Here is a 41,473-nt window from a genome sequence, read left to right as displayed (position 1 = left end):
GCTCAGTGGTAGAGCACCACCTTGCCAAGGTGGGGGTCGCGGGTTCGAACCCCGTTTTCCGCTTAGCCAATTCATTACGCCGGGGTGGCGGAACTGGCAGACGCACAGGACTTAAAATCCTGCGGTGAGTGATCACCGTACCGGTTCGATTCCGGTCCTCGGCATTGTTTTATATTTAGCACCCATAGCTCAACTGGATAGAGTGTTTGACTACGAATCAAAAGGTTAGGGGTTCGACTCCCTTTGGGTGCATAGTTGAGTGATTGACTAAGTTTTAAAAAGGTGCACGTGAGTTTCTTTTTAATTCGATAGTCTTTTTTTATTACTTTAACTTCATAGCCCGGGAAGTAGCTCAGCTTGGTAGAGCACTTGGTTTGGGACCAAGGGGTCGCAGGTTCGAATCCTGTCTTCCCGATTGTGAAAAACAGTACTGATCATCAGTACTGTTTTTTTGTTTTGTTTAAAATTTAAGTATCGAAGTAGGTGTATTTTTTTGTGATGTGTAATTCTTATCGAAATTGCGACTAAAAATACAGGAATAAAGGACATTGAGAATATATTCGATGGCTAGTTGAGAGGAAAAGGTTGAGACTTTGAAATCTGCATGTTCAACGTTAGGAATGGGCAAAATCACTGTAGCGTATTTAGCTAATTGGCTGTTCAAGTCTGAAGTAATGGCAATAATCGGGGTGCCTCCTTCTGCAAAAATCCGTGCTTCATTTACGATTTCTGCAGTGTTACCACTGTAAGAGACGAGGATGGCTACGTCATTTTTGGTGGCATTGATGGCTAAATAAAATTGTTCAGCTTGATAAGGGATTAAATGGATAAATAGCTGAATGCGTAATAACTTTGTTTGAAAATCCGTTAAGCGAATGTAGGAGTTACTGACACCCACTGCTAAAATATTTTCAGCGGTTAAAAGTAAATCAATGCTTTTATTTAACATGGCCTCGGTTAATAACTGTTGGGTGGATTGAACAGTTTCAGTCGTTAACTGCGCAATTTTCTTGGCAATTAGTAAATCAGAATCTTGCGCTAAAAAAGGCATATTCGCATCAACATTCCGGATTGCTTGGTAGTGAATTTCTAAGTCGCGGGACAAGCGGATTTTAAATTCTTTGAAACCGCTAGTTTCTGTTTTTTTACACAAACGAACAATCGTGGAGGTTGAAGAGTTGGTGGCTTCTGCTAGTTCATAAATCGACATATGCAGGACTCGTTCAGTATGAGATAAAATAAAATCAATAATTAGCCCTTCGTTATATGTATAGCGTTCTTTTTGTTCTAAACATTCGATTAGATTCAATGGGTTCACCTCTCTGTGGTACTTTGTTTCGCTTTCAGTATACCTTAAGCGTATGAATTATGAAACATAGTTACAGAATCAGTTAGTCGTATTTACATCAGAAAGCGGTTTCTTTATGATGAGGATATCACAAAGGATTAAGGAGAGAAGTGAAATGGATAAGTTAACAAACTGGGTGGAGCAAGCCGTAGTGCCTAAAGTTTCAAGGATTACAAGTTTACGTTATTTTCAAGCCTTAAGAAATGGTTTTTTTGCAATTATGCCGTTAACAATTATTGGATCGATTTTTATGTTGATTACAGATTTTCCAGTAGCAGGGTATGGCGATTTTATGGCTGGAATTTTCGGTGCAGATTGGGCGGATATGATTTCACCCGCTTATCGAGCAACTTTCAACATGATGGGAATTATTTTTGCTGGGACGATGTCCTATAAATTGGCGGAAAGTTACGAAATGGATCGTTTAACTTCATTAATTTTAGGAATTGTTGCTTACGTAGTCGTTTTACCGAAAACGGTGACCACTGAATCAGGCGAAGTTGTGACGAAAGTTTTATCGTTTGATTGGTTAGGAACGCAAGGGGTGATTACGGCCATTATTATGTCAATTCTTTCGGTTGAGTTGACTCGTTTCTGTATTAAGAAAAAATTAGTCATCAAAATGCCTGGCAGCGTGCCTTCTATGGTGAGCCAAGCTTTTAGTGCATTGATTCCTGGGATTTTTGTGGTAGCGGTGGCTTTATTGATTAATGGGATTGGGCTTTCGTTTGCGGATTCCTTCCCGCAATTAATTTATGCGGTGATTCAAGCGCCACTGCAAGGTTTAATCGGAACCCCTTTTGCAATTATTATTGTGGCTGGCTTAAATGGACTGTTCTGGTGGTTCGGGATTCATCCAACTGTCATCAATTCCATGCTATATCCTATTTTATATGCGAATGCAGACAAAAACCAAAGCTTAGCGGAATTAGGACAATTAACTGCTCAAAGTGGCAACTTTGGCACGGTCCAAATGCTCGATCAATTTGCCACAATTGGAGGCGCTGGTTGTACGATTGGCTTGGCTATTGCAATGGCCATCGTCGGACATTCATCTAGAATGAAAGCCATGTCGAAAATTTCGTTTGTTCCAGCATTTTTCAACATTAATGAACCCTTGATTTTTGGACTCCCAGTTATTTTTAACCCTTTATTATTGATTCCGATTGCGGTCGCGCCGATTGTATCGGTCTTGATTGCCTTTCTGTCAATGAAAATTGGGTTCATGCCAATGTTTACAAACATTCAAGCACCATGGGCTACGCCCTTTCTGTTTTCGGGCTTTTTAGTGGGAAAATGGCAAGGTGCAGTGACGCAAGTTTTAGCTGTTGCCGCTAGTGTCGTTATTTATTATCCATTTGTAAAAGCCTTAGATCGACAATATCAAAAAGAAGAAGCCCATGAAGTACCAGAAACATTGTAGAGAAAGAGGAGTGAAGGAAATGCATGTTGAGAATGATAAAAATATTTGCTGTGAAGTGGAAAAAGGAATGGAAAAAATGTATCATCCGATGGTGCCCGAGTTGGTTCAAACCTCTTCCTTTTATTTTCCAACTTACGAAGAATTTATGGCAGCGAGTATAGATGAAAAAAATAATTATGTTTACACACGTGGCACCAACCCCACAACAGAAATTTTAGAGAAAAAAATTGCTCGTTTGGAACGTGGAGAAAAATGTAAAGTTTTTGCCTCAGGAATGGGCGCTATTTCGGCAACGCTGTTTACGTTGCTCCAACAAGGTGATCATGTTTTAATGGTCAATACAATTTATGGAGAATCTGTTTCGTTTGTGCAATATTTAGAGAAATTTGGCGTATCCTTGACCAAAGTAGACGTTGCAGAAACAGAAGAACTTTTTCAATTTGTTCAGGAAAACACCAAAGTCATTTACTTTGAAAGTCCGTCCTCACAAAAGTTTGAACTGCTAGATTTAGAAAAAATAACTGTGTTAGCACAAAAAATTGGCGCATACACTGTCATTGATAACACGTGGGCGTCACCGTTATTTCAGCATCCTTTATGCCATAATGTGGACCTGGTGATTCATTCTTGTTCCAAATATATTGGTGGTCATTCGGATATTGTAGCGGGGGCTGTCATTGGCAAAGCAGCGCTTGTAGATCAAATTTTTGAACATGGTCATCAAGCTTTAGGAGCAGTCAATAGTCCCTTCAATTCTTGGTTAGCGTTACGAGGTATTCGTACCATGCCTGTTCGGTTGGCGCATCAGTCTCAAGCCATCCAAACGGTGCTGTCGGCTTTGCAAAAGGATCCGCGAATCAGTCGATTATATCATCCTTTTGTAGGAAATCAACAACAACAAGCGTTAGCAGAAAAATATTTGACAGGTTATGGCTCATTGTTTGCGATTGATTTAAAAGATACCGATTTTGAACGTTTGAAAACATTTGTGAACGCATTGACGCTGGTCACAATTGGGGTCAGTTGGGGTGGCTTTGAAAGTTTGGCCTTGCCTGTATTCAAAGGCAATAACTTGGCGGCTGTTCAGAAAAGAGGCTTGTCGCCAGCGCACATTCGCATGTACGTTGGTTTGGAAGAGCCAACATCTATTATCGAAGATATTCAACAAGCCTTGGATCAAGCCTATGGCGAAGAATCGCTTTTGTGAGACATTAAGATAATCAGCTGAACAAAAGCAACTCCTTCGGAATTCGCAAGGATAAAACTGTGACGAGCCTTTGGCGAGAAAACAATAAGCCGAAATTCTTGGAGCTAAACACTTTTGTCTCAGCCTCTGTGATTCAATAACATATTTTCATTTTTAGGAGGGGAACTTAAGTCAGTTTGACTGAGGTTGCTCCTCCTGTTTTGCATTTTTTTATTAAAGTCAAAGCGTTCCTCTTTATTTAATAGGCAAAGTTCGATATAATAATGGTCAATATTAGTCAAGAGAGAAGAAGGATGGAAGACTATGAGTAATCAAAATACGTCAGATTTAATCGAGGCTTATTTAAAAAAGATTTTAGAAGAAAGTAATAAAATTGAAATCCGTCGGGCGGAAATGGCTAATTTATTTAATTGCGTTCCTTCACAAATTAACTATGTAATTAATACACGTTTTACCATCCAACGAGGCTACGCAGTTGAAAGTAAACGTGGTGGAGGCGGCTATATTCGCATTGTCAAAGTACAAATTTCAGATAACGATCAATTACTAAAACAAATGGATCAATTGATTGGCGCAACCTTAACAGAAAAAGATGCGCTAACATTTATTCAAACATTGTATGAAGAAGAAGTGATTACGAAAAAGGAAGGCAATTTAATGCTAGCTGCTTTAAGTAAAAGCACATTGAATGGTCTGGGGAATCACGAAGATTTTCTAAGAGCTCAAATAATGCGTTCATTTTTAGAGCGCTTGAGCTATGAGGAGGAATAACTATGGATGAACTATTTACAGAAAGTGCGAAAGCCGTACTGGCGATTGCCCAAGAAGAAGCAAAGTATTTTCGTCACCAATCCGTCGGTTCTGAACATTTATTATTAGCACTCGTTTTAGAACCAAATGGGATTGCCGGAAAAACATTACGACAATTAAATACTGACACAGAAGACATCCGTGAAGAAATTGAGCATTTAAGTGGCTATGGCACCATGCAAAGTCCAATGGGGAATAACAACTTATACTTACCTTATTCACCAAGAGCCAAACAAATCTTTGCCTATGCTGGAGATGAAGCGAAGCGCTTAGGGGCTCAAAAGATTGGTACCGAGCATTTATTATTGGGCTTGTTAAGAGACGAAGAAATTTTAGCGTCTAGAATTTTAGTGAATTTAGGATTAAGCTTATCCAAAATGCGTCAATTATTACTGAAAAAAATGGGCGTTTCCGAACCCAATGGCGCACAACGTCGTCGGAATGGTCAAAATAAAAATGCGCCACAAGGGACGCCAACATTGGATTCTTTAGCAAGAGATTTAACCAAGTTAGCACGAGAACAAAGCTTGGATCCAGTAGTTGGTCGCGGGACCGAAGTCCGTCGTTTAATCCAAATTTTGAGTCGCCGTACCAAAAACAATCCTGTCTTAGTCGGTGAACCAGGTGTTGGGAAAACAGCGATAGCAGAAGGCTTAGCCCAGAAAATTGTCAACCGGGAAGTCCCTGAAGATATGCAAGGCAAACGTTTAATGATGCTAGACATGGGTGCCTTGGTTGCTGGAACCAAATATCGAGGTGAGTTCGAAGATCGCTTGAAAAAAGTTGTCGATGAAATCTATCAAGATGGACAAGTCATTTTATTTATCGACGAATTGCATACCTTGATCGGTGCTGGCGGTGCAGAAGGGGCGATTGATGCTTCAAATATTTTAAAACCTGCTTTAGCACGTGGCGAGTTGCAAACAATTGGTGCGACAACTCTGGATGAATACCAAAAATATATTGAAAAAGATGCCGCTTTGGAACGTCGTTTTGCCCGTATTCAAGTAGCAGAACCAACCCCAGAAGAAGCAGAAGAAATTCTAAAAGGCTTGCGTTCCCGCTATGAAAAACATCATGGCGTAGAAATTACAGATGAAGCTCTACATGCAGCGGTTCAATTATCGATTCGCTATTTAAATGACCGCCAATTACCAGATAAAGCAATTGATTTAATGGACGAATCTGCAGCAAAAGTTCGTTTAGATAAGGCAGATCAACCTTCAGAAATTAATGAATTGCGTACCGAAATTTCTCAATTAATTACGGAAAAAGAAGAGGCCATTCAAAACCAATCATTTGAAAGTGCTGCTCGGATTCGTCAAAAAGAAAAACAAGTGATGGAAAAACTAGAAGAATTGATTGCAGTGAAAGAAAAAAGTCTGTCTGGTTACAGTACACAAGTAACAGAAGAAGACGTGGCTGGGGTTGTTTCACAATGGACAGGCGTTCCTTTGCAGCAGCTAGAGAAGAAAGAAAGCGAACGATTGATGGAATTAGAAACCATTTTACATCAACGGGTCGTTGGCCAAAATGAAGCAGTTGAAGCTGTTTCACGCGCTATCCGTCGTGCGCGTAGTGGCTTGAAAGACCCAGCAAGACCGATTGGTTCCTTCATGTTCTTAGGACCAACAGGGGTTGGGAAAACAGAACTTGCCAAAGCCTTAGCCGAAGCGATGTTTGGCAGCGAAGAAGCTTTGATTCGCGTGGACATGTCTGAGTTTATGGAAAAATACAGCACTAGCCGTTTAATCGGTTCTCCTCCAGGTTATGTCGGCTACGAAGAAGGCGGCCAACTAACTGAAAAAATTCGTCAACGTCCTTATTCCGTTATTTTGCTAGATGAAGTAGAAAAAGCCCATCCAGATGTCTTTAATATTTTATTACAAGTCTTAGATGATGGCCATTTAACGGATGCCAAAGGACGAAAAGTCGATTTTCGTAACACGATTTTAATCATGACCTCCAACTTAGGAGCAACAGCGATTCGTGAAGAAAAACATGTCGGCTTCAATGTGAAAGACATTTCTAAAAATCATGAATTAATGCAAAAACGAATCATGGAAGAATTGAAAAAAGCCTTCCGTCCAGAATTCTTAAACCGAATTGATGAAACGGTTGTATTCCATTCCTTGAAACAAGAGGAAATTCATGAAATCGTAAAAATTATGAGTCAATCTGTCGTGAAACGGATGGCCGAACAAGAGGTTAAAGTGAAAATCACACCAGCTGCAATTGAAGTTATTGGTAAAGTCGGGTTTGATCCAGAATATGGCGCACGTCCAATTCGTCGGGCCTTGCAAAAAGAAGTGGAAGATCGTTTAAGTGAAGCCCTTCTTTCCGGTCAAATTCAGTTAGGGGATAAAGTAACCTTAGGTGCTAGCAAAGGCAAAATTACGTTAAATGTGCGGGCACCAAAAGCACCAAAGACAGAAGCGAAAGAATTACAAACTGTATAGATGAGATGCAAAGGAGGTCGGGACAGAAGTGTTTAACTCCGAGAAATAAGAAGGAATTTCCGAAAATTGTTCTTTAATTTTTGGAGAATTTCGGCTTATTTCCGAAGGGGTTGCTTCTGTTCCCGCCGTTTATCAGTTTTTGAGCGTGGGACAAAAATCCAAAGTGATTTTTGTCCCACGCTCCTTTTTCTATTTTCCAGTGGCGATTTCTTTTTGAGAATTGCCAGATTGATTTTTCTGTGCTACGTTAATAAGGAGGGGTGATGGAATGGAACAATCTTTTTTTCGAGAATTACTACATTATCAGCGTCCAAAGGATAATCCTTTTCGACTAGTGTTTGCTGGCTTGGTTATGTTCAGCATTCTTTTTTTGGGCTATATCAATCATCAATTATTGATTTCAAGCTTTGGCTCGTTAGGTATTTTTACTTTTTTATATTATCAGCCGCTACCATTAAAACAGTTAATGACTCGTTTATCTGTGGTCGGTAGTTACCTTTTTTTAGGAAATTTGTTAGGCATGTTATCGACCCATATTGCATGGCTCATTCCAATTGTTGTTGCACTGGTCGGTTTTGGTGGCCGCTTTTTCTTTGAAGTCTACGATATTTCAAAACCAGGGGCCTTCTTTGGTGTGATGGTGACAGCGATGGGTGCCAGTACGAGCATTCCGTTAGCAAAAATTCCGTTCATGAGTGGCTGTATGTTATTAGGAATTGGCTTTTCTATTTTGTTTGCACTAGTGTTGCATTTTACAGAGAAGGAAATCAGTGCCCCGCTAGCTAAGCGATCATTACGGGAACGAATTTATCGGCATCCAGAAGCGCCATTAGATAGCATATATTATAGCTTTGTCTTATTTTTTGCTGTATATATCAGCGAAAGTTTACATTTACAGAATCCGTATTGGTTAGTCGTTTCCTGTGCATCCATTTTACAAGGAGACAATTTACGTGCGATTAAGCAGCGAAATATTCAGCGAATTTTTGGCACAACGATTGGATTGGTTATTTCCGCTTTTCTGCTTAATTTAGCTTTGACAACTTTTGAATCGATTGTCGTGATTACAATCTTATTTGTGACCGTTGAGTATTTTATTCGTCGTAATTATGGATTGGCGCAATTTTTCACAACGCCTATGGCTCTGATGCTTTCATTGCTCGTTCGTCAGCAGTACGTGATAACGTTGATTCAATTCCGCTTTTTGGGGATTGTTTTAGGCAGCTTGTTAGGCTTAGCGGCAGCGTGGCTATTCACCGTTGTAGTAACGTTTTATGAACGAAAATATCACTTGAACGAGTGACCAAAGAACAGATGACCAGTAATTAAAAAAAAGAACATTTGGTAGGTAAGCGGTTGGCGCTTTTCTACCAAAATTTTTTCGGAAACATTGTGAAAAATGTACGTTTAATACAGATAGGCTCTTTTAAAGTTTGTGAACGTATGATACTATTAAACGGTCATAAAGAAGGAGGCTATATTTATGATTGAACTGATTGCAACTGCAGAATCTGTTGAGCAGGCTGTAGAATTACTCGCAACAGGTGTGGATACATTATATATTGGAGAAGAAACATTCGGGTTGCGTTTGCCCGTATCTTTTACACGAGATGAACAACGCGAGATTGTGAAACGTGCACATGAAATGGGCAAACAAGTGCTAGTTGCAGTAAATGGCATTATGCACCCTGAAAAAATGAAATTAGTCCCAGAGTATCTGACATTTTTAAAAGAAATCAACGTCGATAAAATTACTTTGGGTGATCCAGGTATTGTGTTTATTATGCAACGAGATGGATTAGAAATTCCTTACGTTTATGATGGTGAAACCTTAGTAACGAGCTCACGTCAAATCAATTTTTGGAGTAAACGAGGAGCCATCGGAGCTGTCCTAGCTCGGGAAGTACCTTTTGAAGAAATGGTCGCAATGGAAGAAAACTTAGCAGTTCCAGCTGAAATTCTTGTCTATGGGGCGACGTGTATTCATCAATCGAAACGCCCATTAATTCAAAATTACTACAATTACACAAAGAACGACAAAGGGGTTACTAAAGACGAAGGGCTGTTTATTTCTGAACCCAAAAAACCAGAAACCCACTATTCCATTTATGAAGATAGTCATGGTACGCATATTTTTGCCAATAACGATGTGAACTTGATGAATGAGTTAACAAACTTGTATGACCATCACTATCGTACATGGAAGCTCGATGGCCTTTACACGCCAGGTGAAAATTTTGTCGCGATTGCTCGCTTATTTGCTGAAGCGAAAGCAGCACTTGAAGCGGGAACTTGGTCAGAAGATCAAGCAGCTCATGCAACAGCTGAAATTGAAAAATTACATCCAACAGGTCGTGGCTTAGACAATGGTTTCTTTGATTTAAGTGCCGATGCAATAAAATAAATTGATTCATTTAAGGGGAAGAAGAACATGAAAGTAATGACAGAACGAACATTGAAGCGTCCCGAGGTGTTGGCTCCAGCCGGGACGCTAGAAAAACTAAAAGTCGCAATTCGTTACGGTGCCGATGCCGTTTATATCGGAGGGAATGCCTACGGTCTGCGTAGCCGCGCAGGAAATTTCACGCCAGAAGAAATGGCGGAAGGCGTAGCCTTTGCCCGCGAACATAATGCGAAAGTTTATGTCGCTGCCAATATGGTCACTCATGAAGGAAATCAGGAAGGGGCAGGAGCGTTTTTCAGAGAATTGCGAGACATCGGAATTTCAGCTGTGATTGTTTCCGATCCAGCTTTAATCGAAATTTGTGCGACAGAAGCACCAGGTTTACCTATCCATTTATCGACACAAGCTTCAGCAACCAACTATGAAACATTAGAATTTTGGAAAAATGAAGGCTTAGAACGTGTGGTTTTAGCGCGCGAAGTTTCAATGGAGGAAGTTGCAGCGATTCGTGAAAATACGGACATTGAGATTGAAGCCTTTATTCATGGAGCAATGTGTATTTCATATTCAGGACGTTGTACTTTATCCAACCATATGTCGATGCGGGATGCCAATCGTGGCGGTTGCTCTCAATCTTGTCGCTGGAAATACGAGTTATTTGATATGCCTTTTGGGACAGAACGTCGGAGCAAAACCAGTGAAGGGGAAGTTGAAGAAGAGTTTTCAATGAGTGCCGTAGATATGTCTATGATTGAACATATTCCAGAATTAATTGAAAATGGTGTCGATAGTTTTAAAATTGAAGGTCGCATGAAATCCATTCACTATGTTTCGACAGTCGCTAATGTGTATAAAAAAGCCGTCGATTCTTACATGGAAGACCCTGAAAACTATGTCTGCCAACAAGAGTGGATTGATGAATTATGGAAAGTAGCACAACGTGAATTAGCAACTGGTTTTTATTACAATACACCAAGTGAAAATGAACAATTATTCGGCGAACGTCGTAAAATTCCACAATATAAATTTGTTGGTGAAGTGATTGCGTACAACGAAAAGACGCAAGTCGCAACGATTCGTCAACGGAACCTTTTCAGTGTCGGCGATGAAATTGAATTTTATGGTCCCGGGTTTACCCATTTCCACCAAACCGTTAAAGAGATGTATAATGAAGACGGTGAAGCGATCGATCGGGCACCTAATCCCATGATGTTATTAACAATGGAAGTGACGCAACCTGTTGCAGTCGGCGATATGATTCGTAAGAAAAAATAAACCAGCCAAAAGGAGGAGTAAATATGAGTGTCCGCGTGAATGATTTATTAAAATTACCGTCTTTGCGAGAAGCAACGGTACTTTCTGGTAAAAACCAATTGGACACATCTGTTGCTTCTCTTTCTTTTTTAGAAGTCTCTGATATGTCTTTGTTTTCGGAAAAACTTCACAAAACAAATGAATACCATGCTGGCGAAATTTTGATTGGTTCATTTTGTGCCATTCGTCATGATGTGGTGAAGCAATGTGAAACGATTCGGCATCTCCATGAATTAGGCGAAGTAGGCCTAATCTTGTACTACGTTGGGATTATCGTACCGAAAGTTGCAGAGGAAGTGATTCAATTAGCGGATTCTTTAGGTTTTATTTTAATCCAAATGCCTAAAAATGATCCCACATTACGCTACAACGAAGTCATTTATGAAGTCATGAAATTGTTAGTCAATAAAAATAAAATGGCTTCTTTTGCAACGGACCTCTTGGAAAAAGTTTCCCTTTTGCCTGAACAAAACCGCAGTGTGGAAATGACCTTGAAAATCCTATCCGATTTTTTAAAAGTCAACATTGCGTTAACCACCTATACCAATGAAATCATCAGCACCATCAATTGGCCGCGAAGCACGAAATTGCCCTTAACCAAGTTACTTTATCAATCACAAGAGAAAGTAGCGCTGGGAGAAACGACCTACTTCATTACCTCGCAAAAACTTCCTCAGAAAGATGGACAAACATTGAAGCTTTACTTCATTCGAGAAGAAGAGCAGTTAACCTCTTTTGAGATGAATCAAGCGGTGGAAGTCGTTCAGATGGCTCTGAATTTATGGGGGAAAAACTATGACGAAGTCAGTGAGTATGCCTTAGTCCAAGCAATCATTAACGATGAAAGTGATAAGATGTACCAATTAGCCAAAAAATTAATGATTGATATTTCTTCTGTCGAAACGATGTGGCTTTTGCCTATTTGGCAACAAGGACAAGAAATCCACGCTATTCAGCAAGATTTGAAAGATTTCCTACGTTACTATTACCAAACAACGATTGTCCAGCAAACAGAAAATTACCTGATTGTTCTCTTAGGTAATTATTTACACAAACAGCCTGAAGCCACGATTAGTAAAGAATACTTGCAAGCCACAGACTATCAGGACTATTTAGGTGAAATCATCCTTTGTCCGAAAGTTCGTAACACGACTGAAGTGCGTGTCAGCTACCAAACCGCTAATCAAGTCGCGCCGTTTTTAAAGCGCGTCTATCCACAAAGAAAAGTGTTATCAATCGCGGAAATTCGTACAGTTCAACAAATGATGACGTGTCTCCAAGCAGGAGAAGAAGCAATCCAACAACGCTTAGCAGTTATCCAACCTCTCTTAAAAGAATCAGAGCAGTTAATGACATTAGGAACGTTTTTACTAGATGCAAGTAGTGATTTTAAAGAATGCGGCGAACGCCTATTTGTTCATAAAAATACGGTCAAATATCGTATCAGTAAAATTAATGAAGCGCTCGGCTATGATATGACCAACGCCGCCGAAGCCTATGAAGTCTATTTGGCGATGATCTTATATCGCTTGGTCACGAATGAATGAAAAAAGCAGACAGAGGTCGGGACAGAAGTGTTTAACTCCGAGAACCACGTAGGTACTGTTCAACACTCTCAAAGGCTCAAATACATCGAGTAATCGCAGATGTCATCTATTTGCTTTGCAAATGGTGTTTCTCAGCAATAAGAAGGAATTTCCGAAAATTGTCATAAAACACAACGAGGTACGAGTTGATGTTGCATGATACCTACCCGGTGTTCTTTAATTTTTGGAGACCAAGTAGGTATTGTTCATCATCGAATCACTACGTTCTTCGTGATTCTCAACAATTTCGGCTTATTGTTTTCTCGCCAAAGGCTCGTCACAGTTTTATCCTTGTAAGTTCCGAAGGACCTTCACCAAGTAGGTACGATGATTTCATCTGTTCATGCTTCACAGTGAAACATCGCAACTCTTAGAGTTGTAGCTCTTTTGAAGGCTGTACTGTGACGAGACGCATGTCGAGAAAATACCTTAGAAGTTGTTGAGATCGGAGCAACGCATAGTGTTGCTTCTGTTTCCGCCGTTTATCAATTTTTAAGCCTGGGACAAAAATCCAAAGTGATTTTTGTCCCAGGCTCTTGTCTGCTTTTTTATTTTAAGCCAAAACTTCCTCGATATTTTTTTCAATTTGAAAAAGACCTATGACTGATTTTTCGTTATAATTGAAAAAATAATTAAGGAGGAATGAGAATGAAATTAAAAAACGAGCAACAACAATCGTGGCTTAGCTTAGCATTTGTTTGGGCGGGCGCAATGATTAGCGTGCCAGGATTAATTATTGGAGGAACGTTAGTTGCAGGCATGCCTTTATGGGAAGCTTTGTTAACAGGATTTATTGGTTACGGTATTATTGTTATTTTAATGATTTTACAAGGAATTCAAAGTTCCGACTTACAAGAACCTTCTGTCAAAGTCGCTTCTCAAGTGTTTGGCATTCAAGGTTCGCAAAAGATCATTTCTATTATTCTAGCGATTGCTTGCTTAGGTTGGTTTGGTTTGCAAGCCAATGTCAGCGGCGGCGCCTTCACGAACTTTTTAAAAATTTACGGCATTGATTTACCTGTGTCGCTTTCTTCCTTAATCTGGGGAATTATCATGCTTATTTCGGCTCTTTATGGCATAAAAATATTGAAAATTCTGAATTATTTTGCGGTTCCTGTGTTAGTTCTGGTTTGTCTTTATGGCTTGGTGGCTTCGTTAAGAAACAACGGTTGGGAAGCTGTTAGTCAATATACACCTCAAACAGCAGGAAGCTTTATGTCAGGTCTTTCAATGACTGTCGGTTCTTTTGCATTAGGCGCAGTAATTGCTGGAGATTACTCTCAATATGTTTCTTCTCGTAAAGATGTGGTTAAAGCGGCCACATTAGGGATTTTACCGACAGGCTTGTTGATGATTGGCGTTGGTGCGGTCTTGACCATTGCTTCGAACACCGCAGATATCACGGAAGTTTTTATGAATCTCGGTTTTCCAGTTTTAGGAATTATTGCGCTAATTTTAGCAACTTGGACCACGAATGCCGTGAATGCTTTTTCTGGCGGACTGGCCTTGATTAATGTCTTTGATATTCCAAAAGAAAAAGAAAAAGTCGCTGTCGGTGCGGCCGGCGCCATTGGAACCTTATTAGCAGTTGTGGGGATTTTAAATTACTTTACGCCGATTATGTCCGTCCTTTCTGCGATGGTGCCACCAGTGGCTGGTGTAATGATTGCTGCCTATTGGTTGATTAACAAAGGCGATCGAACCAAATGGCAGCCAACGCCTGGCGTGAATAAATTAGGTGTTTTTTCATGGCTAATTGGTGCTGCAGTGGGGGGCATTCCGGTGATTATGAGTTTCTTTCCCAATGCCCCTCAATTGCCTAACCAACCGCTAATTGGCATTGTTTTATCGTTTGTTATTTATTATTTCGGTGCAAAACGTCAACAGACGAACACCGAATCATTAGAAATGGAATGAAGAAGAGGAGTGTCGGAGAATGCGTTATTTAGATGCAGAAGCAATTGAGAATATAGCTACAGGAGCAGCTTTTTTAGGGACAGGAGGTGGCGGTGATCCCTACATTGGTAAAATGATGGCTTTGTCCGCCATCGAAGAAAACGGACCTGTCAAACTGGTTTCTCCAGAAGAAATTGCCGCGGAGGATTTTTTCCTACCCGCCGCAATGATGGGTGCCCCATCTGTCGCAATTGAAAAATTTCCCAAAGGCGACGAATTCGTCCGTGTCTTTGAGAAGTTAGGAAAATATTTAGACCAAGAAACGATTGCGGGAACCTTTCCAATGGAAGCTGGGGGCGTCAATTCAATGATTCCAATTGTTGTTGCAGCGAAGCTAGGCATTCCCTTGGTGGATTGTGATGGTATGGGTCGGGCCTTTCCAGAATTGCCTATGGTAACGTTCCATTTGAATGGGATGTCAGCGACCCCTATGGCAATTACCGATGAAAAAGGAAATATTGGCATTATGGAAACGATTGATAATACTTGGACAGAACGTCTTGCTCGTGTTCAAACGGTTGAAATGGGCGCCAGTGCTTTAGTGAGCATTTATCCCGCGACAGGCAAACAATTACAAGACTATGGTATTCACAACATCGTGACATTATCAGAAGAAATTGGCAAAGTGATTCGAGGTACCTATGCAGATGAACAAGAAAAACGCCAAGCATTAGTAGAAGTTACGGATGGCTTTGAATTGTTCCAAGGAAAAATTCTAGATGTAGAACGAGAAGTAAAAGGTGGCTTCAATTTGGGACGTGTCAAATTGAGTGGCTTAAACAGTGATGCTGGTTCAGAAGCAGTCGTCCATTTTCAAAATGAAAATTTAATTGCCGAGAAAGATGGTCAGGTGATTGCGATGACGCCTGATTTGATTTGTATGGTAGATTTAGAAACTTTAACGCCTGTGACAACAGAAAGCTTGAAATACGGCAAACGTGTCCAAGTAATGGGCTTGAAAGCGAATGCCGCTTGGCGAACGAAAAAAGGTATCGAAACAGTGGGTCCTCGGTATTTCGGCTACGAAATGGATTATCAACCACTAGAAAACTTAGTAGCGAAGGAGGACAAATAAATGTATAAAATCGGTATCGATGTCGGCGGCACAAATACAGATGCTGTTATTTTAGATCATCAATTAAACTTGATTCATTCAGTGAAAGTTCCAACAACCGATGATATTCAAACAGGGATTGCCGGCGCCTTAAATAAAGTCTTGGCAGAATCAGCAGTGGACCCAACCAAAGTCACACATGCAATGTTGGGCACGACCCAATGTACGAATGCCATTGTTGAGCGAAAAAAATTAGCAAAAGTTGGGGTCCTTCGTTTGGGCTATCCAGCAACCGCTTCGGTCTTGCCTTACACAGCTTGGCCCAAGGATTTAGTGGCCACTCTTTCAGAAACGTATGCTTTAGCACATGGCGGCTACGAATATGATGGACAACCATTGACTGCACTGGACGAAGAAGAATTACGTGGGATTTTGGCCTCTTGGCGAGGAGAAGTAGAGGCAATCGCAGTAATTGGCGTTTTTTCTTCTTTAAAAAATGACCAAGAATTGTTTGTCCAAGCACTTGCGAAGGAAGTGTTAGGGGCAGATGTTCCTGTATCTTGCTCCTCAATGATTGGGTCTGTCGGTTTAATTGAACGGGAAAATGCGACAATTTTGAATGCTGCGTTGCACAAAGTAATTAAAGTGACCAGCGAAGGCTTTGAACAAGCCTTAGAACAAGAAAAAATTCATCACGCCCAAGTGTACTTATGTCAAAATGATGGTACGTTAATGTCGTTAACGTATGCCAAACAGTTTCCTATTTTAACCATTGCTTGTGGACCAACCAATAGTATTCGTGGCGCTTCTTACTTAGCTGGTTTGAAAGATGCGGTTGTTTTAGATGTTGGTGGCACAACGTCAGACATTGGCGTGTTAGTGGATGGCTTTCCAAGAGAATCTTCACTGGCCGTTGATGTTGGCGGGGTACGGACCAATTTTAGAATGCCAGATATCGTGTCAATCGGTGTCGGCGGCGGCAGTCTAGTGCGTGAACAACCAGATGGTTCTGTGACAGTTGGCCCCGATAGTGTCGGCTACCGTATTACACAAGAGGCCCTTGTTTTTGGCGGCACACAATTAACGACCACTGATATCGCGGTTCGCTTAGGCCATGCCCAAGTCGGTGATCCTAGCAAAGTGGCTCATTTAGACCAAACGTTTGCGGAAAAAGTGTACCAAAAAATTGGCGAATTGGTCAGTGAAGCGATTGATCGCATGAAGACCAGTTCCGCAGACGTGACGGTCGTTTTAGTTGGTGGTGGGAGTATTATCATCCCCGAAGAATTGACAGGCGTTAAAGCGCTAATTCGCAACGAAAACGGAGCAGTGGCGAATGCCATCGGTGCCTCTATCGCTCAGATTAGCGGACAATACGAACAAATTTATGTTTATTCAAAAATCCAACGAGACGCGGCGTTGACTGATGCCCAAGAAAAAGCCGTCCAACAAGCTGAACTTGCGGGTGCAGTCCCTGGCACAATCGAGTTAGTCGAGGTGGAAGAAACACCACTCGCCTATCATCCAGAAAATGCAACCCGCTTACGAGTAAAAGTGGTTGGGAATATGTATTGAGGACCAGTGCAAAGCAAAAGTTATAAGAAGAGTTATTTGAAATATGAGGTCGGGCTAGGGCTGTCGATTGAAGTTTTATCCTGAAGAGTACAGAAGAAGCTATATCTGTCTCGCCGTTTATTTTAAAATTCAGAGTTAGGAAGGTAAGTCGAAATGACTTACCTTCCTAAGTTCATTTTTTTGTGTTGACATATTTTTTTAGAAAAGGCAAAATGTTAACATGGTATGTTGTTGGGGTGTTATGAAAAAAGGAGAGAAAATAATGAGTATTTTAAAAGAACATTTAAAAAGAAATTGTGATGCACGAATGGTTGGTGTTTTATCGTTAAGCATAAGAGAAGCATATCGCTACTTAATGGAGCTAACAGAAAGAGAATCTATTTTTCAACGAGCAGAAATGAAAAAAGTTTGGGGACACGTTCGGCATGGATTGGTTGATGTTGGTTTAAAACAAGTGTTAACTTCATCAGCAATCCCACATGAAATAGCTGACAAAGCTAGTAGTCGATATGTCAATGGTCATACGTACTTAATGATTGAAACCAAAGGCGCAATTTTAACGCCAGCGAAAGTTTTATCAGAAGCTTCAGTTCCTAAAAAGGCATTATTTAGAAATCGTGGGAGCTTATTAAATAAGCAGTATAATTTATTTGACAAACCAGAAGATTTAAATGAGTATTATGATGCCAATCAACCGCCATTCTTATTACTAACTTATGGCGGATCGAATCATCAATTACGTTTTGTTCGATTAGGGTTACCAGATATTGGAGTTGGTCGTTGGATTGACCAAATTGATATTACGCAGGCACCAGTTCTTTTAAAAAATCCAGAGGAAGTTCGTAAGGACCTACATTTGACTTTTACGTCAACCGCTGACGAACTGATAAGGAGAGGACTAGAAAATGAACGAGAGGTTGATTTTTAATCCAAAGCAATTAACTTCGGCTCGCATTGCACGAGGATTAACAATGAAAGAATTAGCCGAGAAAGCAGAGCTATCTAGGCAAATGATTTCGAATTACGAATCGGGAAAAACAATTCCTAAAGCAGATAGCATATTAAAACTAATTTCTGTTTTACAATTTCCCCGTAGTTTCTTTTCAGCAGATACATTTGAATTGTATTCAGGCGCAACTTTTTTTAGAAGCCGAAGTGCGGCAACGAAGAAAGTAAGAGATATGCAAAAAGAGCGGTTAAAATATGTGCAAGAAGTGTATAAAGTATTAGCAACATATGTGAACTTTCCCAAAGTTTGTTTACCAGAATTAATTGAAAAGAGTATTTATGAAATCACAGAAGAAGAAATTGTGAAAAAGGCTGAGGAATTACGGAAAATTTGGGGCTTAGACTTGATTTCGCCAGTCCCTAATCTCATTCAGTTGGCTGAACAAAATGGTGTGATTATTTCAGAAGCCAACATGTCCAATCCAACACTAGATGCGGTTTCGCGTTGGATGATTGGTCGGCCGTTTATTATGCTCACAGATAATCATGAATCTGCTGTCCGTCGTCGTTTTAACGTGGCGCATGAACTAGGACATATTTTATTACACAACGGTGTTGAAAGTATTCATGAGTATTCGCAAACAGAATTAAAGAACATTATTGAGTATCAAGCAAATCTATTTGCTGCGCATTTTCTCCTTCCTTCAGCGGCTTTTTCTGATTCGCTCTTGTCTATTTCGTTAGAATACTATATTGATTTGAAAAAGTATTGGAAAGTTTCTCTTCAATCAATGATTCAAAAAACATACACATTAGCGTTAATTAATGATGATCAACGTCTCTATTTAAATAAAAGAATTGCTAAAAATAAATGGAAAACGAAAGAGCCTTACGATGAACAACTGACTATCGAACAGCCAGAAGTTTTCCAAAAAGTTTACCACATGATTTTAGAGCACCAAGTCATTCCTGCAAGTCAACTAAATCAAGCTTTTAAATTACCTAAAGAAGAAATAGAAAAGATATTAGGAACAGCTATTCAAACGGAGCAGGACAAAACAGAAATTGTTCTTGAATTATTACGTTCTAACAAGTAATCAAAAAGAAGAAGGAATAACTATGGCTAAATTATTCGCCTACCAAATTGGTCAAAACCCTCGTATTCAAACGGACCTTTTGGTAGATCCTCAGCTGTTTGAAGATGAGCATGGCTGTGCGGGGGGTGTGGACTTCGGGTTAGCAGATTGTGTTCAAACCGGAATGTTTACAGATATTGAAGTGATAAAACGGTATCTTCACGAAGCAACCTACGTTTTTATTAATGGTGACTTTGACCGACTAAGTTATTTAGAAATTGGGATTGCACTTTCCTTAGGCAAAACACTTTATGTCATTACAATGAATCCAAACGTAACGAAAGAAGATTTAGGAATTTCCTTCGACAATGCTACGATTGAATTCCTTTCCCCCAGTGCTTTTACGGAACGAATCCATGAAACAGAAGCAGCAGAAAACTAAACAAAAGTAAGTAATACGACTGTCTTTTTTTGCTATTTTTTGCGATAATAAAGGAGAAAGTTCAAATTGAAAGGGAGCCAGAATAAATGAAAACCTATGATTATATTGTTATTGGTGGCGGTAGTGGCGGGATTGCTTCTGCTAACCGCGCAGGAATGCACGGAGCCAACGTCCTTTTAATTGAGGGCAACGAAATTGGTGGGACCTGTGTCAACGTTGGTTGTGTGCCTAAAAAAGTCATGTGGCAAGCCAGCAGCATGATGGAAATGATGGAAAGAGACACAGCAGGCTATGGGTTTGATGTTGAAATCAAAAATTTTAGCTTTAAACAATTAGTTGAAAATCGTGAAAAATATATTGACTTCTTACATGGTGCGTATAATCGTGGTTTAGACAGTAACAACATTGAACGTATCCATGGTTACGCTACGTTTACTGGGGAGCAAACAATTGAAGTCAATGGGACAGAATATACGGCGCCGCACATTCTAATTGCGACAGGTGGTCGTCCGAAAAAACTAGGTATTCCAGGAGAAGAATATGCCTTAGATTCAAACGGCTTCTTTGCGTTAGAAGAAATGCCAAAACGTGTGGTCTTTGTCGGTGCGGGTTACATCGCAGCCGAATTAGCAGGAACTTTACATGGCTTAGGCGCAGAAACACATTGGGCCTTCCGTCATGAACGACCATTACGAAGCTTTGATGACATGCTTTCTGAAAAAGTCGTAGAACGCTATCAAGAAATGGGCATGCAAATTCATCCGAATGCAACACCAGCTAAAATTGAAAAAACGGCGCAGAATGAGTACGTTATTACATTTGAAAATGGTGAATCAATCACGACAGATGCCGTGATTTTCGGGACAGGCCGTCAGCCGAACACGGATCAATTAGGCTTAGAAAATACGAAAGTAGCCCTTGATGAAAAAGGCTACGTCAAAGTAGATAAATTCCAAAATACCACGCAAAATGGTATCTACGCAGTCGGCGATGTCATTGGGAAAATCGACTTAACGCCAGTTGCGATTGCCGCTGGTCGGCGCCTGTCTGAACGCTTATTTAACGGACAAACCGATTTATATTTGGATTATAACTTGGTACCAACGGTGGTCTTTACCCATCCACCAGTTGCGACAATTGGCTTGACGGAAAAAGCAGCGCTTGAAGAATATGGTGAAGACCAAGTGAAAATCTATCGCTCTAGCTTTACGCCAATGTATTTCGCTTTAGGAGAATACCGTCAAAAATGCGACATGAAATTAATTTGTGTCGGCAAAGAAGAAAAAATTGTCGGTTTGCATGGCATCGGCATCGGTGTTGACGAAATGCTACAAGGCTTTGCAGTCGCTATTAAAATGGGCGCGACCAAAGCTGATTTTGATAATACTGTTGCGATTCATCCAACAGGCTCAGAAGAATTTGTAACAATGCGATAAAAGGCGAATAAACCCCAAAAAAGAGCGTTGCATCAGCAACGCTCTTTTTTGAATACACGAGTTATACTATTTGATTGGTAAAAAGTAATTTTTTATATCATACCAATAACCACTTTTCCATCTTTTAACTACTGACTTTTCCAAGAAATATGCTATGATTAAAAAAATCAGCAAAACAGAGGGTAGGGAGTTAGAGGATGGATAAAATTAGAATCAACAACTTGAAATTTTTCACAAAAAATGGTGTTTTGGCAGAAGAAAAACGTCTAGGACAGCAAGTAGAAATCGACCTTGAAATGCAGTTGTCGTTAGCTGAGGCAGGGCGAACAGATGATGTCACTCAAACTGTCAATTATGCCGAAGTGAATGAATTGATTGCCCAACGAGTAAACAATCACTCGTACGATTTAATCGAAGGTTTAGCGAGTGCTATTTTAGATGATATTTCCGCAGATTATCAAGAACAATTGAACAAAATTATCATTAAAATTAGAAAATATAGTGTGCCGATGCCCGGCCTTTTTGACAATATTGAAATTGAAATGGAGCGAGAAGTATAGATGATTGGCTATGTAGCATTAGGTAGTAACGTCGGCGATCCATACGCAAATTTAGTGAAAGCCCGCAATTATTTAAACGAAGACCCGCAGATTCAGGTCGTGGCTTCTTCAAAACTTTATGAAACGGATCCTTACGGCTATACAGACCAAGATGATTTTTTGAACGCCGTATTGAAAATTGATACTAGCTATACCGCTGAAGAGTTATTGGCTGTTACCCAAGGGATTGAGCAAGCAATGAAACGTAAAAAATTAATTCACTGGGGTCCGCGGATTATTGATATTGATATTTTATTATTAGGGGAACAGTCAGTCGCGTTGCCCCACTTACAAGTTCCTCATCAAGAATTAACAAAACGGTCATTTGTTTTGATTCCCTTAAGTGATGTTTACGCAGAGGAACAACTATTGGGCGCGCCAATAGCTACGTGGATTCAGCGCAGTGGCAATCAAGAAGAAGTGCGAGTAAGCGAAAAGGAATGGTAGAGATGGAGCAGGAAAAACAAGCGCAAATTGAGCAGGCAGTTATCACAATCTTAGAAGCAGTGGGGGAAGATACTCAACGGGCAGGACTCATTGATACACCCAAACGCGTAGCTAAAATGTATGCAGAAGTTTTTAGTGGATTAACCGAACCTGAATTTGATGATTATAAATTATTTGATAGCTTAAATGAAGGCGAAATGGTTTTAGTAAAAGATATTGCCTTTTATTCAATGTGTGAACACCATTTATTGCCATTTTATGGAAAAGTACATGTCGCTTATCTGCCAGAAGGTGGCAAAGTATTGGGACTAAGCAAGTTACCAAGATTAGTAGAACATTGTGCCAAACGTCCCACAGTTCAAGAAGATTTAACAGTGACAATTGCCCGCAAACTCCAAGAAAATATTCCCGTCAAAGGCATTGCAGTAGCCATTGAAGCGGAACATATGTGTATGACGATGCGCGGCGTGAAAACACCACAAAGTAGCACCAAAACATTTCAATTTACCGGACTATTTAAAGAACAAGAGTGGAAAAATCAATTTTTAATGGAGATACGTTAGAAAATGGAAATCATTGTTGGCACGAATAACCAAGGTAAGTTAAAAGAAATGCAATCAGGACTTAAGGACCCCGCTATTCAACTTGTCTCTTATCGAAAGTATACAACCAGTCAAGAACAACCTGCAGAAACTGGCACTACGTGTGCTGAAAATGCTTATCTAAAAGCTCGCTTTTTCCAACAATTAATTGGCCGCCCAGTGTTAGGTGATGATGGCGGCTTAACGTTAACTGCTTTTCCTGATTTATTAGGTATTCATACAAGCCGCTTTTTCCATTCAGCCAATCCGGAAGAACAGAACCGCGAACTGTTGCACTTATTTGAAGGGCAACAGTCGACCCGAGAGTTAACCTTATCAGCCACGTTGGTCTATGTACTCGACGACGACAAACTGTTGCAAACGGAAGCCACTTTGACTGGTGAATTAGTTGAACCGCGCGGTACAGGTGGTTATGGCTTTGATCCGATTATTTATTTACCAGATCGAGGCAAAACCTTAGCGGAGTTGTCCACGAGTGAACGAATGAAGATAAGTCCTAGAATGCGGGCTTTACGAAAGATGATTCAGCAGATAAAGGAGCAATGTGACAATGATTGATTTAAAAAAGAATTACCAAATTATGGGGATTGTCAACACGACCCCCGACTCTTTTTCTGATGGCGGTAGCTATACAACGGTCGACGTGGCCTATCAACATGCGCTTCATCTACTAGAAGCGGGGGCCGATATTTTAGACATTGGCGGCCAATCCACACGTCCTGGCTACGAAGAAGTTTCTCCACAAGTTGAGGCAGACCGAGTATTACCGTTAATTAAAAAAATACGTGAGACTTCTCTAGCGCCGATTTCTGTGGATACCTACTATCCCGAAGTAGCAGAAGCCGCGATCCAAGCTGGCGCCACAATGATTAATGACATCAAAGGATTAGACACTCCGGGGATGGTAGAAGTCCTCGCACAATATCCTGAAGTCCAAGTTGTGATTATGCATTCCAGAAAACACCAATCCCTTTCTTTAAAAGAAGAGTTACACCAATTTTATACAGAAAAAATTGAACAATGCCAAAAATATGGGCTTTCCTTAGAAAAAATTTGTTTCGATCCAGGGATTGGCTTTCATAAAACTGTCGCAGAAAACCTTCAACTGTTAAAAGATCCTAACGCCTTTCGCTACCAAGATTATCCGTTACTGTACGGCGTTTCTCGCAAACGAACTATTGGCGCTTTAACGAACGAACCAGAACCAGCCAACCGTGATTTTGGCTCAGCCGCTGCTTCCTTGTATGCAGCACAACAAGGCGTAGAAATTTTACGTGTTCATAATGTCCAAGGCTTAAAACAAACATTTGATGTCTGGCGAGCATTGTCGGAGAAGGAGTAAGGGCGGAGCAATAGACTAAACAGACCGACCATCAAAAAAGATGGTCGGTCTGGTTAGTCTAAAAAATTTTAGTTGGCTAAATCGTTTTATCCCAGTAAACGGTGCGCGATTTTTATTACAAAAGAAAGCGGCTGTTGAATAATCAGGAAAGAAAGCGTATTCTAGGAAGGTGCAAATGTGTTATACTACACAAGTAGGAAGTTTATGACGGTGGCAATTTCTCAAAAAAAGGGGGACTGCCAATGTTTTTGCTTGTTTGCTCTTTCCCTAGAAAGGAATAGTAGTGACTGTCTTTGAAGCATTGATGCTTGCGATTGCTTTCGCAACATTAATTGTCAAAATCAGTAATAAAAACGACAAAAAATAAACCCGTCATAACTTTTAGCGAAGATTGACGGGTTTATTAACCAATAAATTAAAGCTACCGTCTTAAACGGTCTACCCGAGAGCGTATGTCTAGTACGCTCTCTTCGTGTTTATTATAGCAAGTTGAAACGGAAAAGTCGAATAGTAAATAAAAAAGAAAGCGTATTCTAGGAAGGTGCAAATGTGTTATACTACACAAGTAGGAAGTTTATGACGGTGGCAATTTCTCAAAAAAAGGGGGACTGCCAATGTTTTTGCTTGTTTGCTCTTTCCCTAGAAAGGAATAGCAGTGACTGTCTTTGAAGCATTGATGCTTGCGATTGCTTTCGCAACATTAATTGTCAAAATCAGTAATAAAAACGACAAAAAATAAACCCGTCATAATCTTTAGCAAGGATTGACGGGTTTATTTATCCACAATTAAAGCTACCGTCTTAAACGGTCTACCCGAGAGCGTATATCTAGTACGCTCTCTTCGTGTTTATTATAGCAAGTTGAAACGGAAAAGTCGAATAGTAAATCATATATGCGTGTTCAGTTGAAGCCGAATTAAACAGCAAAAGAAAAGTTTTGTAAAAACTTTTGAGCAATTTCGTAAAATGTTTCTTCGTCTAACGTATCTACATATTTTATTCTGCGTTGTGCCTGTTCTGTATAGTCGAGTGAATAGACTTGGAGTGTATTCACTTTACTTACTGCATTATCGGAGGTATGAAGTTTTTCGCTATAAATAGGGACAAGAAAAGGACGTTCCTTATCCAACGAGGTTATTGGACAGACAATAACTAAATTTGTTGAAATATTGTAACTGTCTTTGCTCATTACGAGAGCAGGTCGTCGTTTTCTGATTTCATAACCTTTAGAAGGCGCAAAGTCGATAATAACAATATCTCTTTGAGTTGGTTTATAGCCCATCAACTTCTCCTCCGCTAGGTGAATAATCAATCGCTAATTCAGGAAGATAAAACTCTCCTTCAGCAGTATTTTCAAAAAAATCTTCTACTTTTGGAATCAATGCGATGGAGCCATTATTTTTGCGAAGAATAACAAATTCTTCCCCTTCTTTAACTCCTAAAGTAGCAGGAATTGTTATAACTAATGAGTTTCCTTGTTTTCTTGTTTTTGTTGATGTCATAGCTAACACCTCCATTTTTTAATTAGTATAACATGTATTCACTAGGTAATACAAATTAGAGATGGAATGAAGCATCAAAAGTAGTTAAGTTGTATAAGTAACAACATTAATTGTCAAAATCAGTAATAAAAACGATAAAAAATAAACCCGTCATAACTTTTAGCGAAGATTGACGGGTTTATTTATCCACAATTAAAGCTACCGTCTTAAACGGTCTACCCGAGAGCGTATATCTAGTACGCTCTCTTCGTGTTTATTATACCAAGGTATCACCTAAAAAGCTAGCCGCTAAATCCTCAATAGGATCCAGCGGCTTTTTTAATTTTCTCTTGTCAAAATCGTTTGTGTAATTTCATACAATTGTTCTTTCGCTTGGGCCTTTGTTTCAGGAAGTTTGCTGATTTCTTTCAGCGCTTTTTCTGTGTAATGAGTGGCTAATTGTTGGGCCTTTTCTACGCCACCTAGTTCATGGACAAGACGATAAATTTCCTGTGTTTCTTCATCGGTCAAGGTTTCTTTTTTCATTAAAAGTGGCAACAAGACTTCACGATTGGCTTCAAGTGCATAAATCAAGGGCAAAGAATACACGCCTTGACGTACGTCTTCTAAGACGGGTTTGCCGATAGCGTCAGCAGTTTGTGTATAGTCCAAAATATCATCAATAATTTGAAAAGCCAGTCCGATATTTTCGCCGATTTCACCACAACGTTTGGCAAAACGTTGGGAGGTGCCACTTTCATAGGCACCGACAAAACAACTTAGCGCAAACAGTTCCGCAGTTTTCCCGGAAATGTTTTTTAAATATTGGTCAATCGTTACCTCGAAATTATAGCGATTGTCCATTTGACCAAGCTCACCAGTCAGGACTTTTTCCATACTGCGCGAATTTAATTGAATGCTTTTTAATGAAGAAGAATAATCAGATAAGAGCTTGAAACAGCAAACAAAAAGATAATCGCCTGTATACACGGCTGTGCTATTTCCAAAGCGCGAACGCAATGTTGGCAAGCCACGACGCGTATCAGCTTCATCGACAATATCGTCGTGAACTAACGTGGCGGTATGCAGTAATTCAATGGAAGCCGCTAACGCTGTCGCCTTTTTAGGGTCCCGCTGTTCACCAAAATAAGAGAACAACAGTTGGTAGGCTGGACGTAGCAATTTGCCGCCAGAATGAATCATGTCATGGACAGCAGCTTGAATCTCTTGATTATCGATTTGAACCGCTTGTTCCATCAAGCGAAGAGTAGTTGTTAATTCTTTTGATAACGTAGGATAGGTATTCCACATAGGATGTATATTCATAAGATGACTCCTTTAATTGTGGCGGACAGGTTTTCAATTAGAAAAATTGACTCCACTTATGTTTCGTTGTTTGTTCATAATTCAGTTGGAATTTTCGTAACGTCTGGACATGTTGTAGTAAATAATTAGCGGCAATCCCAATGGCAATCCCCGAAAGTAACCCAAACAGAGATAAAAATGGTAAGTACAGCATCGGCGCCCACGAATGAGCAAAGAAAGAGGTCGTTAGCAACTGACCAACGTTGTGTAAGAAACCACCAACGGCACTAATCCCGATAATGCTGACCCGTTTTGGCCCCAGCTGCTTGACAAGTAACATGCCGAAATAACTTAATAAGGCACCACTGGCACTATAGAAAAAGGTCGAAAGTGTGCCGCCTAGTAATGTCGTTAAAATCAAACGTAAACAGACCAAGAAAAAACTATCACGCTTACGCATGGTGAAAATCGCAATAATGGTAATTAAATTTGCTAGACCGAGCTTTGCCCCAGGAGCAAATGCGAAAGGGTAAGGAATCATATTTTCGATTAAACCAATAATGACCCCTTGGGCAACGAGCATAGCAATATAAATATTCTTGTGTAATTTGCTCATAGTTGTCGTGCTTAATAAATTAAGCTACCGTCTTCACTCCCATCAGAAGCTTCCACGGTGATAAACAAATTGTGGGGTAGACAGGCAATCGGGGTTTCACCAGGTTTGGAAATCCAGCCTCGTCGAACATCCACTAAGTCAGCACAGTTGGCTTCCTTCACGCGGATACGATCACCATCTACTTCAATCAGGTTGTAATCACCGTCTTTTGCTTCGTATTTATATGTATAATGCGGGCCGTCCTTTTTTAAGTCAAAGACTTTGATTACTTTGTTGTCTACTTTCAAGACTGCTTGATACGTAGCCGCTTCTTGACCACGGTTTTGCATGGCAAAAACAACAAGGGGCAGAAAAGAACCAAGAACTAAAATAGCAATAATAATAACGTCCCATGTTTTCAAGCGACTTTTCTTAATGAATTCTTTGATCGTCATTTTCTTCTCTCTCCTTTGGTGTTTTTTTCTTGTCTATCATAACACAGTGAACGAGCTTGGAACAAAAATTATTTTGAATTTTTGTTCCAAGCTCAAAAACTGATAAACGGCGGGAACAGAACCAACACTACGCGTTGCTCCGATCTCAACAACTTCTAAGGTGTTTTCTCGACATGCGTCTCGTCACAGTACAGCCTTCAAAAGAGCTACAGCTCTAAGAGTTGCGATGTTTCACTGTGAAGCATGAACAGATGAAATCATCGTACCTACTTGGTGAAGGTCCTTCGGAAATAAGCCGAAATTGTTGAGAATCACGAAGAACGTAGTGATTCGATGATGAACAATACCTACTTGGTCTCCAAAAATTAAAGAGCACCGGGTAGGTATCATGCAACATCAACTCGTTCCTCGTTGTATTTTATGACAATTTTCGGAAATTTCTTCTTATTGCTGAGAAACACTATTTGCAAAGCAAATAGATGTTGAACAGTACCTACTTGGTTCTCGGAGCTAAACGATTCTGTCCCGACCTCAGTTGAGTCACCATATTATATAAAAGAAAATATGTGGGACAAAAGTCATGCTTGACTGCTGTCCCACATACTAAATCCTATGATAGTCAGCTGGAGACATGTGTCTCAGCTTTTGCTCGTAGTTGTCAATCGATGATCGATTGCTTACTTACCGCCGTATCTAGCTTTCGGGGTACCATACCATGCTTTACCAAGTTTGCGTTGAATCCATGGAATTACCCAGCGGTCTAAACCGACAGCACGGCCTGAACCGTTCATCAAAGCAAAAGCGACAAAGATAAACCAGATATTTACCCAATAGAACATGCCAGATAAACAGAAGGCAATTGTTAAACCAATTGTAGCAGCACTTGATAACCAAGTGAATAAACCAGCAATCAATGCTAAAGCAATACATACTTCAACGATTGTCATGAATTTTTGCATGAACAAAGCAACTTCTTGGTTTGGCATCATAAATTTCATTACGCTTTCGAACCATTTAGGCATGTGATCAAACACTTGCATTGGTGTTTCGCCGTAAGCGTAGCTTAAACCAAAGTGCGCTGCTTGTGTTGCCGCATCGGCACCACCGCTTGCCGCCGCATCCGCCGCACCACTTGCAGCAGTTGTTGCTGTTTCAGTTGCTTGAGAAGCACCTGTTGTTACTTGTTCTTGTAACCAAGGGAATGGGAAAACGACTTTATCTGTGAACCAAGAACCGTCACCAAACCAAGTGCTTGGTTTCAAGTAATCGCCGTTGCCGACAATTTTCTTCATTGATTCGACTAACCAAACCATACCATAGAAAACACGTAGCGGAACACTCCACAAGACATTGCCGTAACGAGACGTATGTCCGCGAGCAACAGAACGATCATCTTTAATATGGAAGATTTCGTGCATAATGTATTGGAACATGTAGTAACCAGAACGAATATCAAAGAAGTATTTCAAGTTAACGATATGTTTCATAATGATGGCTAAGAAACCACTCAAATGAATTTTATCGAATAAGTTGGCAACGCCCCATTTCGCGCCGATGGAAACCATGAATCCTTGGTAGTTTCCTTTAAAGGCGTGTTTTTCGCCACCTTTAATATCTGCAACGATGTTGGCAGCCGCAGTATGACCTGTTTGTTCAGCCGCTTGAACGATTTGAGGAGTTGGTGTATTTGGTGTTTCTTCGTAATAAACCAAGTCACCAATGATATAAATGTTTTTGTCTTCGTAGCCTTTTGCTTGCATGTATTCATTCGCAACTAAACGACTACCACGGGCTGCTTCTAAACCAAAGTCAGCGGCATCAGAAGTTGCTTTCACACCAGCTGTCCAGATTAACGTATGCGTTGGCACTTCAGAACCATCTTTTAATTTAATGTGATCTGCTGCAACTTCAACGATTGGTGAGTTCAATAATAATTGAACATTTTTCTTTTCTAGATAACGTTCTGCTTTGGCAGCATCGTTACGAGATAACATGTTTAAGATGGTTGGCATTGCTTCAACAACCATTAATGTAATTTCGTCTGGATCAATTTTGGCATCTTTCGCTAAACGATCTTTCCAGTCGATTAATTCGCCGACCATTTCGATCCCAGTAAAACCAGAACCACAGACAACGAATGTTAACATTGCTTTGCGTACTTCAGCATCTGGTTCGATGGCTGCTTTAGCAACGGTTGCTTCAATGTGATGACGAATTTTCACTGCATCATCAAATGACCATAAGGTGAAACCATTTTCTTTCACGCCTGGTGTTCCAAAGTCGTTTGGTTCGCCACCCATACCCAGAATTAACTGGTCAAATGGATAAGAACCTGCTAAAGTTTTCACAACTTTGTTTTCTTTGTCGATCCCAGTAACAGTATCTGTTACCAATTTTACGTTTTTCTTGCGTGAGAACAAACGTTGTAAGTCGTATTGAATTGCTTCTGGTTCAACACGTCCGCCTGCTACTTCATGCAATTCGGTCATCATAGTGTGGTAAGAATGGCGATCAATCAATGTGATTGTTACGTCCGTATCTTTTTTAAATTTCTTTGCTAGAAATTTAGTAGCTGAAACGCCAGCATACCCAGCACCTACAACGACAATATTTTGCTTTGTCATTGACAATCCGCTCCTTAATATTGTAAGTAGTAAAATAGTGATAATGATTAATAAGTACACAATCGACTAACATTATATAAGTATTTCACGAATTTGTCTAATATAAATTTTAATTGTCAACAAATTTACTCCAACGATGAGTTTTTGATGAAAAAAAGACCGAAATGTAAATATTTTTAGGGGATGGTCTTGACAACGTTTTTAAAACCATTATAATGTGTAATGTATCACAAACTTTTGATGTTTGTGAAAATCATGAAAGAAAAGGTGACTATCAATGAAAGTGAATAAATTTGTTAAAGGTTTTGCGGCAATTGCATTATCAAGTTTAGTCTTAGCAGCATGTGGTGCAGACAAGAAAGACAACACAACGAACTCTTCTAGCGCAGCATCTTCAGAAACGAAAAAATCAACTGAATCATCAGCACCAGCGAAAAAAGTTGCCGGTGGCGATTTAAAAGATGGTACGTATAAATTAGAAGAAAAAAATGAAAAAAATGGTTACCGTGCAGTCTTTGAAATGACTGTAAAAGACGGCAAAATCACTGAATCTAAATATGACAACATCAATGCTGACGGCAAATCTAAAACAGAAGACACTAAGTATGAAGAAAGCATGAAAGCAAAATCTGGTGTTGGACCAAAAGAATACATCAAACAATTAAACGATTCTTTTGTTAAAGCACAAAGCGCAAGCGGTGTGGAAGTAGTAACTGGTGCGACTCATTCATCTGAATCATTCCAAAACTACGCACAACAATTAATCCAAGCAGCACAAGCTGGTAACACAGACACAATCGAAATCGACAATGGGGCAACATTGAAAGATGGTACGTACTCATTGAAAGAAAAAAATGACTCAAACGGCTACCACACAACATTCTCAATGACTGTGAAAGATGGTAAAGTGACTGAATCTAACTACGATAACGTGAACGCTGACGGCAAATCTAAAAAAGATGACACTGAATACGAAAGCAAAATGAAAGACGTTGCTGGCGTTGGACCAAAAGAATATATCGAAACATTAAACAAAGAATTTGTTAAAGCAATGGGCGAAGAAGACGGCTCACCTGCAGGTGTTGAAGTGGTAACTGGTGCAACACACAGCACACATTCATTCATCAACTACGCACAACAATTAGTGAACGCTGCTGAAAAAGGCGACACAACTGAAATCGTTGTTGACAACATCGTAACAAAATAAGTAATAATAAATGAATCGTGAAGTAGTTCCTGAAACGCTTTTCAGCAATTACTTGACACCATTGAGGGGTTGGGAAAAAGTCGGTTGGCTGACTTTCCCGCCCCTTTTTCTTCGCTAGTTCTGTCCATCATTTCACAAATTTTTTCACAGAAATTTGTGAATTTCCAAGAGAAAGACTTTTCATTTTTTCCAAAAAAGGCTACTATGCAAGAGAACTTATTTTTTAATTAAAGAAGGAAAGAAGAGGGAATCCTATGAAAAAGAAACTTCTGCTCATGGTGAGTGTTCTAGCAGTGCTGTTTGTGGCAGCTGCTTGTTCCTCAAAACCAGAAGCGAAAATTAATACAGAACCATACTCTGACCGTCAAACAATGCTTGGTACCTACGTTCAAATTCGCATCTACGATGATGGCAAAGAAGACGTCTTACCGAAAGCCTTTGCCCGTGTCAAAGAACTAGGCGATAAAATCACGGTCAACCAACCAGGTTCAGAAATTGATGAAATCAACCAAGAAGCAGGCGTAAAACCAGTCAAAGTCTCAGATGACCTGTATCCTTTGTTGAAAAAAGCCTATGAATACAGCAAAGACTCCCGCGGCGGCTTCGACATGGCAATTGGCCCAATCACCTCTATGTGGCACATTGGCTTCGATGATGCTCGCAAACCAAGCCAAGCCGAAATTGATCAAGCCTTGAAACTCGTTGATTACACGAAAGTCAAATTCAACGACAAAGAGCAAACCGTTTACCTTGAAGAAAAAGGCATGCAATTGGATTTAGGCGCAATTGCCAAAGGCTTCATCACCGACGAGGTCGTGAAAGTCCTCAAAGACAACGGCGTCACCACCGCTATCGTCGATTTAGGCGGGAATGTTTACGTCTTAGGACACAGCCCACGTGGCAAAGACATGGATTGGACAGTTGGGATTCAAGATCCGAATAAAGCCCGCAACACAGTCTTAGGTCAAGTCAAAGAAAGCAACAAAACCTTAGTCACATCAGGAATTTATGAACGCTACTTAAAAGTCGATGGCAAAACGTACCACCATCTCTTTGATCGTGAAACTGGCTATCCGTTTGATAACGACATCGCGGGTGTTACCATTATCACCGACAAATCCATCGATGGTGATGGTCTCTCAACAGCCGTCTTCTCAATGGGCGTCAAAAAAGGACTAGAATATGTCGAAAGTCTGAAAGGAACCGATGCCATTTTCGTCACAAAAGACGACAAAGTCTACATCAGCAAAGATATCGAAGGCAACTTTGAAATCGGCAAAGACTCTGGCTATACGATGGGGAATCGGGCCGATTTGAAATAAGGAGCGACTAAAAATGTCTTTAAATGTGTTTTTAAAAGTAGTGGAAATTCAGACGAAGCTTGCCAGTCTCTTTCCCTTCATTATCGGGGTCTTGTTTTCAATGACCTATTTCGGGGAAGTCCAGTGGGGCAACACGCTGGTTTTCTTCATTGGCATGGTGGTCTTTGATATGGCCACCACCGCCATTAACAATTACATGGACTTCAAAAAAGCCAAATCTGACGTCTATAAATATGAAGAAAATATTATCGGACAATCAGGCGTTTCACCACAACTGGTCCGCAACATGATTTTCGCCATGATTGCCTTCACTGCCGTTGTGGGTGCTTACTTGACGGTTCAAACAGGCTGGCTCTTCCTCGTATTAGGGGGGATTTGCTGCTTCATCGGGATCTTCTACACGTATGGACCGATTCCGTTATCCCGCATGCCCTTGGGGGAAATTTTCAGTGGCTTCACGATGGGCTTAGGCATCTTCGTCTTAACCGTTTACTTGAACGTCGTCACCAATCCGCCTTTTTACTTAACGGTCGATTTTGCTAGCGGCGCCTTTCGCTTAGACGGCAATCTCTGGGCGGTACTTGCGATTGTCGTGGCGTCCTTGCCCTTGGTCTGTTCGATTGCTAACATCATGCTCGCCAACAATTTACGGGACTTAGACACGGATATTGAGAACCACCGTTATACATTAGTCTATTATATCGGGCGCCCAGCAGGGATTGTGCTGTTTCAAGTGTTAGCGCTAGCTGGTTATCTGGTGATTTTATTCGGCTTCATTAGTGGTATTTATCAATGGCCAGTGTTAATTACATTTGCTACTTTGCCTGTCATTTGGAAAAATATTCAAACGTTTAAACAAGAATTGCCGCAGCCGAAAAGTTTCCGTCATTCCATTAAAAACTTAATGGTTTTCAATGGCACCTATGCCTTAGGGCTATTAATTAGTGCGTTGCTTGGCTAGATTCTTAAAAAAGTAGAGAAAATACGAAAAAAATACTGTTTTTTTTCAAGCGACTTCTTCAAAAGTGTTACACAAAGCTCAAAAAGTTAGTATCAATTACTAACTTTTTGAGCTTTTCTCGTTAAATGGCTAGAAACCTTAAACTTTTGTCGGGGATTTTTGATAAAAATTGACTAAAATCGCCTTTTTTTAGTAACGATTATTAAATAACGGACGTTGTAAACCTTAGTATAACAAGAACTTTCAAAATTTTCGCAAGAGGTGCGAAAAAAACGTCAATTCCTAAGGGGGGGTTCTTTGTTATTATAGAGGTATGAAAAAAGGTTGTTACACATTCCTTGTATAAAAGATCAACGAATACAAGTGAATCTAAAGGAGGTTTTTAAATGAAAAAAAAGCGTTATTTAATGATTGTGTGTCTACTATCTTCTCCTAGTTTTTTTATAAATGTTGAAGCGTCTGATGGTGGTTCTAGTTCGGTGGGGATTGAATTTTACCAAAATCCGAGAACACCCGCTCCTAAAGATGCCCCACCGAAAACAGATGCGCCAGCTGCTGATCCCAAGGAACCAGCTGGTCCTCCGAAAGGAGATCAACGAAGTGGTGGTTCGACACAGACCACCACAACTGGCTCGCAGCTCCCTCGTACAGGGAGCAAGAGTCAGGCAAATCTTAGCATTCTCGGCTTAGCCTTAATCGGCTTGGCGGGAATGGTACATAGAAAGAAGGGACGACATGAAGCAAACTAAGTGGCAACGATTAGCAACCATTGGCTTGTGTAGTTCTTTAGTGATTAACGCTTTTTCTGGCGTGACCGCAGTTGCGGAAACAATCACGATTGAAAGTAGTCCGACAGTAGCAAGTAGCGCTAAGGAAGCAACATCAGCAAGTAGCGCAACGCCAGCAAGTACGGAAAGCAGTCAAGAAACGACTGAAACGAGTCGGGAAGAAGTAACACAGGAAACAGAGAAACCAGAAGAATTGAGAGAAGATGAACTAAGAAACAAGTCGCAAATCAAAGATAATAATAGTCTTAGATCGTCTGGGACCAGAGCTTTAGCTCAGATGCCATACAGAGCATTTACGATATACTTCGTTAGCGAAGATGGCTCATTTATAGACCCATCATTAATAAATATGAGTGCTAACATAATGACTTTTAACCAAACAGCGTTAGGTACAGACCCTAGTGTATATTCACCTTCTATTAGACAACCCATATCTATTATTGATGCAGTAGACCATAAAAAATTTGATGTTGCGGCAGCAAGTTACACGTATTCAACTAACTCTGTCTTTCCAAGAAATTTTCGTGGAGTATCAGATATAAAAATTACGGTTCCAAAAAAATATAGCGATTTAACTGTTAAGCCAACGAATTACTATAGTAGTTCAAAAAGCTATCCACTACCTGTATACACAACTACTTCTTTACTATCTGGTACTGTGCAGTCATCAGATTCGTCAGGAAGCCTGTATGAACTAACTAAAGCAGCTGAACCAAATACTTTCAGAGAAAATTATGATAATCGAACATCCTATGGAGTAGATAAATCTCCGGTTTCTTTTGGGTATTACCTCGGTGATGCTTCAGGAGTAACTAATTTAATTTTTGGTACTACAACCCCAATTTATTATTATCTAACTAATAGACGTGTCACCGAATCCTTCAAAGACACAGCAGGCGCAACCATTCCTGCTCCAACAGGATTCACCCAAGGAAAGCAGACCAGTATTACCAGCAATAACTATACCTTCAAACAAGCTGGCACCTTGCCAGAGACTTACAAAGCAAGCAACGGCAAAACCTATAAGTTCAAAGGTTGGTACAAAGGCAAAACCAAGCCAAACACCTTGACCACCACCAAAGCACCAAGCTATGCGGTGACTTATGACGATAATGACGATTTGAATGTGGTGTATGAGGAGATTGAAGCTTTTGATTTCCCAGCGCTGACCTATCAATTCGGGTTCGTGGACGAGTCTGGCAAACGAGTAGATGCTTCAACGATTGATTTGACGTATGACAATTGGTACGGAGAAGTATTTGCAGACAATGCAGAGGATACAAATATTTCTGCTAATTGGAAAACGGTCAGTCTTGAAAACGGTCAAGTTGCACCAACTAAAAACAACTTGAAGGAAATTGTTTATCCTGCGCAATCTCTTGAAATACTGAGAGGTCGGATGTCACAATATAGTGCGGCTAACTTAACATTCAAAATACCCAAATATTATGAAAACATAAGTATTTATAATAAGGCTGGTACTTTTGATCCAGCGTATCCATTTCCGTCTGTAAAAAACAATAATTATCCAACTTCGGCAAGTGATGAACCTCAATGGTTTCAATTAAAGAAAAGTAGTAATCAATCCTTTATCTTTAACCAAACAACAGGAGCTGCACCAGCAGATATTCAGGTACCTTCTTATTTGCGAAAGATGGTCTATAATCCTGATTTAACAACTAATAGAGGGGTATATTTTTCAATAGACAAACCAATTTACTACTATCTAACCAACCGCAAAGTCACCGAAAACTTTGTGAACATCAACGGCACTAAAATCACGCCACCAACAGGCTTTACGCAAGGGAAACAAACAGTAATTAACAGTGACCCATACACCTTTAAACAAAGTGGCACCTTGCCAGACACTTACACAACAGGTGGTAAGACCTACAAGTTCAAAGGTTGGTACAAAGGCAAAACCAAGCCAAATACCTTGACCACCACCAAAGCGCCAAGCTATGCGGTGACCTATGATGATAATGACGATTTGAACGTTGTGTATGAGGAAGCTACAGAATTTCCAGAGGAAACATACCAATTCGGTTTTGTCAATGAAGCGGGACAGTTGGTGAATCCTGACGATATCAATCTCACGTATGACTATAAGAGTATTGTGTATAGAGGAACTGGGGCAGCAGGCTCTACGGTATCATTTGGCACAATTGCTAATAATCAGAGTGGCGTAAAAGTTGGTAATTTACGGCAAGTGACGTTACCTGCAAAGAATATTGCACAACCTACCGTAGTAGGTTGGAATGGTGAAGCATTCGCAAATTTCTCAATTAACCTGCCTAAATACTATAAATCGTTGAATCTTTATGATAAAACTGGAAAAATTGATCCTAAGTATCCTCTACCAGTAAAGACAACTGTTTCTTCGGTATCCAATGATACGGTGCAACCTGAAGCAAATGTAATTGCTGAGTTAACCTTGACACAACGAGCAGATGGGAGTTTTACACCAAGAGAAATATATTCAGGTATTGATTCTAGTGTTAGGTACCCACCTTTCTTACGTAGAACAGTTTCTTATTCTAGTTCTGGAAGTATCACTGCCCTATATCAAACAATCAGTGGACCTGTCTATTATCATTTAACCAACCGCAAAGTCACCGAAAACTTTGTGAACACAAGTGGCGCTAAAATCACGCCGCCAACAGGCTTCACGCAAGGGAACCAGATTCCCATGACTAGCAACACTTTCAAGTACACAGCAACAAGAGCTTTACCAGCTAGTTATTCAGTAGGTGGTAAAACTTATATTTTCCAAGGCTGGTACAAAGGTAAAACCAAGCCCAGTACCTTAACAACCAGCACTACGCCAACATACAATACAACTTTTGATGGCAATGACGACATGACGGCAGTCTACAAAGAAGCAAGCATCAGCGCTAACTTAACGATGCGTGGTGCAGTCGATGTCATTGACAATGGCGCAACCATGGAATATTGGGAAGTACTCTTAAAAAATACTGGAGAAGCACCTTTAACTTCAGTTAAGATTAAACCAACCACTGACTGGGCGGCTGGAATTAGTACGCCCACGGAACTGTTTATTTTAGGTACTGGTCAAAATACGAAAGTTCGACCAATCACGAAAGAACAGTGGGAAGCAGGTTTTGAGATTCCTTTAGACAGTAGTCTTCCTGTTGGCGGTCAACTAACGATTAATCTCCTAGGAACAAAAGTTACTGGACAACCAAACCAAGTGCTAAAAGCCGCTGTGGAATTCACAGGGAATTTCAACAAACTGACTGCCTCAGATACTGTTCGGATTAAAGATTTAGATCAAGAAACAAAAGAACCGACTGGGGAAGGCTTCATCAGTGTTCCAACCTTCAATTTTGGTCAAGTTGGGGTAGCGGGAAGCACGCAACAGCATGGTCTGAAAAAAGCCGCTGATTACTATGGCAACGGCACACGCAATCCTTATCTGCGGATCAAGAAAACCCAACCGAATTGGAGCTTAACGGCGCAACTGTCGCAACCGAAATCAGCGACAGACAGCTTGCCGACAGCGACCCGCTTATTATTAGGGGCGGCTCCTGTTTCGAGTTTCTCAAATTACAACCAACCTACCGAGTTGAAAAATGCGGTCGGTACTACGAGTACCATTAGTTTGAATGCCAACAACACGGCCACTAGGATTATTGCCAATCAACAATTCACTGGGAGTAATATCTATCAGTTGGACTTCACCTTCAACAATGTCAAACTTGAAGTGCCAGCCAACCAAGGGGTCAAGGGGCAACAATACCAAGCCGCAATTACGTGGAACTTAGTGACAGGTCCTTAAAATAGTTAAGTTATCATGAGGAAAGCTCAAAATGTTAGTGTTTGATACTAACATTTTGAGCTTTTTCTTATAAAAATTAAGGGGTTTGGCTGAGAATCAGAAGCAAAATGGCAGATTTTCTTGGTTTTTCGCGCATTTTTCTAGTAAAAAAGGACTCTTCTACCTTGGTATAATAGGAATCGTCGGAAAAGTCACTTAGCTGTAGCAAAATTTGAAATTTCAAGGTCACCTTTTTTTGATAGAATGGAGAAAATTAAAAGCTGTACATAAACCAATACATAAAGAAAGAGAATAGCATGAATCAAAATGGTACATAGAAAGAAGGGACGACATGAAGAGAATTAACTGGCAACGCTTAGCAACCATTGGCTTGTGTAGTTCTTTAGTGATTAACGCCTTTGCTGGCGTGACCGCAGTTGCGGAAACAGTCACGAGTGAAAGTAGTCCGACAGTAGCAAGTAGCGCAATGCAAGAAAGTACGGAAAGCAGTCAAGAAACGACTGAAACGAGTCGGGAAGAAGTAACACAGGAAACAGAGAAACAAGCAGAAATACCAGAGGTGAAAACTGAAACAACAGAATCGGTACCAGAAAATAGTAGTGAAAATGACCGACAAAAGAGTATTTCGCCACGTTGGGTACCGAATGATCAAGTGATTTATCCGAGAATGATTTTTGGCTTTACTGATGAAACAGGAAAAGCTTTTGCTGATGAAAACTTAACGTTATCAGGGACGTATTATAAATTAGCTCGCCACACGGCAACTAGTCAGTGGCGACCATACGCTGATAGATATCCAATTGTTTCTTCTAATGCAGGTGGTGGTCAATATCGAGTAGCTGTCAATGCAACGATTCCTATGCCGTACGATTTTCTCACAAATTTACCAGCAGGTTACACTCATAATTTGTACGCAATTGAACAATTAAAGATTGATAACACGTTAAAGTATGTCGACAGTATTGTTGCCCCGCCTGGTAGTATAAACAGGACCAGATACAGTGAGCAACAAACATCTGAAGCAGCTCAATTTGGTAATTATGTTACAGGTAGTTTGACTCAGAGGGATAGAACATTTTCTAAAAATAGTGCAAATATCTTTTCTCTAAATTCATTAGCTTTGGCTCCAGAAATTACTGACGTATTAACGATGCTGCGCACAGATTCTATAGAACGTGGACCAATATTAATAGGTTTTGATGGCACTACCACGTACCGAGAAACACTTAATTACGTAGTCACTCGGAAACAAGTTACCGAAAAGTTCGTAGATACTAACGGCGTAGCTATCACGCCGCCAACAGGTTTTACCCAAAACAAGAAAACACCAATGACCAGCAATGACTTCACATTCAAACAAAGCAGTACTTTGCCAGACACCTATCAAGCAGGAGGCAAAACCTACAAATTCAAAGGCTGGTACAAAGGCAAAACCAAGCCCAATACTTTGACCACCACCAAAGCGCCAAGCTATGCGGTGACCTATGATGGGAATGACGATTTGACGGTGGTGTATGAGGAAGAGGCAGTCACAACGTTGTATCCATCATTAGATGTAAACTTTGTAGACGAAAAAGGGGTTGGCTTCACGCCAGCGTTAACTTTTAGCGGCAAATATCGTGTGCAAAGAACGAGTGATAGGCTTTATACAGATTTGTACGATTTAACCTCCAAAAGCAAAGGTAGCGGACAATACACACTAAGTCTTAACAATGGTACGATGCCATTATCACCAGAGCTATTGCGAGTTTATGGGAATGACAAACCAATTAATGGTACGAACAGACTTAATTTTTCTCTAGATAAACTAGCGATCAATCAACAATTAAAATATGTCAATAGTATTGAATTAGATACGGTGAAAAGTGTTATGAAAATGTATGGCTATAACTATACCAGTGGTAGCGCCACAATTATAGATCCTAATCAAGTGCCAACAGAATATAACCTGAGTGCTGGAAATATCGCCTTATTAGGCTTTGATACAGATGGAGTATATTTTTCAAAGGAAAGTAGTGGAGTATTCAATACATTGATGGGTTATGCGAGTGACGGAGGTAAGCCTCTAATTACCATGAATCTTTTTAGTGGAAATCCAGTAAATGCATCCAAATTAGTCTACACAGTCACCCGTAAACAAGTCAACGAAAACTTCGTGGACACCAACGGCACTAAAATCACGCCGCCAACAGGCTTCACGCAGGGGAACCAGATTCCCATGACGAGCAACACTTTCAAGTACACAGCAGCAAGAGCCTTACCAGCTAGTTATTCAGTAGGTGGTAAAACTTATATTTTCCAAGGCTGGTACAAAGGTAAAACCAAGCCCAATACCTTAACGACAAGCACTACGCCAACATACAATACAACTTTTGATGGCAATGACGACATGACGGCAGTCTACAAAGAAGCAAACATCAGCGCTAACTTAACGATGCGTGGTGCAGTCGATGTCATTGACAATGGCGCAACCATGGAATATTGGGAAGTGCTCTTAAAAAATACTGGAGAAGCACCTTTAACTTCAGTTAAGATTAAACCAACCACTGACTGGGCGGCTGGAATTAGTACGCCCACGGAACTGTTTATTTTAGGTACTGGTCAAAATACGAAAGTTCGACCAATCACGAAAGAGCAGTGGGAAGCAGGTTTTGAGATTCCTTTAGACAGTAGTCTTCCTGTGGGCGGTCAACTAACGATTAATCTCCTAGGAACAAAAGTTACTGGACAACCAAACCAAGTGCTAAAAGCTGCTGTGGAAGTCACAGGGAACTTCAACAAACTGACTGCCTCAGATACTGTCCGGATTAAAGATTTAGATCAAGAAACAAAAGAACCGACTGGGGAAGGCTTCATCAGTGTTCCAACCTTCAATTTTGGTCAGGTTGGGGTAGCGGGAAGTACGCAAC

33 protein-coding genes and 4 tRNA genes (2 of these 37 cut by a window edge) are annotated in these 41,473 nt (G+C 40.3%); 30 read left to right on the top strand and 7 right to left on the bottom strand.

Annotated elements, in window-relative coordinates; all coding sequences use genetic code 11:
* The 4 genes from IGL13_RS12965 to IGL13_RS12950 all read left to right on the top strand — a co-directional run.
* Positions 1-63: transfer RNA gene (locus tag IGL13_RS12965), tRNA-Gly, on the top strand (it extends 9 nt beyond the left edge of the window).
* Between the two features lie 15 nt (positions 64-78).
* Positions 79-164: transfer RNA gene (locus IGL13_RS12960), tRNA-Leu, on the top strand.
* Between the two features lie 14 nt (positions 165-178).
* Positions 179-252: transfer RNA gene (locus IGL13_RS12955), tRNA-Arg, on the top strand.
* 89 nt (positions 253-341) lie between these two features.
* Positions 342-415: transfer RNA gene (locus tag IGL13_RS12950), tRNA-Pro, on the top strand.
* A gap of 45 nt (positions 416-460) precedes the next feature.
* Here IGL13_RS12950 and IGL13_RS12945 read toward each other — a convergent pair.
* Positions 461-1,318: a MurR/RpiR family transcriptional regulator gene (locus tag IGL13_RS12945; RefSeq protein ID WP_002354705.1), complete on the bottom strand. Its 858-nt coding sequence runs from the start codon at positions 1,316-1,318 to the stop codon at positions 461-463.
* A gap of 145 nt (positions 1,319-1,463) precedes the next feature.
* Here IGL13_RS12945 and IGL13_RS12940 point away from each other — a divergent pair, with 145 nt between their 5' ends.
* The 20 genes from IGL13_RS12940 (at position 1,464) to folP (ending at position 24,028) form a co-directional block, all read left to right on the top strand.
* Entirely contained in the window at positions 1,464-2,771 is a 1,308-nt protein-coding gene (locus tag IGL13_RS12940; RefSeq protein WP_010710243.1) for a PTS sugar transporter subunit IIC, read from the top strand.
* Entirely contained in the window at positions 2,749-3,978 is a 1,230-nt protein-coding gene (locus tag IGL13_RS12935) for an aminotransferase class I/II-fold pyridoxal phosphate-dependent enzyme (RefSeq protein ID WP_002398526.1), read from the top strand. The genes IGL13_RS12940 and IGL13_RS12935 overlap by 23 nt, the downstream gene beginning before the upstream one ends.
* A gap of 303 nt (positions 3,979-4,281) precedes the next feature.
* The gene (locus tag IGL13_RS12930; protein WP_002354715.1) at positions 4,282-4,749 is read left to right on the top strand and encodes a CtsR family transcriptional regulator; all 468 of its coding nucleotides are present in this window, start codon (positions 4,282-4,284) and stop codon (positions 4,747-4,749) included.
* Between the two features lie 2 nt (positions 4,750-4,751).
* On the top strand, positions 4,752-7,247 hold the full coding sequence (locus IGL13_RS12925) for an ATP-dependent Clp protease ATP-binding subunit (RefSeq protein ID WP_002378875.1): 2,496 nt from the start codon (positions 4,752-4,754) through the stop codon (positions 7,245-7,247).
* 268 nt (positions 7,248-7,515) lie between these two features.
* Complete coding sequence (locus IGL13_RS12920; protein ID WP_002354721.1) at positions 7,516-8,550, top strand: FUSC family protein; 1,035 nt, start codon at positions 7,516-7,518, stop codon at positions 8,548-8,550.
* Positions 8,551-8,730: 180 nt separating this feature from the next.
* Entirely contained in the window at positions 8,731-9,651 is a 921-nt protein-coding gene (locus IGL13_RS12915) for a peptidase U32 family protein (protein ID WP_002354722.1), read from the top strand.
* Between the two features lie 27 nt (positions 9,652-9,678).
* Entirely contained in the window at positions 9,679-10,926 is a 1,248-nt protein-coding gene (locus IGL13_RS12910; RefSeq protein ID WP_002368523.1) for a peptidase U32 family protein, read from the top strand.
* Between the two features lie 23 nt (positions 10,927-10,949).
* On the top strand, positions 10,950-12,512 hold the full coding sequence (locus IGL13_RS12905; protein WP_002354724.1) for a PucR family transcriptional regulator: 1,563 nt from the start codon (positions 10,950-10,952) through the stop codon (positions 12,510-12,512).
* A 681-nt stretch (positions 12,513-13,193) separates the two neighbouring features.
* Positions 13,194-14,468 (top strand): cytosine permease, encoded by a 1,275-nt coding sequence (locus IGL13_RS12900; protein ID WP_002354725.1) that lies wholly within the window; start codon positions 13,194-13,196, stop codon positions 14,466-14,468.
* A 19-nt stretch (positions 14,469-14,487) separates the two neighbouring features.
* Positions 14,488-15,582: a DUF917 domain-containing protein gene (locus tag IGL13_RS12895; protein WP_002354727.1), complete on the top strand. Its 1,095-nt coding sequence runs from the start codon at positions 14,488-14,490 to the stop codon at positions 15,580-15,582.
* On the top strand, positions 15,583-17,136 hold the full coding sequence (locus IGL13_RS12890) for a hydantoinase/oxoprolinase N-terminal domain-containing protein (protein WP_002378874.1): 1,554 nt from the start codon (positions 15,583-15,585) through the stop codon (positions 17,134-17,136).
* Positions 17,137-17,398: 262 nt separating this feature from the next.
* Entirely contained in the window at positions 17,399-18,064 is a 666-nt protein-coding gene (locus IGL13_RS12885) for a hypothetical protein (RefSeq protein ID WP_002354729.1), read from the top strand.
* Entirely contained in the window at positions 18,042-19,181 is a 1,140-nt protein-coding gene (locus IGL13_RS12880) for a helix-turn-helix domain-containing protein (RefSeq protein ID WP_002365444.1), read from the top strand. Before IGL13_RS12885 ends, IGL13_RS12880 begins: the two co-directional genes overlap by 23 nt.
* A 22-nt stretch (positions 19,182-19,203) precedes the next feature.
* Entirely contained in the window at positions 19,204-19,602 is a 399-nt protein-coding gene (locus IGL13_RS12875) for a hypothetical protein (protein WP_002378872.1), read from the top strand.
* An 86-nt stretch (positions 19,603-19,688) separates the two neighbouring features.
* Positions 19,689-21,038, top strand: coding sequence for a glutathione-disulfide reductase (gene gor / locus IGL13_RS12870; RefSeq protein WP_002354732.1), 1,350 nt, complete (start codon positions 19,689-19,691; stop codon positions 21,036-21,038).
* Positions 21,039-21,235: 197 nt separating this feature from the next.
* A complete protein-coding gene (gene folB, locus IGL13_RS12865; RefSeq protein WP_002354733.1) occupies positions 21,236-21,598 on the top strand; it encodes a dihydroneopterin aldolase in 363 nt (120 codons plus the stop codon).
* A complete protein-coding gene (gene folK, locus IGL13_RS12860; protein ID WP_002378871.1) occupies positions 21,599-22,084 on the top strand; it encodes a 2-amino-4-hydroxy-6-hydroxymethyldihydropteridine diphosphokinase in 486 nt (161 codons plus the stop codon).
* Positions 22,078-22,647, top strand: a complete 570-nt coding sequence (gene folE, locus IGL13_RS12855) for a GTP cyclohydrolase I FolE (RefSeq protein ID WP_002399300.1) — start codon at positions 22,078-22,080, stop codon at positions 22,645-22,647. Before folK ends, folE begins: the two co-directional genes overlap by 7 nt.
* Before the next feature lie 3 nt (positions 22,648-22,650).
* Positions 22,651-23,244: a non-canonical purine NTP pyrophosphatase gene (locus IGL13_RS12850; protein WP_002360924.1), complete on the top strand. Its 594-nt coding sequence runs from the start codon at positions 22,651-22,653 to the stop codon at positions 23,242-23,244.
* Entirely contained in the window at positions 23,237-24,028 is a 792-nt protein-coding gene (gene folP, locus IGL13_RS12845) for a dihydropteroate synthase (protein ID WP_002401758.1), read from the top strand. Before IGL13_RS12850 ends, folP begins: the two co-directional genes overlap by 8 nt.
* 915 nt (positions 24,029-24,943) lie before the next feature.
* Here the strand turns inward: folP and IGL13_RS12840 are convergent.
* From IGL13_RS12840 to IGL13_RS12815, 6 genes are all read right to left on the bottom strand, one after another.
* Positions 24,944-25,309 (bottom strand): type II toxin-antitoxin system PemK/MazF family toxin, encoded by a 366-nt coding sequence (locus IGL13_RS12840; protein WP_002370162.1) that lies wholly within the window; start codon positions 25,307-25,309, stop codon positions 24,944-24,946.
* A complete protein-coding gene (mazE, locus tag IGL13_RS12835; protein WP_002385128.1) occupies positions 25,299-25,544 on the bottom strand; it encodes a type II toxin-antitoxin system PemI/MazE family antitoxin in 246 nt (81 codons plus the stop codon). Before mazE ends, IGL13_RS12840 begins: the two co-directional genes overlap by 11 nt.
* Before the next feature lie 303 nt (positions 25,545-25,847).
* Positions 25,848-26,834: a polyprenyl synthetase family protein gene (locus tag IGL13_RS12830; protein WP_002354740.1), complete on the bottom strand. Its 987-nt coding sequence runs from the start codon at positions 26,832-26,834 to the stop codon at positions 25,848-25,850.
* 37 nt (positions 26,835-26,871) lie between these two features.
* On the bottom strand, positions 26,872-27,429 hold the full coding sequence (locus tag IGL13_RS12825) for a Gx transporter family protein (protein WP_002354743.1): 558 nt from the start codon (positions 27,427-27,429) through the stop codon (positions 26,872-26,874).
* An 11-nt stretch (positions 27,430-27,440) separates the two neighbouring features.
* Entirely contained in the window at positions 27,441-27,863 is a 423-nt protein-coding gene (locus IGL13_RS12820; RefSeq protein WP_002354745.1) for a NusG domain II-containing protein, read from the bottom strand.
* A 677-nt stretch (positions 27,864-28,540) separates the two neighbouring features.
* Positions 28,541-30,487 (bottom strand): NAD(P)/FAD-dependent oxidoreductase, encoded by a 1,947-nt coding sequence (locus IGL13_RS12815; protein ID WP_002354747.1) that lies wholly within the window; start codon positions 30,485-30,487, stop codon positions 28,541-28,543.
* A gap of 277 nt (positions 30,488-30,764) precedes the next feature.
* Between IGL13_RS12815 and pplA the strand changes: the two genes are divergently transcribed.
* From pplA to IGL13_RS12785, 6 genes are all read left to right on the top strand, one after another.
* Positions 30,765-31,694 (top strand): extracellular electron transfer flavoprotein PplA, encoded by a 930-nt coding sequence (gene pplA, locus IGL13_RS12810; protein ID WP_002378870.1) that lies wholly within the window; start codon positions 30,765-30,767, stop codon positions 31,692-31,694.
* A 254-nt stretch (positions 31,695-31,948) separates the two neighbouring features.
* On the top strand, positions 31,949-33,016 hold the full coding sequence (locus IGL13_RS12805) for an FAD:protein FMN transferase (protein WP_002354751.1): 1,068 nt from the start codon (positions 31,949-31,951) through the stop codon (positions 33,014-33,016).
* A 13-nt stretch (positions 33,017-33,029) separates the two neighbouring features.
* The gene (gene menA / locus IGL13_RS12800) at positions 33,030-33,977 is read left to right on the top strand and encodes a 1,4-dihydroxy-2-naphthoate polyprenyltransferase (protein ID WP_002358958.1); all 948 of its coding nucleotides are present in this window, start codon (positions 33,030-33,032) and stop codon (positions 33,975-33,977) included.
* A gap of 386 nt (positions 33,978-34,363) precedes the next feature.
* Entirely contained in the window at positions 34,364-34,726 is a 363-nt protein-coding gene (locus IGL13_RS12795) for an LPXTG cell wall anchor domain-containing protein (RefSeq protein WP_002378868.1), read from the top strand.
* A complete protein-coding gene (locus tag IGL13_RS12790; protein WP_002378867.1) occupies positions 34,713-38,564 on the top strand; it encodes a WxL domain-containing protein in 3,852 nt (1,283 codons plus the stop codon). Before IGL13_RS12795 ends, IGL13_RS12790 begins: the two co-directional genes overlap by 14 nt.
* Before the next feature lie 331 nt (positions 38,565-38,895).
* Positions 38,896-41,473: the 5' portion of a WxL domain-containing protein gene (locus tag IGL13_RS12785; RefSeq protein WP_002378866.1), read on the top strand. Its footprint extends 419 nt past the window's final position; only the first 2,578 of its 2,997 coding nucleotides appear in the window; the start codon lies at positions 38,896-38,898; its stop codon lies beyond the right edge, outside the window.

Source organism: Enterococcus sp. DIV1937, from assembly GCF_050535975.1.
Lineage (GTDB): Bacteria > Bacillota > Bacilli > Lactobacillales > Enterococcaceae > Enterococcus > Enterococcus faecalis.
The sequence above is the reverse complement of the archived record's forward strand: the minus strand, read 5'-3'. Positions and strand labels throughout refer to the sequence as shown.

Bases quoted from the DNA above. Each gene is read 5' to 3' on its own strand.
- IGL13_RS12940 (WP_010710243.1), top strand. From the start codon at position 1,464: ATGGATAAGTTAACAAACTGGGTGGAGCAAGCCGTAGTGCCTAAAGTT.
- IGL13_RS12935 (WP_002398526.1), top strand. From the start codon at position 2,749: ATGAAGTACCAGAAACATTGTAGAGAAAGAGGAGTGAAGGAAATGCAT.
- IGL13_RS12930 (WP_002354715.1), top strand. From the start codon at position 4,282: ATGAGTAATCAAAATACGTCAGATTTAATCGAGGCTTATTTAAAAAAG.
- IGL13_RS12925 (WP_002378875.1), top strand. From the start codon at position 4,752: ATGGATGAACTATTTACAGAAAGTGCGAAAGCCGTACTGGCGATTGCC.
- IGL13_RS12920 (WP_002354721.1), top strand. From the start codon at position 7,516: ATGGAACAATCTTTTTTTCGAGAATTACTACATTATCAGCGTCCAAAG.
- IGL13_RS12915 (WP_002354722.1), top strand. From the start codon at position 8,731: ATGATTGAACTGATTGCAACTGCAGAATCTGTTGAGCAGGCTGTAGAA.
- IGL13_RS12910 (WP_002368523.1), top strand. From the start codon at position 9,679: ATGAAAGTAATGACAGAACGAACATTGAAGCGTCCCGAGGTGTTGGCT.
- IGL13_RS12905 (WP_002354724.1), top strand. From the start codon at position 10,950: ATGAGTGTCCGCGTGAATGATTTATTAAAATTACCGTCTTTGCGAGAA.
- IGL13_RS12900 (WP_002354725.1), top strand. From the start codon at position 13,194: ATGAGAATGAAATTAAAAAACGAGCAACAACAATCGTGGCTTAGCTTA.
- IGL13_RS12895 (WP_002354727.1), top strand. From the start codon at position 14,488: ATGCGTTATTTAGATGCAGAAGCAATTGAGAATATAGCTACAGGAGCA.
- IGL13_RS12890 (WP_002378874.1), top strand. From the start codon at position 15,583: ATGTATAAAATCGGTATCGATGTCGGCGGCACAAATACAGATGCTGTT.
- IGL13_RS12885 (WP_002354729.1), top strand. From the start codon at position 17,399: ATGAGTATTTTAAAAGAACATTTAAAAAGAAATTGTGATGCACGAATG.
- IGL13_RS12880 (WP_002365444.1), top strand. From the start codon at position 18,042: ATGAACGAGAGGTTGATTTTTAATCCAAAGCAATTAACTTCGGCTCGC.
- IGL13_RS12875 (WP_002378872.1), top strand. From the start codon at position 19,204: ATGGCTAAATTATTCGCCTACCAAATTGGTCAAAACCCTCGTATTCAA.
- gor (WP_002354732.1), top strand. From the start codon at position 19,689: ATGAAAACCTATGATTATATTGTTATTGGTGGCGGTAGTGGCGGGATT.
- folB (WP_002354733.1), top strand. From the start codon at position 21,236: ATGGATAAAATTAGAATCAACAACTTGAAATTTTTCACAAAAAATGGT.
- folK (WP_002378871.1), top strand. From the start codon at position 21,599: ATGATTGGCTATGTAGCATTAGGTAGTAACGTCGGCGATCCATACGCA.
- folE (WP_002399300.1), top strand. From the start codon at position 22,078: ATGGTAGAGATGGAGCAGGAAAAACAAGCGCAAATTGAGCAGGCAGTT.
- IGL13_RS12850 (WP_002360924.1), top strand. From the start codon at position 22,651: ATGGAAATCATTGTTGGCACGAATAACCAAGGTAAGTTAAAAGAAATG.
- folP (WP_002401758.1), top strand. From the start codon at position 23,237: ATGATTGATTTAAAAAAGAATTACCAAATTATGGGGATTGTCAACACG.
- IGL13_RS12840 (WP_002370162.1), bottom strand. From the start codon at position 25,309: ATGGGCTATAAACCAACTCAAAGAGATATTGTTATTATCGACTTTGCG.
- mazE (WP_002385128.1), bottom strand. From the start codon at position 25,544: ATGGAGGTGTTAGCTATGACATCAACAAAAACAAGAAAACAAGGAAAC.
- IGL13_RS12830 (WP_002354740.1), bottom strand. From the start codon at position 26,834: ATGAATATACATCCTATGTGGAATACCTATCCTACGTTATCAAAAGAA.
- IGL13_RS12825 (WP_002354743.1), bottom strand. From the start codon at position 27,429: ATGAGCAAATTACACAAGAATATTTATATTGCTATGCTCGTTGCCCAA.
- IGL13_RS12820 (WP_002354745.1), bottom strand. From the start codon at position 27,863: ATGACGATCAAAGAATTCATTAAGAAAAGTCGCTTGAAAACATGGGAC.
- IGL13_RS12815 (WP_002354747.1), bottom strand. From the start codon at position 30,487: ATGACAAAGCAAAATATTGTCGTTGTAGGTGCTGGGTATGCTGGCGTT.
- pplA (WP_002378870.1), top strand. From the start codon at position 30,765: ATGAAAGTGAATAAATTTGTTAAAGGTTTTGCGGCAATTGCATTATCA.
- IGL13_RS12805 (WP_002354751.1), top strand. From the start codon at position 31,949: ATGAAAAAGAAACTTCTGCTCATGGTGAGTGTTCTAGCAGTGCTGTTT.
- menA (WP_002358958.1), top strand. From the start codon at position 33,030: ATGTCTTTAAATGTGTTTTTAAAAGTAGTGGAAATTCAGACGAAGCTT.
- IGL13_RS12795 (WP_002378868.1), top strand. From the start codon at position 34,364: ATGAAAAAAAAGCGTTATTTAATGATTGTGTGTCTACTATCTTCTCCT.
- IGL13_RS12790 (WP_002378867.1), top strand. From the start codon at position 34,713: ATGAAGCAAACTAAGTGGCAACGATTAGCAACCATTGGCTTGTGTAGT.